Raw genomic sequence first — 57,671 nt, 5'->3', positions numbered from 1 at the left:
TTCTAGCTATGCAAAGACCAAATATCCAATCGTATTTAACCATGGTATGGGGGGGTTCATTACCGTTGGTACGGACTCATTTGGACTCGACTATTGGTATCAAATCCTTCCTGATCTTGCTCGAAATGGTGCAAATGTTTGGGCAACTCGCGTATCGCCTTTTAACTCTACCGAAGTGCGTGGCGAACAGCTTCTACAACAAGTCCTTGAAATCCGAGCACTCACTGGTGCAGATAAAGTGAATTTAATTGGACATAGCCATGGTGGACCAACGATTCGTTATGTTGCCGGTGTTCGCCCAGATGTCGTGGCTTCATTAACCAGTGTTGCAGGACCTCATCAAGGCTCCCCTGTTGCAGACTTAATTTTAAAAGCTGAAGGCACCGCTGTGGAAGCACCCTTGGTTGGAGCTGTGAATTTTGTCTCTAAAGCCATCGTTTGGGCGCAAGGTCTAGATCCAAAGACTTACCCTCATGACGCATTGGCAGGTGGTTCAAGTTTAACGCTAGCGGGTTCTGCAAAGTACAATGCCGCATTCCCTCTGGGCTTGCCTAAATCCAATTGTGCTGATGGCAATAGCGTGGAAAAAGGCATTTATAACTATTCATTTACAGGTGTGGGCCAAATCACCAATATTTTAGATTTAGACTCAGCCCTAAAAGTGACCGCATTACTGATCGATGGCGGAAAAGACAATGATGGCCTCGTATCACGCTGTAGTGCCAAATTTGGTAAAACCATTCGTGACAACTACAACTGGAACCATTTAGATGAAGTCAACCAAGTGCTTGGTCTCAAAGCGCTATTTGCACCAGATCCTGTCGATGTCTATCGTCAACATGCAAACCGCCTAAAATCTCAAGGTTTATAATTTTCTTTCTCGCATAAAAAATGCGCCAAAAGGCGCATTTTTTACAGCGTTGTAAAACAAATTATTTTGCTTTACGAGCTGGTAATTTTTCACGAATACGTGCAGCTTTACCAGACAATTCACGTAGGTAGTAAAGTTTAGCACGACGAACGTCACCTCGACGTTTCACTTCGATACCAGCAACGATTGGTGAGTGAGTTTGGAATACACGCTCAACACCGAAACCGCTAGAAATTTTACGTACTGTGAACGCAGAGTTCAAACCACGATTTTTCTTAGCAATTACAACACCTTCAAATGCCTGAAGACGTTCACGCTCACCTTCTTTTACTTTAACTTGAACAACTACTGTGTCACCAGGAGCAAAAGCAGGGATGTCTTGTTTCAACTGTGCATTTTCAACAGCTTGTACTAAAGGATGTTTACCGCTCATGGGGTATCTCCGATTATGCGAGTTAGAAGAGGTCTAATCATCGCTGGGGCTAGAGGCTAAAGCGCATAGACCCGATTGACTTTCCCTTTATGCTTGACCGCTTCAATGCATAAAGAGCCTAATATAAGATTTAAAAAATTAAACCTTGGAATCTTTTAGCCATTTCTTTTGCTGCTTGGTCAATTCAACTTTTTCAACCAACTCAGGTCGGCGTTCTAAAGTGCGTTGATATCGCTGCAAAAACCGCCATTTCTCAATATTGGCATGATGTCCTGATTTTAATACTTCAGGAACATCTAAACCTTCAAAATGGTCTGGCTTGGTATATTGTGGGCAATCTAAAAGACCATCCACAAATGAGTCTTGCACATGTGATTGTTCATCAGACATTGCACCCGGAAGTCTCCGAATCACACTATCCAATAAAACCATCGCAGGGAGTTCACCACCAGATAAAACGTAATCGCCTATTGACCATTCCTGATCAACATATTGTTGGATCAAACGCTCATCTACACCTTCATAACGACCACACAATACAATTAATCCATCATATTTGACGAAATCTTGTACTGCAGGTTCATTTAAGGTCTTTCCTTGCGGCGACATATACACCACAGGGACATGAACAGCACCCGCTTGCTTGGCAAGCTCTTTGGCACGATGAATTGCTTTCGCTAATGGCTCAGCCATCATCACCATACCAGGACCACCACCAAATGGACGCTCATCCACTCTTTTGTAGTTGCCCTCAGCAAATTCGCGTGGATTGATACAATGAACTTGCACAATGTCACGTTTTGCTGCGCGCCCGCTAATACCGTAGGCTGTAATCGCTTCAAACATTTCAGGAAAAAGCGTAATGACTGCAAAAAACATCGCAGACTCCTCTATTTTCCTGCTGCGTCAATCCTTAAAGGATTAATAATCTACGCCCCAATTTACGTAGATACGACCAGCTTCGAGATCAACACGCTGTACTACATCTTTATGCCATGGAATCATTCGCTCTTCGCTATCGACACTGTCAGCAGTAGCGCGAACTACCATCACGTCGTTAGCACCTGTTTCAAACAATTCGTGGATTTGACCGAGGTTGACTTCTTGTTCATCTTCTCCAAGACCTAACACTGTTAAGCCCTTCAAATCTGACCAGTAATACTCGTCCACGCCTGCTTGAGGCAGTTGCGATTTAGAGATCCAGATATTTGCGCCAACCAAGTTATCTGCCGCGGTACGATCACTCACACCTTTTAGCGAAACAACCAAGCCTTTGCCATGTGGTTTCCAACGTTTTACATCTACTGTTTGCCAACCTGCTTTGGTCTCAATGTACCAAGGGAGGTAGTCAAAAATATTGCTCATAGGTTCTGTATTGGAATAGACCCAGAGCCACCCATTTAATCCATATGCTGAACGTAGCTGTCCAATCTGAATACGATCTTCGGGAACATTCTGTGTTGGTGTCATGGGTAACCTACTACTAATTAAGCAGTAGCTGCAGCTTTCTTAGCTTCAGCAGCTAAAGAAGCAACACGTTCTGAAGGTTGAGCACCTTGTGAAACCCAGTGAGCAAAACGGTCAGCATCTAAACGAAGTTTTTCTGCTTTACCTTGAGCTGTAGGGTTGAAGAAACCGATACGTTCGATGAAACGACCGTCACGTGCATTACGGCTATCAGTCACAATGATTTGATAGAACGGACGTTTTTTAGCACCACCGCGTGCAAGACGAATAACAACCATGATAGAACCTTATAGTTTTTACGGATTATCCCTGTACCGACCATCGATACATTTCAAACCCCTTTCATAGAGGGCAATATTTTACGCGAAGTTTGCCCTGAATGAAAGATCAAAAGTTAGTTATCCACAATTTTGAATTTATTTATCGGCCCAGCTTAAACAATTGCCCGTAGCATCATCTTTTTTGAACCAACACTGTGTTCCGGAATGTGTCAAAGTCAAAGCTCCGTTACTTTTCTGCATTCCTGTTGATATAGGTGTTGCTGTCATTGTCCAAGATGCATTTGGAGAAGCTGTTATCGTTAAATTGTACAATGCAGGACCACTTCTTGGTGATACTGTTTGCCCATAAATAGCTGGATTTTTTAATGGGTTAGTCGCATAACTCGACGTAGAATTACTTACCCCATAATCTCCATTGGTCAACTTATAGGATTGCAACCTTTGTGCAATTTCCATCATTGTACTCTGAGTCTCTAGACGATTTTTTCTTTTCACATAACTTTGATATGAAGGCAATGCAACTGCTGCTAATATTCCGATAATAACAACGATAATCAGCAACTCTAAAAGAGTGAATCCTTTAAACCCTCTCATACTATCTCCAATCTTCCCCATTTGTGCAGCTGGTGCTGGAAACTGTTAAAGCGTCTTTAGTCATGCATTTTACGCCGCGCGAATCCAATAATAAATATTGAGAAGCCCTCAGTGCATTTCCTTTTAATTGATTTGGAACCGCAATCATTTTCCACCCTTGCCCAACAGTAGAATCTTCCAAGGCAATGGTCGAATCATTGATATCGACTAATTTGATTTGATAATCAAAATCAGTTCCTGAATCATATGGAATATTGATTTCACCCTTCGTAGCCGTTTGATGATCTGGAACATAGCCCGCATAACTTAATTGCTTGCCTTTATAATTTTCCAACCGTTCAGCAATTTTGAGCATTTCTGACTGTGCTTTTGATTTATGCGCTCTAGCAACATATGCTTGATAACTGGGTATAGCGATAGCTGCAAAAATTGCAACTATCACCACAACAACCATCAATTCAAGCAAAGTGAAGCCTGCAGTATTTTTAATTTTATCCATACATACTTCCCTTACCACTCAAACCAGCGGACAGGCTTAATCTTACGTGCCTGGCTATATTTATACAGATTTTGATCTGTTAAAGTTGTATTTGCAGGCTTACAATTTCCGACACAAGATTCTTGTGTCTCCGCAATAGGTCCAACCAACATGGTTGTTCTTGGATCAGTAGAGGAAACAGCACCAAAGGCAGGGCCATTAATACCTTGATAGCTAGTTTTAACATATGCAGCACAGTCACCATATGGCATGCAAATACGGTGAGTCGTAGAAATACCTGTCACACCACCACCACAACCACTTACAGTTCCAGTCAATGTCGCTTTCGGATCATACAGGCTGACATATAAATCACCAGTAATAAGCTGTGAATCTTCAAATGCACGCGCATAATTTCCTGAATCAACTGAACGTAGTTCAAAACTCCAACCACGAAGCATAGTATTACCAGTTGTTAATTTCATATTAGCGATATCAGCAGCAGAAATTTGCTTAGAAACCGTTTTGCCAAGTATGCCTGAATTAGCCAAATTCGCTGGCAAAATAGTCGCAGCAGATGTAAAACTCGAGTTTTCCAAACCATTGGCTGCTGCATCACGGTCAATTAAACCGTAGATTTTGTTTTTTCCGCCGACTTCCGCTTCCAAAGGAAAACTGCGATTACCTGAACCTGCTGTCACAAGTACAAAGCGGTTTTGCCCATCATCAAAAACTGCCGTAGATAAACGGTCATAGAAACGCGGTACAAATGTTCCATCTTTTAACTTCGCTATGGTTTGCACACGCACCGCAATATTAGTATTGTCAGTTGCAGACATTTGATTATTGTTATTCAAGTCTACACGGAAAATCTGTCCACCTAAATCTGCAAAATAAATCATGTCTGCAAGACCATCGGCATCATAATCACGTACCACAGGCTGCCCTACAACACTGTAATTTATATCACTATTAATCGTTTTCTTATAACTGTCACTAATTCCTGAGCCATTTGAGCTACTCATCCAGATCAAGTTACCATTTGCAGCATCTACTATATATAAAGCGTTGCCATAAGTTGAGGACGGCTCTGTAAAAGTAGCCGCTGGTTTTTCATAAACATCAGCATCGTAACCGCCGCCAAAAATTAAGACTTTTTTACGTTCGCCTTTGACACGAATTTCAGCAATAGTCGGTTTAGCCCAGATTTGAGCCATACGCTGAAATTCATTTGTTGATGTCGGTTTAATTTGGAATAATAGCTTCGGACTTGCTGGATTAAGTATATCCAATCCATAAAGCCCACTTCCCCCCATACGTAAACCGCCATAAATATTCATTTTATTGGCAACATATTTTGTGGTTGAAACTGTACCAGACTTAGTAATTTGCACCTTAAATGTATTGTCCGCTACCCATGGCGCATCTACACCATAAGCTATACCCGACAGGCTACCCACCCCTTTTGAATCTTTACCAGCCAACGTATCATATTGATTCGTTATAATTTCTGGCGGAACAAATACCGACTGCTCTTTACCTGTCGAAGCATCCACAATATGCAAGCCGCCATCCATTGACCCATAAACTGTATATTCTTTACGTGTATCCGCAACATTACTAGAAGTTACTGTTGACTCTTTTGTTACCATGAGCGGCGTTGAATGCACCACCCCACCAAGGAATCTATATGGGCTAGCCGGATTTACTGCGAGCGTATTAATTTCTGTAGAAGTTAAAGTTGTCTGTGTCGCGGCTGCAGGGAATGCAGTTTGATAACCCATGTAATTCAATAAAGCTAGGCGCTGGTTGATTGTATAAGTCCCGCTCAGTGCATCTGTACCAGTAGTATTAGTTGCCAGATTTGTCTTAGTCACTTTCTTTAAAGAACTGCCATCTAAGATGTAGACTTTACGCTCACTATCTACATTGCTGATTGAGTCTGCTTCAGCCAAAGCTGTAGATGGAACAGGAATTTTATTCCATGCACCACCACTATTAATTAATGAATGGTCAGAGCCAGAAGCCGCGGTAGACCATAAATCTTTTGCAGATGAGTTAATAACCTGCTGATTGTTTTCAACTTTATAAATTGCATTATTACTGCTGTCTTTCAGCGTACCGCCAAGAATTTTATATTTCTTTAAATTCCCAGCCCATGTACGAAAGGTAGAATCTTCCATTGGCATAATCATTGGGAAAAAGCCTTCAGTCATTGACTTAGTCTGATCTAAAGGATCGCGCGGTACAGAAATAGAGCCCAAGCTTGAAGGGGTAAAACCAACTGTTACATCCGATACAAATTTAATAATACTATTTTTAATATCTTCTGAGTTCTCGGCATAGTAAAAACCGCCATCTCCATATGCTTTACTCCCCCATAAACAAGCGTTTTTTGCATCATTATTTGGCGCACTCGCACAATTATATGTTCCATCTGTGTTTTTTGTTAAACCTGCAAATGAGGCACCAAAACCAACCACAGCTGTTTTAATGTTCATATCTGCAGGATTTTTTTGTGTATTGGAAAGATCTGTCCTATTACGGAGTTTTTTTGCGTATTCCCCGATATACTCCCATCCCCCTGTTTCTCCTGCAAATAAACCTGAATTTAAATTAGGGGATACTAAAACACCTGTACCCGAAGGTTTGGCAGAGAACTTATATGAATCATCATTATTTAACGATGTATTCATAATGGTTTGTGCCATTGAATCTTTTGTAGAGTTTGGTGAACCATCTGTTAAAAAATAAATGCCATTACCATCACAACTGCTGGTTGATCCACCTGTTTTATAAACTGAACCATTCTTAGTATCACTTGCTGAATAGGCAAAACCGCCATAATTATTATCAATTGGTCCTGAAGTCGAAACTGTTTGCGTAATTCCCCCCCATGGACGAATAACTGCATACTGTTTTTGTTTGCACTTTTTCTTATCATAATATGTTCTATTATCGTTCATATTATATGTTTCATAATGAAATGCTCCTTGTGGATTACGAGCATTTAGAATCGGATTTTCACCGATAACAGGTATTTCACAACGTTTATTATCAATTTCATCTTGTGTTGCCGCTCTTTCCCAATCGCCAGATCGAACACACAGTGACGTCCAACCACTCAAGATATTAAAACCTGATGGACAATCTTGAAAACCTTCAGTAGTAATTGTGTTTGTAATGGTACCTGTTTTTATAGAAAAAGGACTAGTACGATAAGAAACTAGATTATTTGCTCCCTTATTTGCCCAAACCTTACCACCAATAGGTTCAATATCCATCGGTTCATGGGCAAGTTTCATCCAGCCACCATAGCGCCAACCTACAGGTAATTTTGCATGAGTTTCCCATAGAGAATTCATATCTCCCACATCTTGTGTATTTTTCAACTCTATTGGTGTTACTTGTAGCCAACCTCCACTACCATTGGGTTTGTAAATTTTAATTGTTGAGCCCATGCGCTTATTTGTTGCATCGTACCAATCCGACTCGCTCTTGTTCCACTCATTATCACAAGCCATCACGGTTGCGCCTAATGCAGTTGGACGTTCAGTACCTAATGCGACACATACATAATAAACTTGTTTAGTTGCATCATCCGATTTTTGCATCACAGAATAACCATCATACAAGATTGTACTTGTTGAAGGTAAGCTAGAATCCTGTCCTGTAGTCGTTCCCATCATATAGGCTGCTGCTTCAGCATAAGCATGAGCTGTTGGCGTACCACTTGAGGCTTTAAAAATATCTGGATAGGCTGTACTGGATAATTTTAAATTAGCGTTTGCTGTACCATCTTCATTAGTTGTAGTATCGACTGATTTAAGACTCACTAACTGTAAAATCAATTTCTCCCTTTGGGCTGCATTTAGTTGTGCATTTGGAACTAATATTCTTCCAGAGTGACCATCAACTAATTTGTTGGTTGTAGTTCCTACGGTTAAAGGTGTTTTTGCAGAAAAATGTCCTAACCCCATATAAGTAGTATTAGGAATACTACTATCAGCCAACAATTGAATAAGAGCATCTTTTAAACGAGATAAACGATCAAATTTACCTGTAGAAGACTCAATTAATTTTCCAGCAGAATCAATACTTGGATTACCGCAACCACGTAAATAGTATGAAATTACTCGACCGTTAATATTTACAGTTTTCTTAAATGATGTTTTATTATAAGTATCACTTCCAACACGCTTATCTAAAGCATTATATGCCCATTGCTTAAATACCCCACCTTCATCAACATTTACTCTATCACACATTGGTGTGGCTGTATTTGCATACTGTGGATCGACATCACCAGGACTGCCTAATGTATTATTATTAGGCAACACCAGTGAGCTAATCCCCATACTCCCTGACGTATCCAGCATGAGTAAAATTGAAGTCTTACCAGTCGTATTTCCTCTATACAGACTCAAGTCACTTGCAAGGACTGCTGTACTTGTTGGTACTGCCATCACTGGAAGCAAGGCCATCATTATTACAAGGGGTTTTAATCTCATTTCTCTTCTCCCAATCTTCCAGTGCTTAATTTTTTGCTTCGGTTAAGCGGACTACATATTCTGCAACTTGCGTATTTAGCGGCACACCCAGCTGATTTAGACACTCATGCAAAGTTTCAACTTTAACTTGCCCACTTGTACTATCAGCTCTATTTTTTAATAACAGATCATCCATTACACTCCCTTTCAAACAGTCTTCCATCTCTGTAAGAGTGACCGATGGAGCCATAGCAGGAGCAAACGATGTCGCAACTACACGGATACGTTTGGTATCTACATCCGCCTTTAAATCTGTACTTTTATTGGTCAATTCAAATTTACGCATTTCCACTGCAGGATCATCTGGATTAACAACAGAAACCTGCGTCACAATCGCCTTACGGCTGATAGAAAACATTGTTGCTGGATTACAAACCGCATCAATATCTCCAGAAAGCGCAGCACTTACACCTTTAGCAGCAGTCGCCGAAGCACGCTCAATAATTCGAAAGTCGCCAAGATTAAAGAACATGTTATTTTTAGCAGCACTGCTTTCTACTTCTGTTGGTTTAAAACAAAACTGCAGCTCCTTACCCTGGTTGCCATCTAATAAAACTTGTCCAATAGGTGTACCCGCTAAGTTTGTGCTTTCATTGGCATTAAAGTTTTTTTCTAAATGATCCAATGCAACATCAGAAGTCTGCATTAATAAGGTTTGGACTTGAGCATTTGTCGCCAGCTTTAAGCTAAAAATACTATTGCGGATAGCATATAGGCCAACAACTGTGATTAATATCAGTAAAATCAATACTGTAATGAGGGTTACACCCTGCTGGTGTTTTGAATGATTTATCATTAGATATCCCCCAATCCACCATTACGGATTGCAATTGTTGTGGTGTAAACCTGACGCAGATAACCGTCTTTTGCCGCAGTAATCGTCTGATCTAAAACTTTGAATTCTGTTTTTTCAGCCATTGCGACTTTTTCTGAAGAACGTACAAGCCAGCCTAGATTCACCCCAATTACCGCTGGGCGCGGCAATGTCGTAATTGCTTTATAGTCATTCACACCTAAAGTGCGTGTAGTACCATTGGTATTGCGAACAACCAATTGCACTCTCATGTATTCAATATTTTTTGCAATAATTTCACCAGCATTTGCTGCATAATTTGCTGTCAGTGTATTTACAGCATTAATAGTTTGAGACTCATAAGTTTGTGGAACAGTTTCTCCATCTGCAAGAAACATACTTGAGGAGCAATTCAAGTTTGCTTCACTTTTAGAACTATCCTTACTAATGTAATAACGCTCAATGACATACCAGCCTTTGGCATAAGTTGTACTTGTTTTTATTGGCCCTCGTACTTTTTTACCATCACATGTAAAAGTATCCATAGGTGCTTGATACATAATCACCAGCTGATCACTCTTTGGAAAAGCACTATAAGCACTGTCATTATTCACACTTGCTGATACTAAGTTATTACCCGTCAACAATGAAGTTCCAATTTTCAAACCTTTTAAATTACCATCTGCAGGAGGAGTAGCTGTGCTGCTTGTTTGATTGCTTAACACAATACCACCATACAATGATGCATCATTAATAATGCTGGCATTGCCATGGTTTGCTAAACGGATATTCTTCGTAACGTAATTAATCCCAAATAAGCCGCTATCCTGCAAAGATGCAGCAGAAGATTGAATCCGATAGTTTTGCTGCCCACTGATAAGCATTTGAATTGCCACAGCAACCAATATCAGGCCCAACGTGATTGCAATCATTAATTCTATTAACGTGAAACCAGCCTGTTTAAATGTTTTCATTAATACGCCTCCAGCACCAAGCAACTAGAATCATCGGCATATTTACCATCTACTTTTAAACATGCATTTTGAACTGCGGGAGCATCTGGAGTAGCTTTAGCATCAGTAATTGGCTGTGTTTCCCCCCAAGCAGCAATTAAACATAATCGCTCCTGACTAGCCGAAGTATTCAAACAATTCATTACGCCAATTTTCATCCCTTTTGATACCGCTACATCACTGTATTGTTTTAAGTCATAAAGCGCCTGATTCACTGCACTACAACCGCTATCACAGTTAGGCAAAGAACTCGGTACAGCTGCCTTATAATTACCTGTCGGATTAAGCCTTACTTTTTCTGCGAGCCCATTCAGCAAAATAAGTGCATCTGCCCTTTTAATTGATTCTTCAGTAGCTGCTGTCGCTCTAACTTGCAGCGCCGCATAGCCCAAGATTGCGATAGCAAGGATTAACATCGCAACCAAAACCTCCATCAACCCAACACCTTTTTGGCTAGAAAAACCAATCATTAGCAGGCTCCTCCTTGTGTAATTTCAACTGTTCCGGGGATGCCAACCGTTAATACATATGATCCGGCAGAAGAGCAAAAAGTGATTGTTTGTGAAGCTGTTAAGTTTCCACGAGCCGAAAATACAAAAATATCATTCGATGTACTTTTAACATTAATTTTCTTTTCTACATTCACAATAAGAACGCTATCTTTTTTTAAAGAAGATGACATAGTTGTTGAATAATTCGCAAGATTTCCACCACATGTATCCTGAGAAACTGCAGAAGCAGATTTGCTCAACGATGTACATACAACAGTAGAGGCTCTGTTCAGTAATGCCCGACTACGGGCTTCTTTCAAAGTATCTCGCATATTAAAAGCTGTAGTTTTTAGATTCTCTTTAATCAATAAATTCCCAAACGAAGGCGCAGCTAAAGTCGCAATAATCGCCATCACAGCAATCGTCACAATCAGCTCAATTAACGTAAATCCTTTATTTTTCTGCATACTCCCCCCCAAGGCGCGCCAAACTTTACCCTATTAAAAATAATATCTAATTAAATTACAAAAAAAACACAAATTAGGATAAAAGGCATAAAAAAACAGATAATTGCCAAAAAGCAATTATCTGTCAATTCTTAAAAAAATTCAGAATGTTAAGTCATTAACACTTTATGCTTGAGTTACAGGAATACGTAACTCTTTTGGCAAACTAAATGTAATATTTTCTTCGCGGCCATCAAGCTCTTGCGGTGCTTTTGCTCCCCAATCTTGTAGGCGCTGAATTACTTGTTTAATTAATATTTCAGGTGCAGATGCCCCTGCAGTTACACCAATTTTAGTGTGTTCATCAAACCACTCTTGTTGCAACTGATCTGCATTATCTACCAAATAGGCATGCTTACCCATCCGTTCAGCCAATTCACGTAATCGGTTCGAGTTCGAAGAGTTCGGTGAACCCACAACCAGTACAACATCACATTGCTCGGCAAGATCACGTACGGCATCTTGGCGGTTTTGAGTAGCATAACAAATATCATCTTTACGCGGCCCCTGAATTTCAGGAAACTTCTGACGTAAGGCATCAATGACTTTTGCTGTGTCATCTATAGAAAGCGTTGTCTGAGTTACAAACGCTACTTTTTCAGGATGCACCACTTTTAGATCAGCAACATCTTGTTCATCTTCAACCAAATAAATCGAACCACCATTTTTGGTGTCATATTGGCCCATTGTCCCTTCAACCTCAGGGTGACCTTCATGACCAATCAAAATGGCTTCTACCCCTTCACGGGCATACTTGGTCACTTCTATATGCACCTTGGTCACCAAAGGGCAGGTCGCATCAAATACTTTTAAACCACGACGCTCTGCTTCTTGTTGTACTGCCTTAGATACACCGTGCGCACTAAAAATCACAATGTTGTCATCTGGCACTTCATCCAGTTCATCCACAAATATCGCACCGCGTTGACGCAGGTCGTCCACCACAAATTTATTATGTACTACCTCATGACGCACATATATTGGGGGGTTAAAGCATTCCAGTGCACGGTTCACAATCGCGATGGCGCGATCAACACCTGCACAGAAACCGCGTGGATTAGCTAAAACAATTTCCATAGAATCCTCAATGCCCACTCAATTTTACGGGTATCACTTGAAATAAATGTAAACAATAGACGTCTGACTATTTTGTTTGGCGCGCGTCTGCTCTAAAATAGAGAAGATATTTTATCATATCAGGAAAAATATCATGTCGGGTCTCTTGTTTGTCGTTTCTGCTGCTTCGGGAACGGGCAAAACATCCCTCGTTAAAGCCCTGCTTGAACGTGTAAACAATTTACATGTCTCTGTTTCTCATACCACTCGTGGTCAGCGTCCTGGCGAATTAGACGGCGTACATTACCATTTTGCTAAAAAAGAAGATTTTCTATCTTTGGTAAATGAAGGCGGCTTCATTGAATATGCAGAAGTTTTTGGTAATTATTACGGTACTGCACAGCGCACAGTAAAAGAACAATTGGCCAAAGGTCATGACGTTTTACTTGAAATTGACTGGCAAGGTGCTGAACAGGTTCGTAAACTTTTTCCTGAATCTAGACAAATTTTTATTCTTCCTCCGAGTCAGTTCGATTTACGTCAACGTTTATCCAATCGTGGTACAGACTCTGTCGAAGTCATTGAACATCGTCTTAGCTGTGCCGTAGAAGATATGCAGCAATATGTTAATTTTGACTATGTCATTATTAATGATGACTTTAATAAAGCACTGCATGACTTAGAGTCCGTGATTATTGCTAATCGTCTTGTTTTAAAACAACAAGCCATGCGCCATGAAAAACTGATTGAGAAATTAATCACCCCTACGGAACAGTGATTAAAACTTGAGTCTATAGACAAAGCACCTTATACTGCACAGTCTGTTAAAAATTTATATTCAAACGAGAATTCTTATGGCACGCGTAACCGTTGAAGATTGTTTAGACCATGTAGACAACCGCTTTGAGCTTGTACTAGTGGCAAGCAAACGCGCGCGTCAATTGGCACGTCAAGGTATCGAACCTACTGTTGAGTGGGACAATGACAAACCAACCGTTGTTGCTCTTCGTGAAATCGCAGCGGGTCACGTTTCTAAAGACATTTTGAAACAACGTGAACAAGACTACCAAACTTCAAGTTTAGACCTTGCACTTTCTGCAAATAACCTAAACTTAGACGGTTTTTCTTTCCAATAAGATAAACCTGACCTTAAAAGCCTAGTTTTTAACTAGGCTTTTTTTATGGATTCTCTTTAATATTTTACTCAGAACAGTTATAACATAAGCTTAAGAAGTGCAAAGCAAGCAAAAAAGATTTTCATTTTTTTAAACTAAAAAATTGACAAGTCATGCGATATGCATTTCATTAAAGTATTAACCGTTTCATTTGTAAATTAGTAGTAAAAGGGTGTTCTATGCCAGGCCCAATGGTCAGCCAAGCCAAGCAACAGTTAAATGTGATCATCGACGCTTACCTTTCAGTAAGTGATGTCGAACGCGTGCTTGAAGCTTGCGACTATGCGGATATTGCCCATGATGGCATTACACGTAAAAGTGGCGAACCCTACATCCTTCACCCGATTGCGGTGAGCTGTATTTTGGCGCATATGCGTCTTGATGCGGAAACTTTAATGGCTGCTTTACTACATGATGTCATCGAAGATACTGAATTTACCAAACAAGATATTACTGAAAAATTTGGTCTGACCGTTGCTGAACTCGTCGACGGCGTCACAAAACTCAGCCACTCTAGTGATAAAGAATATAATAAGGCAGCATCTTTCCGTAAAATTCTGCAAGCCACACTACAAGACCCACGTGTCATTATTATTAAACTAGCAGATCGCTATCATAATATGACCACACTGGGTGCTTTACGCCCTGACAAACGTGCTCGTATTGCCCAAGAGACCTTTGAAATTTTTGTGCCTATGGCACGCCTTGTCGGTATGAATGAAATGGCCGACAACCTTGAACATTTGTGTTATCAAAATCTCGACTTAGATATGTATAACAATGTTCAAGAAGCTTTATTACAAACCAAACCGAAACGCTGCGAATACCAAACCAAGTGGGAAAATAACCTCACCGCCTTACTAGAACAACACCATATTTCAGGTCGAATTAAAAAGAAGAATAATAATATTGAATTACTTCGTCACTTTGTAAAAAACGATATTGATCTGCAAGAGCTCACCCATAGTCATGCCTTTGAAATTATTTTACAAAGCATTGCAGACTGTGACCGACTTGCTGATATCCTCAAAGAAAGCTTTAAAGTTCTAAATTACGCCGATCATATCCGTCGCCCACTCCCTGGTGGCAACCAGTCACTGATGATGCGCTTAAAAGGTGAAAAAACCATTTTATCGCTGACCATCCAAACGGAGCTGATGCGCAAAGCAGCGCGCTTTGGTGTGGTTCTCGGTGAAAATGCACCACAAGCTTGTCGCTCAGCGATCCAAGCCTCCATGCAAAATTTAAACGTGTTAGTCGATGGCGCATGTGCCAAGACCACATTTAGTGAATTACTCGATTATCTACATCAAGAAAAAATTTGGGTCTACACCCCACACGGTCATTTGCATGAACTCCCTCAGGGTGCCACAGCGGTTGATTTCGCTTATTCAGCAAGCTTATTTTTGGGCAACCATGCCGTTGGTGCGAAAATTGATGGGGAAACCAAGCCCCTTTCAACACCATTACTGAGTGGTCAAGTGATTGAAATTATCACTGATGTTCTTGCAACACCAAACCCTGACTGGCTAAGCTTTATTAATACCCAAAAAGCCCGTCGTGCATTACAAAATATCCTCCGTGACCAAGACCAAGATGAACAACGCTTAGTTGGACAGCAAGCTTTAAATCGCGCTTTAAAACTCTTTAACCGTTCTGTGAGTGATTTGACGTTAGCCGATTGGGAAAATGTGCTGAATTGGCGTCATTTAAATGATAAAGAACAATTGTTTGAACAGATTGCCGTGGGTGACTTATTACCGCAATTGGTTGCTAATCATTTATATGCTCAAGACACCATTCAGACTTCAAATTCTGCACGCTTGATCTTGGGCACAGATGGTGTCGACGTTAAATATGCGCACTGCTGTAACCCGGTTTTAGGTGATCCAATACAAGGGCATTTATCACGTCGTGGTTTGATTGTGCACCGTTCACGTTGTCATAATTTATTGCATGAACAGCATTTACATCCTGAAAATATCATGCCTTTACACTGGACAACAGAAGACAGTGAAGACATTAGTTTTACAGCCTATTTATGCTTAAACATGCTGTTAAATGATGAGCAAATTTCAGAACTGATCTATCTATGCCGTAAAGAAAAAATAGGTGTAGAAACTGTCCGCTCACATGAAGAAAAAACCTATGTGAATATTGTTGTACACAATCGTAAACAAATTGCCGAAATTATCCGTAATTTAAGAATGCATTTTGGCTTCCCACGCATCAGTCGTTTGGCACAACCTGTTGCCATTGCTGAGCCTGCGAAAGTTGCCAGCTAACCTGACACCATATGTATATGTGACGTGTCTGTGATGATAATAGGAGAAATAGATGTCCCGCCAGGTAATCCATACTGAAAATGCACCCGCTGCAATTGGTACTTACTCACAAGCCATTTTAGTGGGCGACACTTTGTATTTATCAGGTCAAATTGGCTTAGATCCATATAGCATGGAGCTGGTAGAAGGCATTGAAGCTCAAATTCGCCGTGTATTCGACAACTTAAAAGCGGTATGTGAAGCGGCAGGTGGTACGCTAGCAGATATCGCTAAGTTGAATATTTTCCTCACTGACCTTTCTAACTTCCAATTGGTCAACCAAATTATGGGCGAATACTTTGCTCAACCCTACCCTGCACGTGCAGCACTCGGTGTAGCTAGCCTACCAAAAGGCGCTTTAGTAGAAATGGATGGCGTGGTTATTATTAATCAATAAGTTAGTAAACACCGCTTAAGCCCATCACTGAATATCAAATTCTAAAAGAATAGAAGTCTCATACGGAAATCTGAGCATTACTCAGATTTCCGCTTAAATGACATTTTTTATTCAAAAACTCAATCAGCATAAAAGTATTTTTAGATGATTTTTATTGACAAACGATAATAATTATCAATAATATTACTTATCCCATTTATTCACTTGGTTTGATTTCATGTACGTTTGTTTGTGCCGTGGTATTACTGATCAAGACATTAAAGATGCAATTGCCAATGGTGCAGAAAGCTATCGTGAAGTTCGCGATATGCTCGATTTAGGCACCTGTTGTGGTCGCTGTGCTCCTGAAGCACGTATGATCATCAGTGATGAAGTTGCGCAAATTGCAGCCCGTATCGCAATTGCTGCATAAGCCAAGCTTTAAATTTTCTCAACAATCATAATTATAAAACCAATGGTCTCAGACCATTCCTCCTCCCCCGCTTCTGACTCTAAGCGGGTTTTTATTTATTAAAGCCCTGAAAATTAGCGCCTTATTTTGATTGTGATTTTCATTTGCTGTTCTATAAAACACTCGCTAAATTACACTTTGTTGTTTAAGATATTTCTATTCTAATATCGAATTTATATTGATTAGTTCGAGCTTTATTGCAGTTAAGGAGTCAAACATGAAAGGCAATCGTGATGTAATTAATCAGTTAAATCAGGTGCTTTATCATCATTTAACTGCAATTAACCAATATTTTCTTCATTCACGGATGTTTAACGATTGGGGCATTGAGCAACTCGGTTCTGCAGAATATAAAGAATCTATTCGTCAGATGAAGCATGCCGATAAAATTATTGAACGCATTCTATTTTTAGAAGGCCTGCCTAATTTGCAGCATCTCGGTAAGCTGTATATCGGCCAGCATACTGTTGAAGTTTTAAATTGTGATGTACGTAAAGTCAAAGAGAACATTGAAGCCATTCAAACTGCGATTAAACTAGCAGAAGAACAGTTAGATTATGTCACTCGTGATCTGGTTCAAGAGATTTTAGAAAAAGAAGAAGAATGGTTGGATTTGGCAACCACTCAGCTTGATTTGATTGAATCTATTGGTGTAGAGAATTACATCCAGAGTCAGATTTAAACTTATAAAAAAAACCCGCAGATGTGGGTTTTTTATTATTCACAAATCACTACCAAGGGAGAAGGTCAACAATTTTTATCACTTCACCTGTTTGTTTATTGACTAGCACAGTCATATCTACAGCATTAGCTTTTAAAGGAACATAGCCTGTTGCTTGAGGATATTTCGCTAATATCTTTCGCACCTGCTCATGATCATTAAATTGTTCTAAATTATTAAGGCTTTTTGCACGTTTTTTTATTTGTGGTAAGGCTTTTGTAAAATCCACATAACGTTCAGGCTTTTGAGCAATCGAAATTCCGCCTAAAACTTCAGCAAACATATCATCTTCACGTTGTTTCTTATCTTTAGCAAATTCAACCGCAATATACTGTGGTTGCAACCATGATGGTTGTTTGAATTGTGGTTTTACTTGTTCTAAATGCTCTGTAATGATTTCATTTTTTCGTACCAGCTCAAAACGGTCTATACTATAAACTAGCCATGCAGGACGCCCCTGTTCAATGCTAAACAAACCATAGAGCAATGCTGCAATTTGTAAAAAGATGATTACACTTAAATCAAATTTAAGTGTTTTTTTTCCGTCCTTATAGACCAGAAAGCCGAGAACTGGACCAATAATTATATCAATCACTAATATGAGCAAAAAGATGTGAATTACCCCCACCGCGGTTGCTAGTGGTGATGGATACCAAACATAAAATACCCAAACTAAAATAATAAATGCAATAAGACACGATATTCCCAAATGTCCTAAAAAAAATCTTAGTCTTTTAGATAAAATATAATTCATAGTTTGGATACACTCTTATTTTTCCATTCAAAAGCTAAAGACTCATTAACTTGAAATAAAGATTCAAAACTATATTTTTTCCCATGAAGCTTTTCTAAAATTAATAAATGCTTTCTTGCTTCCATTTCATAACCATTCAATGCTAGAACCTGTGAATATCGATACAATGCTGGTGATGATGCATATCTATAAGTAATTTTTCGTATGCTCTCAATTTCACTCTCACTCATATTAGTTTTAGGCTGAGTACGCACTAATCCTATTTGTTCTCTAAGTTGGGTGAGTATAATAATATTAGGTACCTTATTTTCTGCATGTAACGTACCTATATTTAATGCCTCAAAACGAGCAAGCTCTATATCACTTTCCACTATTCTATATTCTTGCAAAACCCAACAATATAAACATATAGAGGCAAGTATCACACTTGTAAAACCCAAAAAAGAAATAGAAAAATAGTTTTCATTTTGTTTATCAGATTGAACTAATCCAAATAAAAATCCAATTGGCAAAAGAAAAAAAGCATATTCTAAAGGGAATTCCAACATTGCATGCACTAAAACAGCGCCGATCATAGAAAGAATTAAAAAATTTTCCTTAGTATTTGATAAATTAATAAAACGCATTAACCAGCAAATTAATATAATAAGAATCAGCAAACCAAGAGGGATACCATTCCAAATTAACAAGTCTAATATAAAGTTATGAGCATGTTCCGTCCATTCATAATGTGAAAACTCTAATGTGTTTTGTACTTGAGCTACACCGACTTGATTCCATCCATATCCGAACCAAGGTTCATTTTTTATAGCAACTAACATTTGCTGCCACATATTTAAACGAGCAAAACCGCTTGATGCTCTAGTATAAGCGTCTTCAATTACAGCAACTCCCAACCAATTTGAAAAAATCGGTAATAGAGTTAAACAAAGGAGAAACCATATACACCCACAAATAATTCCAGACGTTTTAGTCCTCAACTGTAAAAGGTTTCCTTTCCAAAACCACCAAATCAAAAAGGCCAAGGTATATACCCAAGGGGTTCTTGATTGAGTTAATGCAATACCAAAAATCAATAGGTATGCAAGAATAGATCCTACATATTTACTTAAAATTTTATTTTCATATAAGTAAATCGTAGACATTATTCCCATAATAAGGAAAGTAGCCAAGGTATTCGGTTGAGCAAAATTAGCAAAAGGTCTCGCCCCAGGTGGAAGCTCAGCCATTAAAATGCCATGTCGATGGATTAACAACCATTGTAACATTGCTATATAAACAGAAATTAGACAACAAAAAACAACTATATAAGAAAATAGCGCTAGAATTCTACGCTTCTCTTGTGGGTTTCTACTTAAAGTATTACCTAAACTTATAGCAAATAAAAAAGCCAATACATATAAGCTAGAAAGAATTGCATCCCCTAAGAAAAATATTTTTCCGAACCAATATTGACCTAATGGAATAAATACCAGCAACAATAACCATGTATTTTGTTTTTGAATGATAAGTTGTTTTTTTATTATTAAGGTATAAATTCCCAAAAAAATCAAGCTAAAGAAAATCGAAAATTCACTATGCGATGTTACCCACGGAAAAATATGATTTGGACTTAGCCAGGCAAAACCAACACCACATAAAATAAAAAAAACCAATAAATAAAGCATTTACTAATACCCAAATAAAAAAGAGGCGATAAGCCTCTTTTTTATTTATCTATAATTAGATTTGACCACGGCAAGAACCTGGTAGGTATTTTTTATCAATAGTTGTTCCAGCACCACCACACATCCAAGCATAAACAGTTTTACCACCATCAGCATTTGTCAAAGCGTCTGAAGCAGTTTTATAAGGAATCAGTGTTAACTTATCAGAAGTATTTGCTACTAAACCATCAATATTTTGTGCAGTAACTGTAATCACACCTGCTGAACTTGTAGCAACTGACTTAACATATTTTGTAGTTGCTGATGCAGACTCACAACCCCAAGCATTATCACCAGGTAAAGAAGCACCCACAGCACTTTGCACTGTTTCAGTCACAGTCGTACGACACTGAGATGCAGCAAGTACAACTTCAGATACTTTTGCACGCACTGTGTAATCCTTATAAGCAGGAAGTGCAACCGCAGCAAGAATACCGATAATTGCAACAACGATCATTAATTCAATAAGGGTAAAACCTTTTTGAGCATTCATAACATTCTCCACAAATGTTTTTTAATTTAATTATTTAATAAAGCTATGTAGCTTGTTTTATAAATAGCACAGAGTGTGCCAAGAATTATTATAGTGAAAATGACAGAAAAAACAGCACTTTAAAAAAATATTTTTATTTTTTGTAATCATTACGTCTCTTTTTGTGTTTAAAAGTGACGATTTGTGTCACTTTATCACCGTTTTTTAGCGCAAAATAATAGGCGCATTTGCAATTTCATTCGTTCGATCTTCAGACTTCCCTGCATAAAAGTGATCCATCACATCCCCAATCTCTTTTACACCAACCGTCAAAGCTGTTCGATATTGTTTATTTTGCATGTTTTGGATAATTCTCGCGCAAATATTCTGCCACACTTGGGCATCGGTTGCCTGTCTCATCCCGCGATCAATCACAATTTCAACCTGACGTTCACACAAGTTTAAATAAAGCAAAACACCACTATTAAATTCCGTATCCCACACGCCCAGTTCAGCAAAGAGCTGTTCAGCACGTGCGCGGGTATTTTGATAATAGGCTTGGTTTGAAGGGATATGCCCTTCAATCACCACTTGTATTTCGCCCACATGTCCATGTTCAGCGTCTGTCACCGCTTGTGCAATGGCCTGCTGATCTTGCTTATTAAAAAATCGGTTTGCTGCGGGCATATAAAAGAAGTGCTTCAACCAGCGTTTAAAACTTGGTTGCTGTATTTCCTGTGTTTTAGGACAAGTGACAATTTCAGTTGTTTCTGTTTTCGTTACCATGAACCTGATGCTCCCCCACCGCCAAAGCCACCACCGCCTCCGCTATAGCCTCCGCCACCAAAGCCACCACCTCCGCTACGACCTCCACCGCCCCCACCACCGGCAAGGAACATTTGAAAAATGGTTTGAGCAATAGCCGTAATCAGTAAAAAGAAAATTGCTCCACCCATCAACAGACTGGTGAGTAGACCTGCACCATTGACCAAACCCGCAACGGTACCTGCAACAGCAGCAGTTGACGCACTTAAGCGCTTACCCACTATAAAAGACGCAAATATACCAATCACCAAAATAATGAGAACCGTTGTAAACGTTTTCTCTTTGGCTTGTTGCTCGTGTAGGGCTTGTTCCTGATGTTCTTTTAGCTCTTGGGCTGCTTGAGCGGCAACTTCAGGGTCTTGATTTAAAATACGTGTTATTTCCGTTAAGCCAGCATCAATGCCTTGAGCATACTGAGCTTGCTTAAAATACGGTGTGATTTGATTTCGAATAATGCGACTAACGATGATATCGGGCATGATTCCTTCCAGCCCATAACCCGTCAGGATTTGAATTCTGTGATCATTCACAGCAATCGCCATCAATATCCCATTGTCGCGTTTTGCTGAACCGAGTTGCCATTTTTCTGCAACACGCATGGCGTAATCAAAAATATCTTCTTGACCTGTGGTTGGCACAATCACGACGCCAATTTGTGCCTTACCTTGTTCGTGTAACTGTATAATTTTCTGGCTAATGGCTTGCTTTTCAGCAGCGGAAAGTAAGTTTGCCTGATCAACTACAGGTTCATTAAGCGTCGGCAAGCCACGAATCGAATCGCCATCTGCCATATCATTAGCGATATTCGGCTGCTGAATTTTGATTTCAGGCTGTGCTGTTGTTTCTTTTTGTGTAGCTGACTGCTGATCTTTTAATATTTTACCGACAACAACTGTTTCAGCATCTACATCTGTAGCGGTGGCAGTTTCTGCATGTGTGAAACCCACCACACACAATAAGCATGCTAAAACCATGCGCTGCAACCACAACAAACCTGTATGTTTTAGCTCAAAATCCACCATCAGCCCACCTCACAATGCAGTGATGCCAATTAATTAAAATCAACTTTCGGTGCAGTTTGTGCACTTTGCTCTGCGCTAAAGTTAGGTTTAGTATCCATGCCAATGACTTTAGCCGTCATCACTTGCGGGAACTGGCGTGCATAGCCATTAAAGTCTTGTACCGTAGTAATGTAGCGATTACGTGCGACAGCAATTCGGTTTTCAGTGCCTTCTAATTGAACCTGTAAATCACGGAATTGCTCATTGGCTTTTAAGTCTGGATAATTTTCCGAGACTGCAATTAAACGAGAAAGTGCGCTGGTCATCTGCGCTTGTGCTTCTTGATATTTTTGGAACAGTGCTGGATCTTCTAAAACTTCCTTATCCACTTTTAAGCCCGCAACATTGGCACGTGCTTGAGTCACTTCGGTCAGTACTTGTTCCTCATGTTTCGCGTAACCTTTAACCACATTGACAAGGTTAGGTACCAAATCTGCACGGCGTTGATATTGGTTTTGCACCTCAGACCATGCTGCTGTAACGGCCTCGTCTTTGACTTGTAATGTGTTATAGCCACAACCACTCAGGGTCAACGTACTGACTAATGCGATTGCGAGCATGCTTTTTTTCATTGAATTCATAACCCTTAACCTCAAGTATTTATTTGTAATTGTTTAAATAAATTCATTCTAACCTTATTTTTCGAATGAATTATGTATTTTCTTTGTGATTAAACTGATCTACTCGAAAAATATTTAGCATAAAAAAAGCCCACAACTCGGGCTTTTTTAACATTTTGAATTAACTATACAATTGCGGTGTAATTTCAGTCTGAAAACTTTCCATTTGATATTCATCAGCAAGGCGTTCTTTCCAATATTTCACGATCTGACTGTAATCAATTTCGCTCGGATGGAATTCTGCTTTGTAATATGACAAATATTCTGGCGCTAGTTGAATAAACATTTTTGCCAATAAATACGCCCCGAATATATTTCCACCAACCTTCGGCAAACTTTTTTTCTTATCCTGCATAAATAGCTTCGTTGCAGAATAAAACGTAAGACTTGCAAAACCCGTGGTCACACTGCGCATAATCATGCGGCGTATTTTGTCATCTCCATAGACATGTTGATATACATCAAATGCCACTGCGCGATGCTCAATTTCTTCAATGGCATGCCACACCCAAAGTTTCACTGCATCATCATCTAAAGTACTCAGTACTTCAGGATGTCTTAAAATATAGCCGCCAAGCAAAGCAGTAAAATGCTCAAATGCACAGGTGATTGCCAACTGTATTTTGGGATGTAAGTTTTTTACATAGCTGTCTTTACGTACTAGTCATGCTTGGAAACGATCTAAATTATAGGTTTCACTGCGCCAAGCATCATTAAATTCAGCATGGGCTTTGGAATGCATCGCTTCTTGCCCAATAAATGCTGCGATCTCAGCTTGCAATTTTTCATCACTGACTTTATCACGTACATTACGCACACTATGCACAAAGAATTGCTCCCCAATGGGAAAGGTCGATGACAATGCCGTCAACAAATGCGACATTACCGGTGAGTTGGCAAAATAATGCCGACAAATCGCTTTAGGATTGAATTGTGCTCGACGTACCGTAATGCCAATGGCTTTAGGACGATTTAGATATGTTTTTTGTGTCGTCACTTGCGTCATGGTCGTTTCCTAAGATTTAGATCATGATCGCAGTATGTAATTCTTGAACTCTTTCACACATGGCAAAATGTGCTAGCACACTTGCATAATTCACCATTCTAAAGTGCTGTCTGACAACTTTGCAGCGTATTTATCTGCAAAATCCATTCACGTATCATTTTGGGTAAATTCCAAAAAATAAAAAACCCGCCAAAGCGGGTTTTCGAATGAATCCAGTGCAAGGACTGGCATGTCATAACTTAAACATCTAAGTAGTCAAGAATACCTTCAGCAGCTTGGCGACCTTCCCAGATTGCGGTTACCACAAGGTCAGATCCACGTACCATATCACCGCCAGCGAAAATTTTCGGATTCGATGTTTGGAACTTAAATTCTTGCTGTTCAGCAGCAATGACGCGACCTGAACCATCCATACTGATGTTTGATGTTGTAAACCAGTCTGCAGGGCTGGTACGGAAACCAAAGGCAAGCAATACTGCATCTGCTGGTAAAATTTCTTCTGAACCCGGAACTGGTTCAGGGCTACGACGACCGCGACTATCAGGTGCGCCAAGCTGGGTAGTCACAACTTTAACACCCGTTACTTTGCCATTTTCACCCACAATTTCAATCGGCTGACGATTAAATTGGAAATCTACACCTTCTTCACGCGCATTTTTCACTTCACGACGTGAACCCGGCATGTTTTCTTCATCACGACGGTAGGCACAGACAACGGATTCGGCACCTTGACGGATCGAGGTACGGTTACAGTCCATCGCGGTATCACCACCACCGAGAACAATCACTTTTTTGCCTTCCATGCTGATGTATTCAGATGGATCTTTTTCCCAACCTTGCGTACGGTTGACATTGGCAATCAAGAAATCCAGTGCATCATGAACACCAACAAGATCTTCACCCGCAAAACCACCCTTCATGTAAGTATAGGTTCCCATACCCATGAATACAGCGTCGTAATCAGCCAAAAGCTGATCAATCGTCACATCTGTACCAATTTCGGTATTTAGACGGAATTCAACACCCATGCCCGAGAAAATCTCACGGCGACGTTTCATTACGTCTTTTTCCATTTTGAATTCTGGAATACCAAATGTCAGCAAACCACCAATTTCAGGGCGTTTGTCAAATACAACTGGCTTCACACCATTACGTACAAGAATATCGGCACAGCCAAGACCAGCAGGGCCCGCACCAATAATCGCAACTTTTTTGTCTGTCCACTTAACGTGTGACATATCTGGGCGCCAGCCCAATGCAAAGGCTGTATCGTTAATGTATTTTTCAGCATTACCAATGGTGACTGCACCAAAGCCGTCATTTAGCGTACACGCGCCTTCACATAAACGGTCTTGTGGGCACACACGACCACAAACTTCAGGCAATGTGTTGGTTTGATGACACAGTTCTGCCGCTTGGAAAATGCGACCTTCTGCAATCAGTTTTAACCAGTTTGGAATGTAGTTATGTACTGGACATTTCCATTCACAATACGGGTTACCGCAACCTAAGCAGCGGTGTGTTTGGTTTTTTGCAACTTCAGCTGTAAACGGTTTATAGATTTCCACAAATTCTGCTTTGCGGACAACTAGATCTTTTTTCTCTGGATCTTGGCGTGCTACATCCAGGAACTGAAAGTCATTATTTAGGCGCTCTGCCATGTCTCTCTCCGTGGGTAGGTGTAAGCATGTTTGGACTTACACCTGCCTATCAAATCTGCAGTAGTGGAATTATTGTGGATCAGCTTGAGTTGTTTTCAACAAAGTCTGCAAATTAGCAGCTTTTGGTTTCACAAGCCAGAATTTGCGGCTATAGAAGTCAAACTCGTTGCGGATCTTATACGCCCAAGCACTACCTGTTTCTTTAATATGTTCATCTAAGATACGGCACAAGAACTCTTTGTGTTCTTCCATCGATTCTGTAGAGATACGGTTCAATTCAATCAGTTCGTGGTTGTAATGGTCAACAAAGTCATTGTCGAGGTCGAGCACATAAGCGAAACCGCCTGTCATACCCGCACCAAAGTTATGACCCACTTTACCCAATACAGTCACGATACCACCTGTCATGTATTCACAGCAGTGGTCGCCTGCACCTTCAATCACGGCAAACGCACCCGAGTTACGTACTGCAAAACGCTCGCCTGCTGTACCTGCAGCAAACAATTTACCGCCTGTTGCACCATATAAACAGGTGTTACCAATGATTGCAGTATTTTGCGTTTGGAATGGTGAACCTTTCGGTGGGAAGATCGAGATACGACCACCAGCCATACCTTTACCCACGTAGTCATTCGCATCACCCTCTAGGCTGATGTGTAAACCGCCGGCGTTCCAAACACCCAATGACTGACCTGCAGTCCCTGTTAATTTAACTTTAACAGGGTGCGCTTCCATACTGAGGTTGCCATAACGTTTTGCAATCTCACCCGAAATACGCGCGCCAATTGAACGGTCACAGTTACCGATAGTGAAGCTATATTCACCGCCTGTGCCTGCTTCAATCGCTGGCAGCATTTCAGCTACCATTTTCTCAGCCAATAAGCCTTTATCGAATGGTGCATTACCTTGTACTTCACAGTACTGTGCTTTGCCTTCAGCCGCAGGATGCGATTGGAGCAATGCGCTCAAATCAAGGTGTGCATGTTTTTCAGTTTCACCCGGAAGCATTTCCAGTAAATCTGTACGGCCAATCAAATCTTTCAAGCTTGCTACACCAAGCGCTGCCAGCCATTCACGTGTTTCTTCCGCAATAAAGTGGAAGAAGTTGATCAGCATTTCAGGCTCACCGATATAGTGTTCCTGACGTAAATGATCTTGTTGTGTTGCAACACCGGTCGCACAGTTGTTTAAGTGGCAAATACGTAGGTATTTACAACCCAATGCGATCATCGGTGTAGAACCGAAACCGAAACTTTCAGCCCCAAGAATCGCTGCTTTCACAACGTCTAGACCCGTTTTCAAGCCGCCATCAGTTTGTACACGGACCTTGCCACGCAGGTCATTCACACGAAGCGCCTGATGCGCCTCAGATAGACCAAGTTCCCATGGTGAACCTGCATGGTGAATTGAAGAAAGTGGAGAAGCCGCTGTACCACCGTCATAACCAGAAATGGTAATGAAGTCTGCGTATGCTTTTGCTACACCTGCCGCAATCGTACCGACACCCGGCTCAGAAACCAGCTTAACGGACACCATCGCCTGTGGGTTAACCTGTTTTAAATCGAAAATTAACTGTGATAAATCTTCGATTGAATAGATGTCGTGATGCGGCGGCGGAGAAATTAATGTCACACCCGGTACTGAGTAACGTAAACGTGCAATTAAGCCATTCACTTTACCGCCCGGCAACTGACCACCTTCACCTGGTTTTGCACCTTGAGCCACTTTAATTTGAAGGACTTCTGCAGATGTAAGATATGCAGGGGTCACACCAAAACGGCCAGATGCAATTTGTTTGATTTTCGAGTTACGGATAGTGCCGTAACGCGCTGGGTCTTCACCGCCCTCACCTGAGTTCGAGCGACCACCAATGGTATTCATAGCGATTGCAATAGCTTCGTGCGCTTCAGGCGATAATGCGCCTAAAGACATCCCAGCCGAGTCAAAACGTGGCAGAATCTCTTCTACGGATTCAACTTGATCGAGTGCAATCGATTGATCTGTTTTCAGTTTGAATAAGTCACGAATCGTCGCGATTGGACGGTTATTCACTAGCTCTGCGTATTCTTTAAAGTCCGCATAATTACCAGAACGCACAGATTTATGCAGCGCATTGATCACGTCTGGGTTAAATGCGTGATATTCCTTACCGAATACAAATTTAAGCATACCGCCTTGATCGATTGGCTTACGTGATTTCCACGCCAAATCTGCCAATTTTTTCAAGTCATTTTCTAGATCAGAGAATGTTGCGCCTTTAATACGGCTCGGTACACCCGTAAAGCATTTTGCAACCACTTCATCAGAGAGGCCGACTGCTTCAAACAGCTGACCGCCACGGTAAGAGGCAACAGTAGAAATACCCATCTTAGAAAGTACTTTCAATAAGCCTTTCTCAATACCTTTACGGAAGTTCGCTTGCGCATGAATTGGGTCACCCAGCAACTCGCCTTTCGCGATTAAGTCATTGATCACGTCATAAGCTAGGTACGGATAAATCGCAGTCGCACCGAAACCAAGAATCACCGCAAACTGATGTGCATCACGCGCCAAACCAGTTTCCACAATGATGTTGGCATCTGTACGTAGACCTACATTGATTAAATAGTGGTGAACCGCGCCAGTTGCCATCAATGCATTTGCAGGTAAGAAACCTTGACGGATTTTCTTATCAGACAATACAAGTAATGTTTTTCCATCGCGAATCGCTTGTGCTGATTCTTCACAAATACGCGCGATAGCAGCTTCTAAGCCTTCATCTTCTGCATAGTTCAGGTCGATGTCTGCAATTTCATAACCTTTACGGCCAAGGGTACGAATTTGATGCATTTTCGAATTTGACAGTACTGGGCTTGAAATGATCAGACGATCTGCATGCTCTGGACCTTGTTCAAATACATTTTGTTCACGGCCGAGACATGTCTCTAACGACATTACGATCGATTCACGTAATGGATCGATTGGCGGATTCGTAACCTGAGCGAACTGCTGACGGAAGTAGTCAGACACATGGCGCACTTGACGAGACAATACTGCCATTGGCGTATCGTCACCCATTGAGCCCACGGCTTCCTGACCGCTTTCAGCGATTGGACGAAGCAATTGGTCACGCTCTTCAAAGGTAACCATGAACATTTTTTGTGAAGCTTTCAGGTCATCGCCTTTTAAGCCTTGATCACATAAATATTCTTCAAGCTCTGGACTGCCTTGTACACGTACTGAGTTTTCACGTAACCACTGACGGTACGGACGCATACGTTTGAGGTGATTACTCACATCTTGAGTATCGAGCATTTTGCCAGTAAAGGTATCGATCACCAAAATTTGACCCGGACCGACACGACCTTTAGACACAACATCTTCAGGCTCATAACCCCAAACACCAATTTCTGATGCCAAGGTGATGTAACCATTTTTGGTAATCACCCAACGTGCTGGACGTAAACCATTACGGTCAAGCATACAAATCGCATGACGACCATCTTGAATTACCAGACCTGCTGGACCATCCCAAGCTTCCATATGTTTTGAGTTGAATTCGTAGAATGCACGTAAGTCCGCATCTAAAGTTTCAACGTTTTGCCAAGCAGGTGGAACCAACATGCGTAGCGCACGGAACAAGTCCATACCACCACCGACAAGGATTTCCAGCATATTATCTAAGCTTGAAGAATCCGAACCTGTACGGTTTACGATTGGATTCAGCTCAGTTAAACCCGGCAATAATGGGTTTTCAAATTTTGGTGTACGCGCCATCGCCCAGTTACGGTTTGCGGTAATGGTGTTAATTTCACCATTGTGCGCCAAGTAACGGAACGGCTGTGCCAAAGGCCAACGCGGCAATGTATTGGTTGAGAAGCGCTGATGGAATACCACGATGTGTGACTTTAAACGCTCATCAGCAAGATCGGTATAGAAGTCAGCAATCGCTGCTGGCATCATCAAACCTTTATAGCTGATCACAGTTGAGCATAAAGTGGTTACATAGAAGTATGGGTCAGCAGTCAGTTGTTGTTCTGCACGACGACGTGCCATCACCAACTTACGGTTGAATTCAACCTCTGAAACACCCATTGGGCAATTCACGATAATTTGTTCAAAGGCAGGCAATGACTGCATCGCGATTGAACCCAATGCATCATTATTGGTTGGCACAACACGCCAAGCGATGACTTTACAGCCTTCGTCTTCGATTTCTTTGGTTAAAATTTGTTTTGCATGTGCGGCTAATGCAGGGTCTAGATTTAGAAATACCGTACCCACAGCAAAGATTTCACTCAATGTAATGTCACTGAGTTTTTTCGCTTCTTCACGGAAAAATTCTTTTGGCATAGCAAGGAGTAGACCACAGCCGTCACCGGTTTTGCCATCTGCGGCAATACCACCACGGTGGGTCATACAACTTAAACTATGCATTGCGGTTTTGACGAGATCATGGCTTGCATCACCCTGCATATGGGCGATTAAACCGAAACCACAGTTATCTTTAAACTCATCCGGTTGGTATAAACCTTGAGCGGGAGCTACAGTATTAGGCGATGGCATGTGCATAGCGTACCCTTCTTTTCTTTACAGCTCTTTCGAGCACTTAACAAACTAATTTCTTGTTGCGATTCGTCTTAACTTACTCACATGAATTGTTCTGTCGAGCAAAATTATTTCTTATTCACACCCTTAAGATAAACCGAATTCACCTTTGATGCATGAATAAAAAGTCAAATTTTCTGCTTTTGCAGTTCAGATCAGGGATAACGACTGGATTAATGACTTCGCACTTTTATCGAATCATTTTCGCGCCAAAACAGGGAGAAAAGTTCAATTTACGCACCAATTAAGCAATTTATATGCCAACTTGATGCATTTTATCCTAAGATGGCTGATTACAAGCATTTTTTAGTTATAACAAATAATTCAAATTGTTCTTTTTTTATTTTATGCACTTTTTCTGTGCAGTTTAAGCTTTTCCTAAGACGTCTTGCGCTATTTTAGAACTAATTAAATGGATCGGTTACTTCTTGCTCTACCGGTGCAGGTTTTGGACGTGGTGCATCTACACTACTTTGTGATTTTTGCACATCAATCACATTTCCTTCAGCATCACGACGAGTCACCGTAGTACTTGTCGTTGCATTAGTTGGTGTTGTTACCGTCGCTGCAGCCGCTGCTTTTCGTGCGGCGATTTGAGCTTCATCAATTTTCGGTAAAGGTACAGATTTTAATTTAACAGCATATAACTTTTGACTCGACGACATTTCTTCCGTGCCTAAGTCATTCACATATGCTTGATATTGTTTAAATTCAACAACCTCAGGTTTGATTGAAGCAGGCAAAGCGATGTTGAGGCTCGACATTGCAGCTTTGGCATCATTTTGCGACGAATATGGTCCTGTTAAAATGACGTATTGCTCAGGATGGTCTTCACCAGAAAGACGTAGATAAATAAATTTGTGACGCTCAGGCTGCTTACGTAAGAAGCTTTTTAAAATATCTTCTTCAGAAACCCGAAATAATTCAACACCATAAAGTTTGGCAGAATCATTGATAAATTTAGTGCCGCGAAATTCTGGCTCATGTTGAGCTGTAGCAACCACACGGGTCGTCATATCAAGTGGACGTACTTCTTCATTTAATGCACCAAGATGGGACATTGCTGCCACTTTCTCTGGCTGAATTTGCAAATCCACTTCGGTTTCCGCTTGTTTTTCAACTTCAACCAATTCTTTGGTATCTGTAATCGCCCAAAAAACCAATGCAGCGAACAGACACACAGCTCCACCCACCAACCATGTGTAGTGATGAACTTTTTGCCATTGAGACTGCCGCGCTGCCATGATGTACCTACTCTGCCTGATTTGCCAAAATTGCCTGTTTCATTAATTCGACATCAAACTCTTTGGTGATGATGGCCTGACCTAATGATTTCAGTAAAATAAGTCGTAATTGCCCATTCAATACTTTTTTATCATGGGACATATACGCCAAAAATTCCTCTAGCGGAATTTTAGGGCAAACTATCGGTAATTGTGCACGTAAAATGATTTTTTTTGTACGCTCTAAATCTTCAACTGTGATCCAGCCCATACGATGCGATAAATCTGCAGCCATCACCATCCCTGTTGCAACGGCTTCGCCATGTAACCATTCACCATACCCCAAGTACGATTCAATCGCATGGCCAAAGGTATGACCCAAGTTTAATAACGCACGCTCACCTTGTTCTTTTTCATCATTGGCCACAATACGCGCTTTATGGGCACATGAACGATAAACCGCTTCAGCCAACAAAGTTGCATCACCTGCAACTAAAGCATCCATATGCTGTTCAAGCCAAGTTAAGAATTCAACATCACCCAACAACGCATATTTGATCACTTCAGCCAAACCTGCAGAAAGTTCACGCACTGGCAAAGTTTTTAATTGCGCCATATCCGCAAGGACCACTTGGGGTTGCTGAAAGGCACCAATCATGTTTTTACCTAGTGGATGGTTAATCCCTGTTTTGCCACCAACACTTGAATCCACTTGAGAAAGCAAAGTCGTCGGCACTTGAATAAAATATACACCACGTTGATAGCATGCAGAGGCAAAACCGGTCATATCCCCAATGACACCACCACCTAATGCCAAAACCGTACAATCGCGGTTAAAGCCTGCTTCGAGCAAGGCATCAAAAATTAAATTCAAATGGTCTAAATTTTTATACTTTTCACCATCAGGCAAAATACATGTTGCAACAGTTTTCCCTAATGCTTCAATTGCATCCACATAATGTTTTAAATAGAGCGGGGCAACTGTGGTATTAGAGACAATCATCACTTGTTTACCCTGAATATAAGGCTCAAGTAAAGTTTGTGGATTGAGGTCACTACCAATAAAAATAGGGTAGCGACGATCACCAAGTTCAACATGTAAGGTTTGCATGAATTTAACCTTTTTTAACGAGATATATTTTGTGAAACAATTAAATTAAAAATTTTTTGCGCAAGATCTCGCGCGGCACCTTGATTGGTTTCAATAATATAGTGCGCGACTTCACGATAAAGAGGATCACGGGCAGCCAATAAATCTCGTAGCTTTTGCTCTGGATTTTCCACTTGAAGAAGTGGACGATTTTTGTCGCGGTAGGTTCGTTGTAACTGAATTTCCACCGGAGTATATAGATAAACAACAATACCACGTTGTTTTAAAAACTCACGATTTGGGGGTTGAGTCACAGCACCACCGCCAGTCGCCAAGACCAGTTGTTTCTTTGCAGTTAACTCATCAATGACATTCGTTTCACGACTTCTAAAGCCTTTTTCCCCTTCCTTTTCAAAAATCCAAGGAATGGTCGCACCTGTTTTACGTTCAATTTCATGATCACTGTCTAGAAATTCACGTCCTAACAATTCTGCTAAATGTCGCCCTACGGTTGTTTTTCCTGCCCCCATCGGCCCTACCAAATAGATATTTGGTAGGGTTTCAAACTCTTTGCTTGGCAAGGAGTCACCTATTTCTTTTGTTAAATTGAAAATATATTAATGATTTCTGGTAACACTGTCATTAACAATTCGCGGAGTAACAAAAATCAGTAACTCATTTTTTGCATCGCTTTTCAAATCTTTACGGAATAAGCGACCTACATAAGGAATATCACCTAAGAACGGTACTTTAATTTGCTTACTTTGTGTTTCCTGATTAAAAATACCGCCGAGCACAACAGTTTCACCATTGTTGACTAAGACATCGGTATTAATTTCATTTTTATTCAGGATAATTTCACCATTTTGTGCATATCCTGCTGGTGAGTCGCTCTTGATATTCAGCTTCATTTGCACTTTACCATCTGGAGTAATGCTAGGCGTGACATCCAAACTTAATAAAGCTTCTTTAAACTCGGTAGAAGAAGTTGCATTTGAACCTGTACCCGTTGTGGTTTGATACGGAATTTCTTGACCTGATGCAACTTTGGCAGGTTGTTTATCCGCTGTCAGTACCTTAGGTGTAGAAATGACTTCACCATAACCATCCGCTTGTAAAGCAGAAAGCTCTAAATCCAACATAAAATCAGAAAGACTAATTAAGCCGAACGCAATTCGACTGGCACCTGCAGTAGTCACACCTAAGTCCACGTTTAAGTTACTTGGACGTTGAATCGTATATTTACCATCATCATCCGGTGTTTTTAAGTCCCAAAGCGTAGTATCACTACCACCCACCAATAAATGGTCATTTTGGTTAATACCTTGAGACAAGAGACCCCATTTCACACCCATTTCTTTGGTAAAGTCGGTAGAAGCTTTTACAATACGTGCTTCGACCATGACCTGCTTGACTGATACATCAAGCAAATCCACCATCTTACGAATCTGATCAATGTTTTGCGCGGTATCATTAATAATCAGTGTATTTGTACGCGTATCTGCAGAAATCGTGCCTCGGGGACTTAACAAATTACCCCGATCATCATCAGCATTATTACTATTATTTGACGAACCGCTATTACCCGCAGTTTTAGACTGCGTAATCAGTTTCTCAATATCAGCTGCCTTAGCATAACTTAAAGTAAGATATTCTGTTTGAATGGGTGCCAACTTCATACTTTGACGTAAGGCTTTCGCTTCTTCTTCTTCCGCTTTAATCAACTCAGAAACAGGCGCAATCCAAATCACATTACCATTACGACGTTTGTCCAAATTCTTGGTTTTCAATACGATATCTAGTGCTTGATCCCAAGGCACATCTTTTAAGCGAAGTGTAATATTTCCTTGAACCGTATCAGCAGCAACCATATTGATTTCAGTGAAATCAGCCAAAAGTTGCAGCACACGACGTACTTCAATATCTTGGAAGTCTAATGAAATCTTCTTACCGGTATAATGATTGGCAGCTTTAGGACGTAATGGATTCTTATCTTCCGGACGTTTCAAACTTACCGTTAATTTATTATCAGTTTGGTACGCCATATATTCATAGCTGCCCGTCGACTGAATGGTAATCACACCATTACCGCCATCATTATGTGCGTCCACCGTTGCAACAGGTGTTGCAAAATCATTGACATTTAAACGGCGAGTCAAATGTGCAGGTACTTTATTGCCTAAAGTACGGATCACCACTTTACTGCCTTGCTGTTGAACATCAACGGGAGTATTTCCACCCAGTAAATCAACAACAACTTGACCTTCACCATTAGAACCACGGTGGAAACCAATATTTGAGATGCCCTGTTGCTGACGTTGTGCTACAGGCTGTACATAATTTGCAGCTTGTGCAGAGTTGATTTTTAAAATAAAGGTATTACCTTCAACACGCGTGGTAAAAGCGCCAGCATTGGCTAAATTCACAGTTAAGCGCGCACGTTGTGCATCCGAACTCACATCCACAGTGCTCGCTTCAGCCGTTGCCACAGGAATTGAACTTTGTTTTAAATTTTGCTGTGCTTTATCAAAGTCTAAAACTAGTCGTGATGGTTGATCGAGTTGATAAGCTTGTGGTTGCGGCGGCAAGCCATTAAACATCACGCGAATTTCAGTCCCTTGACCTGGAATTTGCATTGGTACCACATTGGTTACACTCACCTGAGCATTGGCAACTTGCATCATCGCCATTGCAACAGCCCCCATCGAAAACTGACGAAACACATGATTCATTGTATTGCCATCCCCAAAAATAAAATCTTGTACACTATTCTTCATTTTTATTCCTTTAAGCTTAAGGTGCTGGTCCAATTAATATGAGACTTCTAGGACGCTCTACATATCCTTCTCGCCCATCCGGAATAATCTCAATCAAATCAATTTGCGTCGGGGTAATATTTACCACGCGACCATGATTGAGCCCCATATAACTTCCACGTTGAATACGTTCAACTTCACCATCAGGCGTCTGAATCAAGGCTAAAATTTGCCCAGATTGGTTACGCATACTACCCTTCATATTTAAAGTTTCGAGCGCATAACTCTCTAAGGGTTGAGGCTGACGACTCAAGTTTGGATAAACACGCTTACCAGCCATGATTTTAAGTTCTGCTGCCAATGAACTTGGCAAGAACGGACTTTTTAAAGAATGCGCTGCATAATTAAAAGTCTCGACAGGCACAAAATCTGGCGCAGGCTCAATCGCTAATGGCGCTTGATTGCGTATATTTGCCATCTCTTGATTGACCACATCAATACGTGATTCACAACCTGCTAATACAAATCCAACCATCACAGAAAGTGCCAATTTATTCATTTTCATTTTGGAGCCTCCTGTGTACTTGCTGAATCTGCAGCTTTCGCAGCACTTTCAGTATTTCCTTCGTAACGATATGTTTTCGCAGAAATGACATAATCAATTTTTGGAATATCTGAGTTCTTTTCTTTATTTTCAGTTGCTGTAATCGTTAAATTATGCAAAGTCACAATCCGTGAAAGCCCGGCAATGCCACTAACAAATGAACCAAAGGCATGGTAATCACCCGTTGCTTCGATATGAATTGGCTGTTCCGTAAAGAACTCTTGCTTCACTTCAGGCTCAAGACGAATAATTTTAAATTTCAGTCCAGAATTCACGCCTGTTAAGTTGATATCTTCAACCAAACCTGGAATTTCAGTTTCTTTCGGCAATTGTTCTAATTGTTGATTAAAACGTGCTTCCATATCCTGCAACTGCAATTGATATTGTTGCAAATTACGTAGTTTTGAATCTTTTTCACGAAATTCATTCAACAAATTTTGTTCTTGTGCATTGGCACTTGAAATAGCTTCAATCTTGCCTTTAATCGCCAAGAAATAGCCCAAAATTGCCACAAGGATAATGATAAAAATCCAACAGGTAATTTTGACTGAAATTGGCCAACTACCATAGTTATTCGGATCTAGCGTATTGAACTGCTGTACAAACTTATCAAAAGTCATTTTCTTTTTCGGAATGACAACAGCATCTTGATTCAATTGTTCAAATTCATCACGACTCATTTTGCAGCCTCCGGAGTTGGTGTTGCTGCAGTTTGTGCGTCAGATGTTTGCGCCGATGAAGCTGACTGTCCTGCATTTGCTGCTGGATCATTAATGGTCGGCTGCGCAATTTGCTCCAAATCAGCAGTCACAGTAAATGCACCATAAGATTCTTCTACGCGAGGAACCACTGACGTCGGCGCTTTGTCTTTTTTCTCTTCAACCACAAGGAATGAGCTCATGAAGGCATTACGATACCAAGGTGATGCTTCCAAATTACGCAGTAAATCTGCAACAGTATTTGGACTTTCCGCACGCCCTTCGATCATAAATTTGTCGCCATTACGCTCAAATTTTGTGATGTACATATTGGCAGGTGTCACACGAACCAATTCATCTACAAGATGTACTGCGATTGGACGTTGACCTTGTAAGCCTTGAATCAACTTCATGCGTTCAATAATGGCATTACGCTGCTCTTGTAAACCATCCAAAGACTTTAATTGAACATCTAAATTTTGGTTATGACTGATAATCAATTGGTTCGCTTGTTCTTGATCTTTTAATTTGTGATCAAAGTACAACCATGTTAAACCAACCCCAATTACCCCAATTAAGAAAGCCCCAATACAAAGTGCAATAAATTCTTTTTTTCGTTTCTCTCTTAGCTCATCACGCCAAGGGAGCAAGTTAATTTTTGCCATTAATCAAAACTCCTCAATGCTAGACCGCATGCCACCATGAGTGATGAGGCATCATTTTCAATTTTTTTAATATCAATTTGAGGTGAAAAACCCATTTGTAAGAATGGATTGGCAATCGTGACGCGGTAACCTAATTTTTGTTGAAGTAATTTTGCAAGCCCCGGAATATTGGCATTCCCCCCTGCCAATAAAATATGGTCAATTTCGTTGAACTGTGAAGATGAGAAAAAGAACTGTAAAGAACGTGCTGCTTGTTGAACGACAGCTTCTAAGAAGGGTTCTAAGACTTCGATATCATAATCATCTGGCAAGGCACGTGTTTTTTTCGCTCGACCTGCTTCTTCGAAAGACAATGCATAGCGATTTTGAATTTCCTGTGTCAATTGTTTGCCACCAAACACTTGCTCACGGGTATAAATCACTTTGTTATTCTGCATAACAGATAAGGTCGTCATACTATGACCAATATCTAAAATACCCACGGTATTTACACCCATTGGCAAAGTATCTGAGAAAACTTTAAATGCATTTTCAATTGCAAAGCTTTCTACATCGCCAATTTTTGGTGTCAGACCCGCAAGCTGAATGACTTCCGCACGCGCTTCAACATTTTCAATACGCGTAGCGACAAGTAGAACATTGACACGATTTGGGTTGGACAGACGATCTGGCAAGACCTCAAAATCAAGGCTCGCTTCATCAAGTGGGAACGGAATATATTGCTCAGCATCATCACGAATCTGAATTTCACGTTCATCATCGTTCATATCTGCGTCCATTTCGATGATTTTTGTAATCACCATCGACGTAGGAACCGCCAAAGCTGCATTGGTCGTCTGTGTATTGGCCAAATTAATTGCGCGCTCTAAACAGTCACCGACAGCTTCCGGATTCAATATGTTCTTTTCAACAACACTTCCTTCTGGTAATGGGACCAAAGCATAGCTTTCTACCCAATACCGCCCACTCTTTACAGAAAGTTCCAAAACCTTAACAGAAGTCGAACTAATATCTACTCCTATCAACCCCTTATTTGGCTTACGATATAACCTGAGCACAATATAATTCCTATTATTTTTTTATCCCCAAAAAAATTAACCCACTAATTAGCATTGGTCTATAATTTTATACAGATACAATAACTCATCTAACAATCCGTATATCGAAAGGATATACTGACCACCAATTAGTTTGCCATTAGCTCTTATTAAAACTTACTTGTTATGAAAAAGCTATCTTGTTCAGGCCTTGTTCATCCATTTTTTTTGGCCATTATTATTATTTTGGTCGCAATTCCAATGGGTTTCTATGGCATGTATCTCTATATTGCCCCGTCTTTGCCTGAAATGTCCATCTTAAAAAAGGCTCCATTATTAAAACCATTGCAGGTTTATAGTGCTGATAATGAGCTGATTGCAGAATACGGTGGCAAACTTTCGGTCCCTGTAGAGTACGACCAAATCCCGTCTCATTTCATTCATGGCTTTTTAGCTGCGGAAGATTCTTCATTTTTTGAACACAGCGGTATTAGTTTCAAAGGATTGGGGCGTGCTGTCAGTGAAAGTATTACAGGCTCAGATGTGCAAACCGGTGGTTCAACCATTACCATGCAGGTTGCAAAAAACTATTATCTGACTCCAGAACGTACGCTAAAACGTAAACTGACCGAAGTTTTCCTTGCTCGAAAAATTGAACAAAATCTAAGTAAAGAAGAAATTTTAACGCTGTATGTCAACAAAATCTTTTTAGGAAAAAATGCCTACGGGATCGCAGCAGCAGCAAAAATTTATTATAACAAGAGCCTGCAAGATTTAAGTTTGGCTCAAATGGCAATGATTTCAGGCTTACCTAAAGCACCTTCAAAATACAATCCTGTAGCCAACCCAAAACGTGCTTTAGAGCGTCGTAATTGGATTTTAGGCCGTATGTTGCAATTGGGTTATATCAATCAATCTGAATATCAAAAAGCGATTGCTGAACCGATTAATCTCGATATGCCTGACCGCGGGGTCAGCAACAAATTCCCCTACGTCGGGGAAATGGTTCGCTCTGAGCTCGTAGAAAAGCTTGGTGAACAAGCGACGGATTCTGGCTATAAAGTCTACACCACTATCAACAGCCAACGCCAAGCCTATGCTGAGCAGGCTGTACAAGAGGGTCTCGAAGCTTACGATAGACGACATGGTTGGCGTGGTGCAGAAGCACATGATGAACCCTTAAAAAACTTTATTCCATATGCCAACACCTATCCTGCCGAAGTAACCAAAGTCAACAACACCAGTATCGAAGTGTTGATGCAAGACGGCAGTAGTGTGACAGTTCCATGGTCAGGTTTATCTTGGGCACGCCCCTATCGCAATGCCAATAGTGTAGGCAATGCGCCTAGCAAAGCCTCTCAAATTGTAAAAGTAAAAGATATTATTCGCCTACGTCCGAATGCGGACAAAAGCTCATGGGCTTTGGTGCAAATTCCCAAAGCGCAAGGTCAATTAATTGCACTTAATCCCAATAATGGTGGTATTGAAGCCATTGTGGGTGGTTATAATTTTTATCAATCTAAATTTAACCGTGCTCTACAAGGCTGGCGTCAGCCGGGTTCAACCATTAAACCCTTTGTTTATGCTTTAGCACTTGAACGTGGCATGACTCCGTATTCCATGGTCAATGACAATCCAATTACGATTGGCAAGTGGACGCCTAAAAACTCTGACGGTCGCTATTTAGGGATGATACCTCTACGCCGTGCCCTCTATTTATCACGTAACACAGTTTCAGTTCGCTTATTACAAGTCGTCGGAATTGAACGTACTCGCCAATTATTTATGGATTTTGGCTTACAAGAAAACCAAATTCCACGTAACTACACCATTGCTTTAGGTACCCCACAGGTGTTGCCGATTCAAATGGCGACAGGTTATGCGACATTTGCCAACGGTGGATATCGTATTCAACCGCACTTTATTAGCCGTATTGAAGATGCTTATGGCAAAGTGATTTATCAAGCCAATCCTGAATATGCATGTATTCAATGTATCAATCAAAAAGACGAAGTTGAATCAGCAGATCCGACCACGCCGGATGATGAAGTGATTGAAGTCACTAATCAGGATAATAAACCTGCTGAATCGAAAATTTCCGATACTGAAGCAGCAAACTATAAGCAAGCTCAGCGAATTTTGAAGTCAAGTTCAGCCTTTGATATGGCGAACATCTTGCGTGACGTGATCCAACATGGTACAGGTCGAGCGGCTTTAAAAATTGGTCGCGGTGATTTAGGCGGTAAAACCGGTACAACCAATGACGCAAAAGACGCGTGGTTTGCTGGATTTAATGGAAAATTGGTCACTGTGGCTTGGGTCGGTTTTGACCAACCTTCTACTTTGGGTCGCCGTGAATATGGTGGTGTTGCAGCCTTGCCTATTTGGTCAGATTTTATGGCGAAATCACTTAAAGGCACACCTGAAGCTTGGGTGCGTTTAGACACCCATGCCAAGAATCCAATCAACCGTAATTCGGCTAAAGCGACTCAAGGTCAACCTGAACAAGATCGTGCAGCAACGCCACCAATGGCTCAACCGCTGTATCGTCCTGCTCCTGTTGCACCGAAGCCTCAGGCTTCGCAAAATGATTTTGACGACCTTCCTGGGTCTACTGAAACCAATCTTGCACCGACTCGAACTGCGCCTCCGCCAATGCAGCCTAAACCACAAGGTGCAGAGCATAAAACGGACGCACTTGATCATCTCATCGATCAAGTTCAGTAAATACTGCATAAAAAAAGCCCTCAAACGAGGGCTTTTTTATCACTTCCAATGCATTATTTCTTTTTAAAGAGATAAATTTGATACTGCGCTTGCAACTCAAATTGTTCATTTTTTTCTAGAGCTTCTCGACGCTCAGCTTTCACTTTATATGCATAAGGCGTCATTGCAATTAAGTTTTTGAGATCCTGCTGAGAAAGTGACATTTTCGCTTGAACCACTTGTTCACTTTCCAATTCAAAATCATTCGCCAGTTGTTCCACAAATTTATGCGGTTCATGTGGTTTTACTTCTTCAAACAGGGCTTCACGCATAGCATAAAGATGCTCTGGTGCAGGTGTAACCACCATCAAGTGCCCTTCAGGCTTTAATACGCGAAGGATTTCTTCTTTTGGAATAGGACTAAATAAACTCGTACACAAGTCAATCGAATGGTCTAATACAGGCAAGGTCGCCCCTGTACCAACCACCCAAGTCACCTCTTTATTCAGTTTAGCGGCCACTTGTACTGCATTTTTAGCAATATCGACACCCACACATTGTAGTACTTCAGCTTGCATCGCATCAGTGTAATAGCCTTCACCACAGCCAATATCCAACAAGTTTTCAACCCTTAATTTTTGAATCAAAGCCACCACTGCCTGTTGCAAAGGTGCATAGTGACCTGCAGTCAAAAACGCACGACGCGCCTGTATAGATTCAGGCGTATCACCCGGATTTTTACTGTGTTTATGTTGAACCACATGTAAATTGACATAGCCTTGTTTTGCAACATCATAGCTATGATTATTTTCACAGCGCCATGTCCGCTCTGTGAGTTTTAATGCTTCACGGCATACAGGACACATCAACAGGTTCATCATTTACTCCACTATATTTTGAAATAAAAAAACCGGCATCTGTGGGAGCAAATGCCGGTTTCGTTTATTTATTTGCTTAACGTAATTTTAAAGTCATTAGACCTAAAACTACCAGCATAATTGTAATAATCCAGAAACGAATCACCACCTGAGTTTCACGCCATCCCTTTTTCTCATAGTGATGGTGCAGCGGTGCCATTAAGAATACACGCTTGTTCCGCATACGCAGCGAGCCAATTTGCAAGAAGACAGAAATAGCTTCAACCACGAAGACACCGCCCATAATGGCAAAAACGATTTCTTGACGAACCATGACTGCGATCGTACCGAGCATCGCACCTAGAGATAAGGCACCGACATCACCCATAAACACTTGAGCTGGATGCGCGTTAAACCATAAGAATGCCAAACCAGCACCGATCATTGCCGCACAGATCACGACAAGTTCAGATGCGTATTTCACATAAGGGATATGTAAATAATCGGCAAAACGAACATCACCAGCCAGATAAGCAAATACACCTAAACCTGCGGCAACCAGAACGATTGGCATAATTGCTAGGCCGTCCAAACCATCCGTTAAGTTCACAGCGTTAGATGCGCCGTTAATCACCAAATAAGTAAAGACAATAAAACCAATACCGAGTGGAATAATAGACAACGGAATGCTAATTTCTTTAAAGAATGGAATCAGCAGATCCAACATATTTGAGGTATGTACTGGGTTTGCTTGCTGTGTCGCAATCACATAGAGCGCAATACCGGCGCCTAACGATGCTACAGAAGTCCAAAAGAATTTCTTTTTCGCAGGTAGACCGGCATTGTCTTTATAACGAATTTTAATCCAGTCATCGGCCCAGCCAACAGCACCAAAGATCACCATCACGCCAAGTACAATCCATACATAAGGGTTTGAAAGATCGGCCCAAAGTAAGGTTGAAATCCCAATAGACAGTAAAATCAACACACCACCCATAGTCGGTGTGCCCATTTTTTTGGCATGATTTTCAGGTGCGAATGAACTGACTGCCTGACCATATTTGAGAGCTTGCAATTTGCGGATCATCACAGGTCCAAGCAACAGACCAATGGCCAATGCCGTTAAGACACTGAGTAGCGAACGAAGCGTTAAATAACGAACAACCTGAAACGAGCTGTGATAACCCGCAAGCTGCTCAAATAACCATAACAGCATTAAAGTTTCTCCATCAATTCAGCCATCAAAGTTTCCATGTGGGTATAACGAGAACCTTTAAACAGGAAACTCATGGACTGAGGCTGATGTGTTTTGACTAGACTAATTAATAACGGTAAAGCCTGTTCTTGAGATAGAAAGGCCTGTAATTTTTTACCATATTGTGTACTGCGCGCGCCTTCTTGCACAGCAGGTGAAAACTCACCGACAGCAACGACAAATTGAAGACCAGAGTGTGAGACAAGATCACGTCCCAACATGTAGTGCTGCTGTGCAGCAGATGAACCTAACTCACCAATATCCCCAATGACCATGACTTTGATGCCATCTTGCTGCGCAAGTACATCAGCAGCAGCACGCATTGAGGTTGGATTTGCATTGTAAGTATCATCAATAAACAAATAATCTTTATGTTGAATAAAGTTTAGACGACCTTTGGCACCAGTTGCATGTTCAAGACCCACAACGATGTCATCTAAACTCACGCCAATCGATAACGCGAAAGCTGCGGCTGCAGTGGCATTTTGCACATTATGCTCACCCGCAAATGGCAGTTGAACAGAACGCGAACCTTGTGGCGTATTTAAGATAAAACGTGAAGATTGAGCCTGAAGCTCCGTCTCAGTCGCAAAGACATCCCCACCCTGACCAAAACTCATTAATTGTTCAGTTTGCACAGCTTGACGAATGGCATCTGTAAAATCATCTGCCGCAGGCACAATCGAAGTTCCTGTTTTCGCTATATGTGCATAAATTTCAGACTTGGCACGACAAATGCCCTCACGCCCACCAAATTCACCCATATGAGCAGTACCAATATTTAAAATACCGGCAACCTGAGGCTGTACCAAATTTGAGGTGTAATCAATTTCACCCTTATGACTGGCACCAAGCTCCATCACGGCATACTGATGTTCTGGACGCAACTCAAGTAACATCATCGGTACGCCAAGGTCATTATTTAAATTACCGCGCGTAATTAATGTTGGTGCAAGACGAGAAAGGATACTCCCGAGCATCTCTTTGGTCGTAGTTTTACCACTGCTTCCTGTCAAGGCAATTACTTTTAAAGCTGGGTTTTGGGCACGACGAAATGCACCCAAATGCCCAAGCGCCATACGTGTATCTGCAACCACCAACTGACAAATATCCACATCGACCGGATGACTGACAATGGCAATTTCACAACCCTTTTCAGCCACTTGAGCAAGGAAGTCATGCGCATCAAAGCGTTCACCTTTCAGGGCAAGAAAAACGTCACCTTGCTCTGCATGACGTGAATCGGTCAAAATTCGTTTCACAGGACCTGTCGGCGCTTGATTATTATGCCAGTGACCTTGTGTCGCTTGAACCAACTGTTCGGCAGTCCATGGTTCTAACGGAACCGTACTGGTCGTTGAAGTATGCATATCTGTTTCCTATTGCGCTGGATAAGCCGAGTCAGTGTTGTGATGCTGTGAATCAATCGCTGATTTCACTTCCACCACATCATCAAACCAATGTCGAACACCATCAATTTCTTGATAGTTTTCATGGCCTTTACCAGCAATCACCACAATATCACCCGCTTGCGCATGGTTGACTGCGAATTTAATCGCTTCACGGCGGTCATGGATTTCATGGACAGTTTTTCCAGTGAAATCAATACCAGCCTTCATATCTGCAAAAATTTGTTCTGGGTTTTCAGTACGTGGATTATCTGAGGTAATCAACGCAATATCTGCATGGTTTAATGCCGCTTGTGTCATCAATGGACGCTTACCACGGTCACGATCACCACCACAGCCAAACACCGCCCATAGCTGTTGCGATACATGACGTTTTAAAGTCTGTAACACTTGAACTAAAGCATCTGGTGTATGTGCATAATCCACCACAAACAGGCGTTCATCATCACGAATCACTTGCATACGACCCGGTGCACCTTTTAACTCGGGCGCAGTTGCGATCAAGGCAGATAAGTCAAAACCCGCTTGCTCCGCTGAAATTAAGCTCGCCACAATATTTTCAATATTGAAGTGTCCCAATAATGGACTTTGCACCACAAATTCAGCTTGAGCAGTACGCAATTTAAATTGTGCGCCCGTTAAGCTGTATTGAATATCCGTCACTTGATAATCCGCAGCCTGACGCGTTGAATAAGTCAAAATTTTAGGCTGAGCCGGGTTTTGGCGTGCGGCATTCAGCATCACTTCTGCATGTTCATCATCGAGATTGATGACTGCAACTTTGAGCGATGGAAACTGAAACAAACGTGATTTCGCTTCAGCATAGGCTTCAAGGGTTTTATGATAATCCAAATGGTCACGACTTAAATTGCTATAAGCGGCAATTTCAATTGCACAGCCATTTAATCGACCTTGTTCTAAGCCATGCGAACTTGCCTCAATGGCAGCAAACTCTGCACCTTCAAGTGCATAGGTATGCAACGCATTTTGCATATGTAACGCATCTAAAGTGGTGTGAGAAGAGGCTTCTAAATTCGGTAAAATTCCGTTACCAGTGGTTCCCATCACTGCACATTTTTTGCCTTGCAGCATGAGTAATTCAGCGATTAAACGAGAGATCGTGGTTTTACCATTGGTACCCGTCACTGCCAAAATTCGTGCAGCTTGAGCTGGTTGAGTTGCCTGTAGATATTGCTTTTGCCACTGCCCCATCAATTGACGCACATCCGCGATCACGACACTTTGATCCAAGCCCAAATCAGTTTCTGAAATGACAGCCAACGCGCCATTCTCTAACGCTGCACGTGCAAATTGTGCTGTTTTTTCAGGTTGCGAAAACGAAGTCAGGGCAATAAATATTTGCCCTGCTGTAACTTTGCGACTATCCAGATTGAAGCCCTGAAAGGATTGCAACATCCATTCTGCGGGCTGTTCAACGGTGTATAGATCTTGAAACGTAATTTTCATTCATCACCTATTACTGGATCTTAGGAGTGTCTAAAGGTTTATCTAAAGGTACGTTCATTAAACGTAAAGATTCTTGCATTACACGAGCAAAAACGGGTGCAGCCACCAGGCCACCGTAATACTGACCTGTTGGGTTTTCCACTACAACAATCATGGCCAAACGTGGATCACTCACTGGTGCGACACCAGCAAAGAGTGCACGATATTCTGAAGTCGAATAACCTTTACGGTCTGCACGTAATTTATGTGCTGTACCAGTTTTACCTGCCACGCGATAACCCGGAATATTGGCTTGACGTGCCGTACCACCCGGTAAGGTCACCGCTTCCATCATTAAAAGCACTTGATCAGCAATTTTAGGGTCAACCATCTGCTCACCTTTCGGCTTTTCCTCAAGCTTGTACAAGCTCAGTGGCATTTTGACGCCTTTGTTGGCAATCATGGCATAAGCATCCGCCAGTTGGAGCACTGTAGCGTTCAAACCATAACCATAAGCCATGGTTGCTACTTCAGACACATTCCATTTGCTCTTCGGCAAAATCAGACCAGCACTTTCACCGGGGAATTTCACCGCTGAACGTTGACCAAAGCCAAGACGTTGATAGAACGTTGGTAATGTTTCATAAGGGAGAGATAAAGCGATTTTTGCCACACCGACGTTAGACGATTTTTGAATAATGCCGCCCAAAGTCAGAGGGCCATAGTTATGCGTATCTCGAATAGTATGATTCCCAACGCGCATAGAACCAGGCGTGGTATTTACAACCGTATTTGCCGTGTATTTGCCGCTTTCCAACGCCATTGCCACGGTCATTGGCTTCATGGTTGAACCTGGCTCAAAGGAGTCAATCGCACCACGGTTACGCATGGCATCTTTATTTAAGACACCTTTTTTATCATTCGGGTTGTACGACGGCCAAGAGGTCATCGCTAAAATTTCACCCGTTTTGACATCGACAGCAATCGCTGTGGCAGAACGTGCGTTATTGGCTACGCCGGCTGCAGTCAACTCACGATACATAATGTATTGCAAACGTGAATCGATACTGAGCGTGATATTTTCACCCGACTCAACTTCTTTCACGATCTCAGGGTCTTTAACGCGGTTGCCTTTTTTATCTCGGACAATTTGCTGCGCACCATCTACGCCTGCAAGACGTTCATTCAATTGCATCTCTAAACCTTCGATGCCCATACCCTCACTATTGGTTAAACCAATAATTTGTGAGTTTGGCTGAGGCTGTGGATAGTAGCGCTTATAGTTTTTCTCGGTATATACCCCCTGAAAGTCACGTTTCATGATCAATTCAGCTTGTTGTGGTGGCACTTCTTTCTTTAAAACTAAATAACGTGAACGTGGACGCTCATTCATTTTGCGTCTCAATTCAGCACGATCCATCCCTACAGCATCAGCGAGTTCATCTAAATTCAGATTTTTATCTGGTAATTGACGTTTTAACTTACGATTGTTTGGATCTTTAGCCAATTCGGCCGTAATTTCTTCAAAGAGTTTTTTATTGTCAAAATAATCACGTGGATCGATCACGATTTTCATGATCGGAGTACTAATGGCTAAAGGAACGCCGTGACGGTCATAGATGACACCGCGCATGGCTTTTAAGGTTTCAGTTCTTAAAATTTTGGCATTGGCTTTATTTTGTAAAAAGTCTTTATTGATGATTTGTACATAAAAAGCCCGCCCGACCAATGCAATAAAGCACAGTAAAACCACCGCCCACATCAAGTGATAGCGCCACATCTCCACCGAAATGGCTGTACGACCAGTAACAGACTGCTGTTTTTTACGCGGAGTTTGTTTGTTTCTCTTTTCAACCATGTGACCGGCAGCCTATTTTTTCTGTTCTGGAGTTTGTGGCAATGAAATAACAACGGTTTGTGCAATAGGAGGCGAATACATCCGTAATTGGGTAACTGCACGTGTCCCAATTTGGGCTGTTGCACCGAAAGTTTGTTGTTCGATCAGCAAACGTCCCCATTCTGCGTTGAGGTCATCCCTTTCACGCATATAGGTACTCAATTGACGATAATCTTGGCGATATTCAAAGACTTGAAAGACCACCATAATCGCACTCACAAAAACCAAGAGCAATAAAATGCCGTATGTAATGATTTTCTTCGACTGCGATTGATCAGAGTTTTTTTCGATTGCTTCGGTTTTCATTCTTTGCCTTTTAAGCTAAACGCTCTGCCACACGAAGCCAAGCACTACGAGATCGCGGATTGGCTTTAACCTCTTCTTCACTTGCTTTAATTCGTGACACTTTTTTTAAGCGGCGGGTATCTTCGCGTTTTTGTGGTAAACCCCAGCCTGTGTCTTCTGCAAGTGTAGATTCTTTTTGAATAAATTGTTTAATTAAACGATCCTCTAAAGAGTGGAAACTGATCACTGCAAGAGTGCCTTCAGGTTTCAGCATATCCACCGCTTGAGGTAAGAAGATATCAATATCGTCGAGTTCTTTGTTAATAGCAATACGAATTGCTTGGAAAGTTCGTGTCGCTGCATGTTTATTTTTTTCCCATTTCGGGTGGGCAACTTTCACGATTTCAGCCAATTGAGCTGTGGTTTCAATATACCCTGCCGCTTTAATCGCTTTGGCAATACGGCGGCTATAACGTTCTTCACCATATTTAAAAATAATATTGGCCAAATCTTCTTCTTCAATATCAACCAACCACTCTGCGGCTGTTGGGCCTTGTGAGTTGTCCATACGCATATCAAGTGGGCCATCTTTCATAAAGCTAAAGCCACGCTCTGCTTGGTCTAGCTGCGGAGATGACACCCCTAAATCCGCCATTATACCGTCGACCAAATCGATACCACGACTACGCAGTTCCTCTTTTAAATCGGCAAAACTGGCGTGAATAATTTTAAAACGCGCATCTTCTTGTTCTAATTCTGCTGCAACGGCCAATGCTTGTGGGTCTTTATCAAAGGCATAAACACGTGCATTTTCATCTAATTTAGACAGTAATAAACGTGTATGACCGCCACGCCCAAATGTGCCATCTACGAAAATTCCTGTATTGCGATCTGCCAGTAAAGCATCAACAGTTTCATGAAGTAATACAGAAATATGCGACATAAGGGTTCGTTCAACACAGCTAAAAATGTAACTGCACATTATTACCTTGTTTTAGCAAAGCTCCAAACGTCTTTTTGTACAGAAATATTACTTTCCATAGAGAAAACCGTTTTTATTTTTTGCCATCCATTAAAAAACCTCCCGAAGGAGGTCTTTGAACATCTCAAATCATAGATTTCGATGTATTAGCGCTTGTTATTGTAGATCTGATCGAAGATCGCACCATTCACAAAATGTGTTTGTTGAGCTTTTGCCCAACCACCAAACACTTCATCAATAGTAAATGTTTTTAATGGCGGGAACTGTGATTTATATTTTGCTAAAACTGCTGCATTACGTGGGCGATAGAAATGACGAGCCGCCATTTCTTGACCTAATGGAGAATAAAGATAATTGATATAGCCTTGAGCTAACCATTTATTACCATTTTTATCGACAGTTTTATCCACGATCGCCACTGAAGGCTCAGTCAAAATCGACATCGATGGATACACGATATCAAATTTGTTTTTACCCAAAGTTTTTTGAGTAACTAAAGCTTCGTTTTCCCAAGTCAATAACACATCACCAATACCACGTTCTGCAAATGTAGTCATCGATGCACGTGCCGCAGAGTCCATTACTTTTACGTTATGGTACATTTTACCCACGAAATCTTTGGCTTTCGCTTCATTACCACCCGGTTGTTTCAAAGCATAACCCCAAGCTGACAAGTAAACCCAACGTGGGAGACCGCCAGTTTTCGGGTTCGGGGTAATAATTTGTACGCCCGGCTTGGTTAAATCAGACCAATCTTTAATATGTTTCGGGTTGCCCTTACGCACCATGAAGACAATCGTTGACGTATATGGCGCTGAGTTATGTGGAAACTCTTTTTGCCAACCTGGTTGAATCTGACCAGACTTCACAATTTCTTCGATGTCATTGGCCAAGGCCAAAGTCACGACATCACCTTTTAAACCGTCTACTACAGAACGGGCTTGTTTACCTGAACCACCATGTGATTGTTTAAATGCAACCGTTTTACCCGTACGCTCTTTCCAATATGCGCCAAATGACTTATTAAATTCGTCATAAAATTCACGCGTTGCATCATAAGAAACGTTTAAAAATTCACGATCAGCGGCCTGAGCAGACGCTGAGAAAGCAACACCTGTGGCAAGCAACGCAGCACTGAGCCACGCCTTAAATTGAGTTTTCATAACAGCCAGCATAAAGTTATATTCAATACTGCTAAATATATGAAATAAAGTCATAAATCGCAATTGCAGCAAGTTTAGACCCTTTGCTGGATACAGCTAACGCAGCGAATTTAATTGTTTGTTTTTCATATTAAAATACACAAATACAATCTACTTATTCCCTATATATAGATTTTTATGCATTACATATGCGAAAAACGGATAATCCAGATTATCCGTTTTTACAACGCCCATTATGGTGGATCGTTTTACTCTTTATTCTTTTCACTATAAATTTGATCGAAAATCGCACCATTCACAAAATGTGTTTTTTGCGCTTTAGCCCAACCGCCAAACACTTTATCAATGGTAAAGATTTGAACTTTCGGAAATTGAGCAGCGTACTTTGCAGTGGCTTTTGCATCGCGAGGGCGGAAGAAATATTTACCTGCCAGCTCTTGGCCTTTAGGTGAATATAGATAGTTCAAATAACCCTTCGCCAAATTTCGATTACCATTTTTGTCGACAGTTTTATCTACTACAGCTACTGAAGGTTCAGCTAAAATTGAAATAGACGGATAAACAATGTCATATTTATCTTTGCCTAAGCCCTGAGTTGCTAACAGTGCCTCATTTTCCCAAGACAGCAAGACATCTCCAATGCCACGCTCAGCAAAGGTCGTGAGTGAACCACGTGCGCCAGAATCCAATACTTTGACATTACTATAGAGTTTTTTCACCAATTCTTTGGCTTTGGCGTCATTGCCACCCGGTTGTTTTAAGGCATATCCCCATGCTGATAAATAGATCCAACGCGGTGCCCCACCAGTTTTTGGATTTGGCGTAATAATTTCAACACCCGGTTTGGTCAGGTCATTCCAATCTTTAATTTTTTTCGGGTTGCCCTTACGCACCAAAAATACGATGGTTGAGGTATACGGTGCAGAATTATGTGGAAATTGTTTTTGCCAATTCTTATTGATTTGTCCGGTCGCCACAATTTCATCAATATCATTGGCCAATGCCAAAGTCACTACATCTGCCTGTAAACCTGTTGCCACTGCACGAGCTTGTTTGCCAGAGCCACCATGAGATTGTTTAAAATTAATCTCTTGTCCTGTACGCTTTTTCCAATATTGCCCAAATTCTTGGTTATATTCCTGATAAAACTCACGTGTTGGGTCATAAGAAACATTCAAGAAATCTTTTGCGGCATACACCTGTACCGCCACCCCACCCAACAATGCGAAAATGCCCGATGCTATTATTTTTTTCATCTGCTCAAACTCAAATTGATCTTGAGAGCACTATATAAATCAAAAATAACTTTAACAATCAGCTATCTATAATATAAATTCAAATCTATTTCTGTTTTAAAGATATCTAAAAATAACGTATTTAAAACTTTAATTCTGCTAATACAGCAACAATCAGAAGCGATCTCCATGCTATCTTCATAGTTGTTTGCTAAAACATCCGAAAATCTGGAGAAAACAGTCTATTTAGGTAATCCCAGTACAGACTTTTTTAGTTTTTTTGTAAAAATTGTGACGTAGTTCTACTTTTTAATTACGAAAGATGGTTAAATCGTAGTCTAAATATTAAAACTATTTTGCAAATAAAAAGTTCCATCACCAAAACTAGGGGGAGATTTGGACATGAAATTTTCATACGCACTATGCCTAGGCTTAAGTTTAAGCGTGACTGCACAGACTGGATTTTGTGCTGCAACCAGCACCGCATCGAATAACAAACTTACGATGCCTGCTGAACGTACCTCATTGATCGAAAAAGCGATTAATCAGCAAAAATCTGAAGGTAAAGGCCGTACAGATGATAATTTAAAAGTACTTACGTCTATTAAAGCTGCACCGACTCAAAGTTTCTTTGCATCACAAAACCAAAGTTTTTCTCGTTTTGTTCAAGCCATTTTCTCTGGTAGCAACTCATAACGACATCAGTATATTGATGCTGCCCAAGCTATTGTTTTAGACCAGTTCCCCCACTGTCGTCTAAAAAACACTAAAAACGCCTGATCATTCAATGTTGAATTAAGCATTAAGTGATCAGGCTTTTTCGTTATAATAGATCCCAATTTACATTCTGATTAAAAGCTGATTATGACTGTTCGTACTCGTATCGCACCTTCTCCTACTGGTTTCCCGCATGTTGGGACTGCTTATATTGCATTGTTTAACTTATGTTTTGCGAAGCAACATGGCGGTGAATTTATTCTTCGTATTGAAGATACAGACCAACTGCGCTCTACCCCAGAATCTGAAAAAATGATTTTAGATTCATTGCGTTGGTTAGGTTTGAACTGGTCAGAAGGTCCAGATGTGGGTGGCCCTCATGCGCCATATCGCCAATCTGAACGTATGGACATTTATAAACAATATGCGTTGGAACTGGTTGAAAAAGGTCATGCATTCTACTGCTTCGCAACAGCAGAAGAACTCGATCAAATGCGTGCGGAACAACAAGCGCGTGGTGAATCACCGCGTTACGACGGACGTGGCTTAAAACACACTGCGGAAGAAGTGGCGCAGCGTTTGGCTGCTGGTGAACCGCATGTCATTCGTATGAAAGTGCCTGAAGAAGGGATTTGTAAATTTAACGATTTACTGCGTGGCGAAGTCGAAATTCCTTGGGCGCAAGTCGACATGCAAATTCTACTGAAAACCGATGGTTTACCGACGTATCACTTAGCAAACGTAGTTGATGACCATTTAATGGAAATCACTCACGTGATTCGTGGTGAAGAATGGATTCCCTCTGCGCCTAAACACCAATTATTGTACAAATATTTTGGTTGGGACATGCCGGTGCTTTGCCACATGCCGCTGTTACGTAACCCAGATAAATCAAAACTGTCTAAACGTAAAAACCCAACATCAATTAACTACTACAAAGACATCGGCGTTTTACCAGAAGCCTTGTTGAACTACTTAGGCCGCATGGGCTGGTCAATGCCGGATGAAAGTGAAAAATTCACTTTGGCTGAAATGATTGAACACTTTGACATTCAACGTGTATCACTAGGCGGTCCAATCTTTGATGTTGAAAAGCTAAACTGGTTAAATGGTCAATGGATTAAAGGTTTAACACCGGGTCAATTGCTCGATACCCTACTGGCTTGGAAATCAGATCGTAATACCTTGGAAGAAATTGCGGCTGCGATTCAACCGCGTATTAATTTATTGTCTGAAGCAGTGAATTGGGCAGGTTTTTATTTTAACCAATTCCCAACACTCAGCAAAGAACAGTTTGAAAGCAAAAAATTGACCGAAGAACAAGTTCGTCAAAGCCTTCAATTTGCCATTTGGCGTCTAGAAAGCATGTTCACTTGGAACAATGACACCGTCAGCCAAACTTTGATGGATTTGGCGAACCAAATGGACATTAAACTTCGTGACTTCATGCCAACCTTCTTTATTGCTATTGCTGGTTCGACATCTTCGACACCGGTTATGCAATCGATGGTAACCATTGGTCCTGATTTAACCTTTGCTCGCTTACGTCATGCACTTGAAATTGTGGGCGGCCCGAGTAAAAAAGAAACAAAAGCATGGGAAAAACTCAATGAAAGCTTAAAACTGCCGAAAAATGATGCAGTTGATGAAGCTTAATTGATTTTTTAGTTGACGGATGGGCGTTATCCCCCTAATATAGCGCCCATACCGAGAGATGGTGTCAACCCACTCTAAGTTGCCTCAAATTGTCCCTATCGTCTAGAGGCCTAGGACATCGCCCTTTCACGGCGGTAACCGGGGTTCGAATCCCCGTAGGGACGCCATATTCAAGGTGATGCAAATCATCTTATAAAAAACCCAAGCATTATGACTTGGGTTTTTTATTGCCTAAATTTTATCTGATTTAAATTTACGGTATTTTTGCTTTCTGCGTCATTCTGATTAAAATAAACCATAGATTAAAATTATGGAGTTGCAATGCAATACCGTTGCCCTAAATGTCAAAGCCCTAAAATTATGCCTCTTGCGCAAGCAGGCCAGCCTGTTGCTCGTCCTGTCGTGCCTAAAAGCCTGATTATCCTCATCCCTGCGGTATTTATTCTTTTACTGTTGGTGATTATCAGCATCGCAATGTGGATTTTTGGTGACGGTGCAGGTACTACATTACAAACTGCGACTGTTGTTGTATTTATTGCTTGCTTGATTGCAGGCTTCATGTTCTACCGCGACCTGCCAGATTTTAAAATTTCAATGCAAGGTTTTATGCAATCACAGAAAAAATGGAAATGCCGCGAATGTAATCATGAGTGGGAAATCTAAACAGGCCATTTAAATCACATTAGCATTAGTGCTGATGTGATTCATCATGAGAATGCGCGTGATCATCTTGATGATGCTCATGTGCATGATCAGACTTTTGAGTGTGTTGGTGTACTACACATTCATCTTCTTCGATTTGCAATGTCATCTCCGTGATTCCATGTTCATGTTGCAACATTTCAATCGCCTCAAAATACAAGGCATTACGATCGGCTTCAGGTGCAAAGAGATGAACCGTCAAATGCACATTCTTTGACGTAATTGCCCAGACCTTTAACTGGTGAATACTCTCCACCCCTTTGAGTGCCAATAAATCATTGCGTAATTTTTCTATGTCGATTTCTTCAGGCACACCTTCCAATAAAATATTGATACTTTGTTTGAGTAAAATCCAAGTCCTTGGTAAGACCCAAAAGCCAATGAGCACCGCAATAAGCGTATCGACCCACATCCAGCCGGTAAAATAAATAATCGCTGCGCCAATAATCACACCGACCGAACCTAAGGCATCACTTAACACCTCTAGATACGCCCCTTTCACATTCAAGCTTTCTTGTGAACTGGAAAATAAAATACGCATCGAGATTAAGTTAATGATTAGACCGATGACGGCCACAATCATCATGCCCATACTTTGAATTTCCGGCGGCGTTGAAAAGCGCTGATAGGCCTCATACAAAATATAAATCGCAACCACAAATAGCATCAAGGCATTAAACAAGGCTGCCAAAATTTCAAAACGCTGATAGCCAAAGGTACGTTTGTTATCAGCAGGAAGCTTGCCAATTTTGATCGCGACCAATGCTATGGCAAGGGCTGCAGCATCGGTGAACATATGTGCCGCATCTGACAATAGCGCCAAACTTTGCGTCATAAATCCAGCAATGACTTCAATAATCAAAAACGTCGTGGTCAGTGCTAAGGCAAAACTTAATTTTTTGACATTCCCTTCTGTGACAACGGCATGGCTGTGGTCATGCCCATGATGCTCACTCATTATTTTCTGACCTTATAAATTATATGTTCTTCAGTCTTGAGCTTAACAGGTGCAGTAAACGTAATAAAATTACATCATTCAACCTTCAGTATTACGTTTTACCTTCAAACTTTAAAACTGCTTTTTCAGCATCTACTTTCAATTTATTAAAAATAATTTTTCGCGATCTAGATGACTGAAATTACTTATAAATATTTTTTTAATACCTATTCACATATCATGACAAGCATGCTAATTTTCATCTTAAGTGTGATCTGTTTAAAACAATTAAATCATTCATCGCAGCGCACGAATGACTACTGTTAATATTTTTTATTAATCAAGTGGTTATACTTAGCAACAAGGAGTTTAACAATGATGATACAAGCTCTGAAAAAAATTTATGCACTGTTGTCACAACAGATGAATCCAAAGTTGCAAGGAATGCATCTTTCGGTTCCAGAAGCCGAGGGTGATTACGCCCAAGGGACTTATTTTGAAATTCTTGCGGCTCAACACCATCAAGACTTTCTCAGTCACCATACTATGGATTCAGCAGACCAATCCCCTACCGACTATCGTAATGCCATGTGGAATTTTTTAAGTGCCGCATTAAAAGGTCATAAAGATGCCCAATATCGCTTAGGTCTCGGTTATTTACGTGGAGAACTCGGCTTAGACCGTAATTATGAACTTGCAGAGCTTTGGCTCAGTAAAGCTGCTGCACAAGGCCATGAACATGCAGACTACGTCTTACATCATGCCTATGAAGACATAGTTGTATAGTCATTGCATCCTAAGTAATAAAAAACCAGCCCGCAGGCTGGTTTTTTATTTTAAAACTGGAACTTAGTTACCAATTTTGCGGTATTTCTGACGCTTTGCAACAAGGTCATCACCATCACGTTTACGACGGTATTCTTCAAATTCATGGTAGTTACCCGTGAAGAATTCAGGGGTTTCACCTTCAAATGACAAGATGTGCGTAGCAATACGGTCGAGGAACCAACGGTCATGCGAGATCACCATTACAGTACCTGGGAATACCAGAATGGCATCTTCAAGCGCACGTAAAGTTTCGATATCCAAGTCGTTTGATGGTTCATCGAGTAAGATGACGTTTGCGCCCATTTGCAGGATTTTCGCAAGTTGTAAACGGTTACGCTCACCACCTGACAATTGACCTACACGTTTTTGCTGATCTTGACCTTTGAAGTTAAAGCGACCGATATACGCACGAGATGCGATTTCGTATTCACCAATTTTCAAGATGTCTAAACCGCCAGAAACTTCTTCCCAAACAGTTTTGTTGTCATCTAAGGTGTCACGAATCTGACCAACATAAGCCACTTTAACAGACTCACCCAGTACCACAGTACCTGTATCTGGTTGTTGCTCGCCTGTCATCATACGGAACAATGTGGTTTTACCCGCACCGTTCTCACCCACGATACCCACAATGGCACAAGGTGGTACAACGAATGATAAGTCTTTATAAAGCGTACGATCACCAAACGACTTGCTGATGCCTTCAACTTCTACAACCTTGTTGCCTAGACGTGGACCAGGTGGAATGTAGATTTCAGACGTTTCGTTACGCTGTTGGAATTCGCGTGAGTTAAGCTCTTCAAAACGCTCCATACGCGCTTTGTTTTTCTTTTGCTGACCTTTAGCATTTGAACGAACCCATTCAAGTTCTTTTTTCAATGCTTTAGCAAAAGATTCTTCTTGCTTCTGCTCTTGCTCTAAACGGGCATTTTTCTGCTCTAACCAAGAAGAGTAGTTGCCTTGGTATGGAATACCCATGCCGCGGTCAAGCTCAAGAATCCACTCTGCCACGTTATCCAAGAAGTAACGGTCATGGGTAATCGCAACGATCGTACCTGGGAAGTCTTTCAAGAAACGTTCCAACCATGATACTGATGAAGCATCCAAATGGTTCGTTGGTTCATCTAGAAGCAACATGTCTGGTTTAGACAATAACAAACGGCAAAGTGCAACACGACGGCGCTCACCACCAGACAACTTAGATACATCTGCATCCCAAGCTGGAAGGTT

At 41.1% G+C, this 57,671-nt stretch carries 51 protein-coding genes, 1 tRNA gene and 1 pseudogene (2 of these 53 running past the window's edge); 13 read left to right on the top strand and 40 right to left on the bottom strand.

Annotation, left to right across the window (positions count from 1 at the left end; genetic code table 11):
• Nucleotides 1-871 carry the 3' portion of a triacylglycerol lipase gene (locus FTT72_RS06990; protein WP_078189349.1) on the top strand. 95 nt of this gene lie to the left of the window's left edge, so the window shows 871 of its 966 coding nt (coding positions 96-966); the start codon falls outside the window, past its left edge; it ends in the stop codon at nucleotides 869-871.
• Between the two features lie 61 nt (nucleotides 872-932).
• Here FTT72_RS06990 and rplS read toward each other — a convergent pair whose 3' ends face one another.
• From rplS to ispH, 12 genes are all read right to left on the bottom strand, one after another.
• Nucleotides 933-1,304 (bottom strand): 50S ribosomal protein L19, encoded by a 372-nt coding sequence (rplS, locus tag FTT72_RS06985; protein ID WP_078189351.1) that lies wholly within the window; start codon nucleotides 1,302-1,304, stop codon nucleotides 933-935.
• Nucleotides 1,305-1,442: 138 nt separating this feature from the next.
• The gene (gene trmD, locus FTT72_RS06980) at nucleotides 1,443-2,183 is read right to left on the bottom strand and encodes a tRNA (guanosine(37)-N1)-methyltransferase TrmD (protein WP_180004770.1); all 741 of its coding nucleotides are present in this window, start codon (nucleotides 2,181-2,183) and stop codon (nucleotides 1,443-1,445) included.
• Between the two features lie 42 nt (nucleotides 2,184-2,225).
• Nucleotides 2,226-2,774, bottom strand: a complete 549-nt coding sequence (rimM, locus tag FTT72_RS06975) for a ribosome maturation factor RimM (protein WP_078189353.1) — start codon at nucleotides 2,772-2,774, stop codon at nucleotides 2,226-2,228.
• A gap of 17 nt (nucleotides 2,775-2,791) precedes the next feature.
• On the bottom strand, nucleotides 2,792-3,049 hold the full coding sequence (gene rpsP, locus FTT72_RS06970; protein ID WP_078189354.1) for a 30S ribosomal protein S16: 258 nt from the start codon (nucleotides 3,047-3,049) through the stop codon (nucleotides 2,792-2,794).
• A gap of 138 nt (nucleotides 3,050-3,187) precedes the next feature.
• The gene (locus FTT72_RS06965) at nucleotides 3,188-3,646 is read right to left on the bottom strand and encodes a type IV pilin protein (protein WP_104852627.1); all 459 of its coding nucleotides are present in this window, start codon (nucleotides 3,644-3,646) and stop codon (nucleotides 3,188-3,190) included.
• Between the two features lies 1 nt (nucleotide 3,647).
• Entirely contained in the window at nucleotides 3,648-4,145 is a 498-nt protein-coding gene (locus FTT72_RS06960) for a type IV pilin protein (RefSeq protein ID WP_104852628.1), read from the bottom strand.
• An 11-nt stretch (nucleotides 4,146-4,156) separates the two neighbouring features.
• A complete protein-coding gene (locus FTT72_RS06955) occupies nucleotides 4,157-8,635 on the bottom strand; it encodes a pilus assembly protein (protein WP_257233408.1) in 4,479 nt (1,492 codons plus the stop codon).
• A 25-nt stretch (nucleotides 8,636-8,660) separates the two neighbouring features.
• Nucleotides 8,661-9,470 (bottom strand): hypothetical protein, encoded by an 810-nt coding sequence (locus tag FTT72_RS06950; RefSeq protein WP_180178089.1) that lies wholly within the window; start codon nucleotides 9,468-9,470, stop codon nucleotides 8,661-8,663.
• Nucleotides 9,470-10,441 (bottom strand): PilW family protein, encoded by a 972-nt coding sequence (locus tag FTT72_RS06945; protein ID WP_180178088.1) that lies wholly within the window; start codon nucleotides 10,439-10,441, stop codon nucleotides 9,470-9,472. The genes FTT72_RS06950 and FTT72_RS06945 overlap by 1 nt, the downstream gene beginning before the upstream one ends.
• Entirely contained in the window at nucleotides 10,441-10,950 is a 510-nt protein-coding gene (gene pilV, locus FTT72_RS06940; RefSeq protein WP_180170707.1) for a type IV pilus modification protein PilV, read from the bottom strand. Before pilV ends, FTT72_RS06945 begins: the two co-directional genes overlap by 1 nt.
• Nucleotides 10,950-11,438 (bottom strand): Tfp pilus assembly protein FimT/FimU, encoded by a 489-nt coding sequence (locus FTT72_RS06935; protein WP_180178087.1) that lies wholly within the window; start codon nucleotides 11,436-11,438, stop codon nucleotides 10,950-10,952. Before FTT72_RS06935 ends, pilV begins: the two co-directional genes overlap by 1 nt.
• 165 nt (nucleotides 11,439-11,603) lie before the next feature.
• Complete coding sequence (gene ispH / locus FTT72_RS06930; protein WP_168378169.1) at nucleotides 11,604-12,554, bottom strand: 4-hydroxy-3-methylbut-2-enyl diphosphate reductase; 951 nt, start codon at nucleotides 12,552-12,554, stop codon at nucleotides 11,604-11,606.
• A 133-nt stretch (nucleotides 12,555-12,687) separates the two neighbouring features.
• Here ispH and gmk point away from each other — a divergent pair, with 133 nt between their 5' ends.
• From gmk to bfr, 6 genes are all read left to right on the top strand, one after another.
• The gene (gene gmk / locus FTT72_RS06925; RefSeq protein WP_078189363.1) at nucleotides 12,688-13,311 is read left to right on the top strand and encodes a guanylate kinase; all 624 of its coding nucleotides are present in this window, start codon (nucleotides 12,688-12,690) and stop codon (nucleotides 13,309-13,311) included.
• A gap of 76 nt (nucleotides 13,312-13,387) precedes the next feature.
• Nucleotides 13,388-13,669: a DNA-directed RNA polymerase subunit omega gene (gene rpoZ, locus FTT72_RS06920; protein ID WP_067762989.1), complete on the top strand. Its 282-nt coding sequence runs from the start codon at nucleotides 13,388-13,390 to the stop codon at nucleotides 13,667-13,669.
• A gap of 218 nt (nucleotides 13,670-13,887) precedes the next feature.
• Complete coding sequence (locus FTT72_RS06915; protein WP_180178086.1) at nucleotides 13,888-15,993, top strand: bifunctional (p)ppGpp synthetase/guanosine-3',5'-bis(diphosphate) 3'-pyrophosphohydrolase; 2,106 nt, start codon at nucleotides 13,888-13,890, stop codon at nucleotides 15,991-15,993.
• Nucleotides 15,994-16,045: 52 nt separating this feature from the next.
• On the top strand, nucleotides 16,046-16,429 hold the full coding sequence (locus FTT72_RS06910; protein WP_078189365.1) for a RidA family protein: 384 nt from the start codon (nucleotides 16,046-16,048) through the stop codon (nucleotides 16,427-16,429).
• A gap of 217 nt (nucleotides 16,430-16,646) precedes the next feature.
• A complete protein-coding gene (locus FTT72_RS06905; RefSeq protein WP_078192519.1) occupies nucleotides 16,647-16,841 on the top strand; it encodes a bacterioferritin-associated ferredoxin in 195 nt (64 codons plus the stop codon).
• A gap of 256 nt (nucleotides 16,842-17,097) precedes the next feature.
• Entirely contained in the window at nucleotides 17,098-17,562 is a 465-nt protein-coding gene (bfr, locus tag FTT72_RS06900) for a bacterioferritin (RefSeq protein ID WP_180178085.1), read from the top strand.
• A gap of 49 nt (nucleotides 17,563-17,611) precedes the next feature.
• Here the strand turns inward: bfr and tfpZ are convergent, their stop codons facing one another.
• The 17 genes and pseudogenes from tfpZ to FTT72_RS06815 all read right to left on the bottom strand — a co-directional run bounded on the left by tfpZ (nucleotide 17,612) and on the right by FTT72_RS06815 (nucleotide 38,387).
• Nucleotides 17,612-18,355 carry a TfpX/TfpZ family type IV pilin accessory protein gene (gene tfpZ, locus FTT72_RS06895; RefSeq protein ID WP_180178084.1) on the bottom strand — a complete coding sequence of 248 codons (744 nt, stop codon included), beginning with the start codon at nucleotides 18,353-18,355 and terminating at the stop codon, nucleotides 17,612-17,614.
• Nucleotides 18,352-20,022 (bottom strand): PglL family O-oligosaccharyltransferase, encoded by a 1,671-nt coding sequence (locus FTT72_RS06890; protein WP_180178083.1) that lies wholly within the window; start codon nucleotides 20,020-20,022, stop codon nucleotides 18,352-18,354. Before FTT72_RS06890 ends, tfpZ begins: the two co-directional genes overlap by 4 nt.
• Nucleotides 20,023-20,077: 55 nt before the next feature.
• Complete coding sequence (locus FTT72_RS06885) at nucleotides 20,078-20,554, bottom strand: pilin (protein WP_180178082.1); 477 nt, start codon at nucleotides 20,552-20,554, stop codon at nucleotides 20,078-20,080.
• Between the two features lie 204 nt (nucleotides 20,555-20,758).
• Entirely contained in the window at nucleotides 20,759-21,319 is a 561-nt protein-coding gene (locus tag FTT72_RS06880; RefSeq protein WP_180178081.1) for a TPM domain-containing protein, read from the bottom strand.
• Complete coding sequence (locus tag FTT72_RS06875) at nucleotides 21,313-22,380, bottom strand: TPM domain-containing protein (RefSeq protein WP_180178080.1); 1,068 nt, start codon at nucleotides 22,378-22,380, stop codon at nucleotides 21,313-21,315. The genes FTT72_RS06880 and FTT72_RS06875 overlap by 7 nt, the downstream gene beginning before the upstream one ends.
• A 29-nt stretch (nucleotides 22,381-22,409) precedes the next feature.
• Nucleotides 22,410-23,000, bottom strand: coding sequence for a LemA family protein (locus FTT72_RS06870; RefSeq protein ID WP_078189372.1), 591 nt, complete (start codon nucleotides 22,998-23,000; stop codon nucleotides 22,410-22,412).
• A 160-nt stretch (nucleotides 23,001-23,160) separates the two neighbouring features.
• Nucleotides 23,161-24,045, bottom strand: a pseudogene (locus FTT72_RS06865) (metal-dependent hydrolase).
• A 239-nt stretch (nucleotides 24,046-24,284) separates the two neighbouring features.
• Entirely contained in the window at nucleotides 24,285-25,706 is a 1,422-nt protein-coding gene (locus tag FTT72_RS06860) for an FAD-dependent oxidoreductase (RefSeq protein ID WP_078189374.1), read from the bottom strand.
• Nucleotides 25,707-25,775: 69 nt separating this feature from the next.
• On the bottom strand, nucleotides 25,776-30,251 hold the full coding sequence (gltB, locus tag FTT72_RS06855; protein ID WP_180021664.1) for a glutamate synthase large subunit: 4,476 nt from the start codon (nucleotides 30,249-30,251) through the stop codon (nucleotides 25,776-25,778).
• Between the two features lie 446 nt (nucleotides 30,252-30,697).
• A complete protein-coding gene (locus FTT72_RS06850) occupies nucleotides 30,698-31,537 on the bottom strand; it encodes a hypothetical protein (RefSeq protein WP_180008690.1) in 840 nt (279 codons plus the stop codon).
• Nucleotides 31,538-31,544: 7 nt separating this feature from the next.
• Entirely contained in the window at nucleotides 31,545-32,627 is a 1,083-nt protein-coding gene (gene aroB / locus FTT72_RS06845) for a 3-dehydroquinate synthase (protein WP_180178079.1), read from the bottom strand.
• 14 nt (nucleotides 32,628-32,641) lie between these two features.
• Nucleotides 32,642-33,187, bottom strand: a complete 546-nt coding sequence (aroK, locus tag FTT72_RS06840) for a shikimate kinase AroK (protein WP_078189378.1) — start codon at nucleotides 33,185-33,187, stop codon at nucleotides 32,642-32,644.
• 36 nt (nucleotides 33,188-33,223) lie between these two features.
• A complete protein-coding gene (gene pilQ / locus FTT72_RS06835) occupies nucleotides 33,224-35,338 on the bottom strand; it encodes a type IV pilus secretin PilQ (RefSeq protein ID WP_180117282.1) in 2,115 nt (704 codons plus the stop codon).
• Nucleotides 35,339-35,399: 61 nt separating this feature from the next.
• The gene (locus FTT72_RS06830) at nucleotides 35,400-35,927 is read right to left on the bottom strand and encodes a pilus assembly protein PilP (protein WP_078192530.1); all 528 of its coding nucleotides are present in this window, start codon (nucleotides 35,925-35,927) and stop codon (nucleotides 35,400-35,402) included.
• The gene (locus FTT72_RS06825; protein ID WP_078189381.1) at nucleotides 35,924-36,646 is read right to left on the bottom strand and encodes a type 4a pilus biogenesis protein PilO; all 723 of its coding nucleotides are present in this window, start codon (nucleotides 36,644-36,646) and stop codon (nucleotides 35,924-35,926) included. Before FTT72_RS06825 ends, FTT72_RS06830 begins: the two co-directional genes overlap by 4 nt.
• Nucleotides 36,643-37,329, bottom strand: a complete 687-nt coding sequence (locus tag FTT72_RS06820; RefSeq protein ID WP_180162852.1) for a PilN domain-containing protein — start codon at nucleotides 37,327-37,329, stop codon at nucleotides 36,643-36,645. Before FTT72_RS06820 ends, FTT72_RS06825 begins: the two co-directional genes overlap by 4 nt.
• Nucleotides 37,329-38,387: a pilus assembly protein PilM gene (locus FTT72_RS06815; RefSeq protein ID WP_078192532.1), complete on the bottom strand. Its 1,059-nt coding sequence runs from the start codon at nucleotides 38,385-38,387 to the stop codon at nucleotides 37,329-37,331. The genes FTT72_RS06820 and FTT72_RS06815 overlap by 1 nt, the downstream gene beginning before the upstream one ends.
• Nucleotides 38,388-38,552: 165 nt before the next feature.
• Here FTT72_RS06815 and ponA point away from each other — a divergent pair, with 165 nt between their 5' ends.
• Entirely contained in the window at nucleotides 38,553-41,093 is a 2,541-nt protein-coding gene (gene ponA / locus FTT72_RS06810) for a penicillin-binding protein PBP1a (protein WP_180178078.1), read from the top strand.
• Between the two features lie 53 nt (nucleotides 41,094-41,146).
• Here ponA and FTT72_RS06805 read toward each other — a convergent pair whose 3' ends face one another.
• From FTT72_RS06805 to FTT72_RS06765, 9 genes are all read right to left on the bottom strand, one after another.
• The gene (locus tag FTT72_RS06805) at nucleotides 41,147-41,950 is read right to left on the bottom strand and encodes a putative RNA methyltransferase (protein WP_180178077.1); all 804 of its coding nucleotides are present in this window, start codon (nucleotides 41,948-41,950) and stop codon (nucleotides 41,147-41,149) included.
• A gap of 76 nt (nucleotides 41,951-42,026) precedes the next feature.
• Entirely contained in the window at nucleotides 42,027-43,145 is a 1,119-nt protein-coding gene (gene mraY, locus FTT72_RS06800; protein WP_078189386.1) for a phospho-N-acetylmuramoyl-pentapeptide-transferase, read from the bottom strand.
• Entirely contained in the window at nucleotides 43,145-44,554 is a 1,410-nt protein-coding gene (murF, locus tag FTT72_RS06795; RefSeq protein WP_180178076.1) for a UDP-N-acetylmuramoyl-tripeptide--D-alanyl-D-alanine ligase, read from the bottom strand. Before murF ends, mraY begins: the two co-directional genes overlap by 1 nt.
• A gap of 9 nt (nucleotides 44,555-44,563) precedes the next feature.
• Nucleotides 44,564-46,060, bottom strand: coding sequence for a UDP-N-acetylmuramoyl-L-alanyl-D-glutamate--2,6-diaminopimelate ligase (locus tag FTT72_RS06790; RefSeq protein WP_180178075.1), 1,497 nt, complete (start codon nucleotides 46,058-46,060; stop codon nucleotides 44,564-44,566).
• 10 nt (nucleotides 46,061-46,070) lie between these two features.
• Entirely contained in the window at nucleotides 46,071-47,897 is a 1,827-nt protein-coding gene (ftsI, locus tag FTT72_RS06785) for a penicillin-binding protein PBP3 (RefSeq protein ID WP_168378186.1), read from the bottom strand.
• Between the two features lie 12 nt (nucleotides 47,898-47,909).
• Nucleotides 47,910-48,242 carry a cell division protein FtsL gene (gene ftsL, locus FTT72_RS06780; RefSeq protein ID WP_078189390.1) on the bottom strand — a complete coding sequence of 111 codons (333 nt, stop codon included), beginning with the start codon at nucleotides 48,240-48,242 and terminating at the stop codon, nucleotides 47,910-47,912.
• Between the two features lie 10 nt (nucleotides 48,243-48,252).
• A complete protein-coding gene (gene rsmH, locus FTT72_RS06775) occupies nucleotides 48,253-49,164 on the bottom strand; it encodes a 16S rRNA (cytosine(1402)-N(4))-methyltransferase RsmH (RefSeq protein ID WP_180008673.1) in 912 nt (303 codons plus the stop codon).
• A 185-nt stretch (nucleotides 49,165-49,349) separates the two neighbouring features.
• A complete protein-coding gene (locus FTT72_RS06770) occupies nucleotides 49,350-50,366 on the bottom strand; it encodes a sulfate ABC transporter substrate-binding protein (RefSeq protein ID WP_078189545.1) in 1,017 nt (338 codons plus the stop codon).
• Between the two features lie 248 nt (nucleotides 50,367-50,614).
• Nucleotides 50,615-51,622 (bottom strand): sulfate ABC transporter substrate-binding protein, encoded by a 1,008-nt coding sequence (locus FTT72_RS06765; protein ID WP_180178074.1) that lies wholly within the window; start codon nucleotides 51,620-51,622, stop codon nucleotides 50,615-50,617.
• 381 nt (nucleotides 51,623-52,003) lie between these two features.
• On the opposite strand from FTT72_RS06765, the gene FTT72_RS06760 reads away from it, so the two are divergent.
• The 4 genes from FTT72_RS06760 (at nucleotide 52,004) to FTT72_RS06745 (ending at nucleotide 54,637) form a co-directional block, all read left to right on the top strand.
• Nucleotides 52,004-52,297, top strand: coding sequence for a hypothetical protein (locus FTT72_RS06760; RefSeq protein ID WP_078192541.1), 294 nt, complete (start codon nucleotides 52,004-52,006; stop codon nucleotides 52,295-52,297).
• 168 nt (nucleotides 52,298-52,465) lie between these two features.
• Entirely contained in the window at nucleotides 52,466-53,974 is a 1,509-nt protein-coding gene (gene gltX, locus FTT72_RS06755) for a glutamate--tRNA ligase (protein WP_168378189.1), read from the top strand.
• 91 nt (nucleotides 53,975-54,065) lie between these two features.
• Nucleotides 54,066-54,141, top strand: a tRNA-Glu gene (locus tag FTT72_RS06750).
• A gap of 154 nt (nucleotides 54,142-54,295) precedes the next feature.
• A complete protein-coding gene (locus FTT72_RS06745) occupies nucleotides 54,296-54,637 on the top strand; it encodes a hypothetical protein (protein ID WP_078189395.1) in 342 nt (113 codons plus the stop codon).
• 25 nt (nucleotides 54,638-54,662) lie between these two features.
• Here FTT72_RS06745 and FTT72_RS06740 read toward each other — a convergent pair whose 3' ends face one another.
• Nucleotides 54,663-55,634, bottom strand: coding sequence for a cation diffusion facilitator family transporter (locus FTT72_RS06740; protein WP_180012416.1), 972 nt, complete (start codon nucleotides 55,632-55,634; stop codon nucleotides 54,663-54,665).
• 354 nt (nucleotides 55,635-55,988) lie between these two features.
• On the opposite strand from FTT72_RS06740, the gene FTT72_RS06735 reads away from it, so the two are divergent.
• A complete protein-coding gene (locus FTT72_RS06735) occupies nucleotides 55,989-56,399 on the top strand; it encodes an SEL1-like repeat protein (protein ID WP_078189397.1) in 411 nt (136 codons plus the stop codon).
• A 63-nt stretch (nucleotides 56,400-56,462) separates the two neighbouring features.
• On the opposite strand, the gene ettA is transcribed toward FTT72_RS06735, so the two are convergent.
• Nucleotides 56,463-57,671: the 3' portion of an energy-dependent translational throttle protein EttA gene (ettA, locus tag FTT72_RS06730; RefSeq protein WP_078189398.1), read on the bottom strand. 453 nt of this gene lie beyond the right edge of the window; only the last 1,209 of its 1,662 coding nucleotides appear in the window; its start codon lies off the right edge, out of view — the gene reads right to left on this strand; the stop codon is at nucleotides 56,463-56,465.

The organism is Acinetobacter sp. YH01005 (assembly GCF_013420465.1).
GTDB classification, from domain to species: Bacteria; Pseudomonadota; Gammaproteobacteria; order Pseudomonadales; family Moraxellaceae; genus Acinetobacter; species Acinetobacter amyesii.
This window is presented reverse-complemented; position numbering and strand designations above follow the sequence as displayed.

What these genes read in the sequence shown, in the direction of transcription:
- rplS (WP_078189351.1), bottom strand. Translation starts at nt 1,304, where the DNA reads ATGAGCGGTAAACATCCTTTAGTACAAGCTGTTGAAAATGCACAGTTG.
- trmD (WP_180004770.1), bottom strand. Translation starts at nt 2,183, where the DNA reads ATGTTTTTTGCAGTCATTACGCTTTTTCCTGAAATGTTTGAAGCGATT.
- rimM (WP_078189353.1), bottom strand. Translation starts at nt 2,774, where the DNA reads ATGACACCAACACAGAATGTTCCCGAAGATCGTATTCAGATTGGACAG.
- rpsP (WP_078189354.1), bottom strand. Translation starts at nt 3,049, where the DNA reads ATGGTTGTTATTCGTCTTGCACGCGGTGGTGCTAAAAAACGTCCGTTC.
- FTT72_RS06965 (WP_104852627.1), bottom strand. Translation starts at nt 3,646, where the DNA reads ATGAGAGGGTTTAAAGGATTCACTCTTTTAGAGTTGCTGATTATCGTT.
- FTT72_RS06960 (WP_104852628.1), bottom strand. Translation starts at nt 4,145, where the DNA reads ATGGATAAAATTAAAAATACTGCAGGCTTCACTTTGCTTGAATTGATG.
- FTT72_RS06955 (WP_257233408.1), bottom strand. Translation starts at nt 8,635, where the DNA reads ATGAGATTAAAACCCCTTGTAATAATGATGGCCTTGCTTCCAGTGATG.
- FTT72_RS06950 (WP_180178089.1), bottom strand. Translation starts at nt 9,470, where the DNA reads ATGATAAATCATTCAAAACACCAGCAGGGTGTAACCCTCATTACAGTA.
- FTT72_RS06945 (WP_180178088.1), bottom strand. Translation starts at nt 10,441, where the DNA reads ATGAAAACATTTAAACAGGCTGGTTTCACGTTAATAGAATTAATGATT.
- pilV (WP_180170707.1), bottom strand. Translation starts at nt 10,950, where the DNA reads ATGATTGGTTTTTCTAGCCAAAAAGGTGTTGGGTTGATGGAGGTTTTG.
- FTT72_RS06935 (WP_180178087.1), bottom strand. Translation starts at nt 11,438, where the DNA reads ATGCAGAAAAATAAAGGATTTACGTTAATTGAGCTGATTGTGACGATT.
- ispH (WP_168378169.1), bottom strand. Translation starts at nt 12,554, where the DNA reads ATGGAAATTGTTTTAGCTAATCCACGCGGTTTCTGTGCAGGTGTTGAT.
- gmk (WP_078189363.1), top strand. Translation starts at nt 12,688, where the DNA reads ATGTCGGGTCTCTTGTTTGTCGTTTCTGCTGCTTCGGGAACGGGCAAA.
- rpoZ (WP_067762989.1), top strand. Translation starts at nt 13,388, where the DNA reads ATGGCACGCGTAACCGTTGAAGATTGTTTAGACCATGTAGACAACCGC.
- FTT72_RS06915 (WP_180178086.1), top strand. Translation starts at nt 13,888, where the DNA reads ATGCCAGGCCCAATGGTCAGCCAAGCCAAGCAACAGTTAAATGTGATC.
- FTT72_RS06910 (WP_078189365.1), top strand. Translation starts at nt 16,046, where the DNA reads ATGTCCCGCCAGGTAATCCATACTGAAAATGCACCCGCTGCAATTGGT.
- FTT72_RS06905 (WP_078192519.1), top strand. Translation starts at nt 16,647, where the DNA reads ATGTACGTTTGTTTGTGCCGTGGTATTACTGATCAAGACATTAAAGAT.
- bfr (WP_180178085.1), top strand. Translation starts at nt 17,098, where the DNA reads ATGAAAGGCAATCGTGATGTAATTAATCAGTTAAATCAGGTGCTTTAT.
- tfpZ (WP_180178084.1), bottom strand. Translation starts at nt 18,355, where the DNA reads ATGAATTATATTTTATCTAAAAGACTAAGATTTTTTTTAGGACATTTG.
- FTT72_RS06890 (WP_180178083.1), bottom strand. Translation starts at nt 20,022, where the DNA reads ATGCTTTATTTATTGGTTTTTTTTATTTTATGTGGTGTTGGTTTTGCC.
- FTT72_RS06885 (WP_180178082.1), bottom strand. Translation starts at nt 20,554, where the DNA reads ATGAATGCTCAAAAAGGTTTTACCCTTATTGAATTAATGATCGTTGTT.
- FTT72_RS06880 (WP_180178081.1), bottom strand. Translation starts at nt 21,319, where the DNA reads ATGGTAACGAAAACAGAAACAACTGAAATTGTCACTTGTCCTAAAACA.
- FTT72_RS06875 (WP_180178080.1), bottom strand. Translation starts at nt 22,380, where the DNA reads ATGGTGGATTTTGAGCTAAAACATACAGGTTTGTTGTGGTTGCAGCGC.
- FTT72_RS06870 (WP_078189372.1), bottom strand. Translation starts at nt 23,000, where the DNA reads ATGAATTCAATGAAAAAAAGCATGCTCGCAATCGCATTAGTCAGTACG.
- FTT72_RS06860 (WP_078189374.1), bottom strand. Translation starts at nt 25,706, where the DNA reads ATGGCAGAGCGCCTAAATAATGACTTTCAGTTCCTGGATGTAGCACGC.
- gltB (WP_180021664.1), bottom strand. Translation starts at nt 30,251, where the DNA reads ATGCCATCGCCTAATACTGTAGCTCCCGCTCAAGGTTTATACCAACCG.
- FTT72_RS06850 (WP_180008690.1), bottom strand. Translation starts at nt 31,537, where the DNA reads ATGGCAGCGCGGCAGTCTCAATGGCAAAAAGTTCATCACTACACATGG.
- aroB (WP_180178079.1), bottom strand. Translation starts at nt 32,627, where the DNA reads ATGCAAACCTTACATGTTGAACTTGGTGATCGTCGCTACCCTATTTTT.
- pilQ (WP_180117282.1), bottom strand. Translation starts at nt 35,338, where the DNA reads ATGAATCATGTGTTTCGTCAGTTTTCGATGGGGGCTGTTGCAATGGCG.
- FTT72_RS06830 (WP_078192530.1), bottom strand. Translation starts at nt 35,927, where the DNA reads ATGAAAATGAATAAATTGGCACTTTCTGTGATGGTTGGATTTGTATTA.
- FTT72_RS06825 (WP_078189381.1), bottom strand. Translation starts at nt 36,646, where the DNA reads ATGAGTCGTGATGAATTTGAACAATTGAATCAAGATGCTGTTGTCATT.
- FTT72_RS06820 (WP_180162852.1), bottom strand. Translation starts at nt 37,329, where the DNA reads ATGGCAAAAATTAACTTGCTCCCTTGGCGTGATGAGCTAAGAGAGAAA.
- ponA (WP_180178078.1), top strand. Translation starts at nt 38,553, where the DNA reads ATGAAAAAGCTATCTTGTTCAGGCCTTGTTCATCCATTTTTTTTGGCC.
- FTT72_RS06805 (WP_180178077.1), bottom strand. Translation starts at nt 41,950, where the DNA reads ATGAACCTGTTGATGTGTCCTGTATGCCGTGAAGCATTAAAACTCACA.
- mraY (WP_078189386.1), bottom strand. Translation starts at nt 43,145, where the DNA reads ATGCTGTTATGGTTATTTGAGCAGCTTGCGGGTTATCACAGCTCGTTT.
- murF (WP_180178076.1), bottom strand. Translation starts at nt 44,554, where the DNA reads ATGCATACTTCAACGACCAGTACGGTTCCGTTAGAACCATGGACTGCC.
- FTT72_RS06790 (WP_180178075.1), bottom strand. Translation starts at nt 46,060, where the DNA reads ATGAAAATTACGTTTCAAGATCTATACACCGTTGAACAGCCCGCAGAA.
- ftsI (WP_168378186.1), bottom strand. Translation starts at nt 47,897, where the DNA reads ATGGTTGAAAAGAGAAACAAACAAACTCCGCGTAAAAAACAGCAGTCT.
- ftsL (WP_078189390.1), bottom strand. Translation starts at nt 48,242, where the DNA reads ATGAAAACCGAAGCAATCGAAAAAAACTCTGATCAATCGCAGTCGAAG.
- rsmH (WP_180008673.1), bottom strand. Translation starts at nt 49,164, where the DNA reads ATGTCGCATATTTCTGTATTACTTCATGAAACTGTTGATGCTTTACTG.
- FTT72_RS06770 (WP_078189545.1), bottom strand. Translation starts at nt 50,366, where the DNA reads ATGAAAACTCAATTTAAGGCGTGGCTCAGTGCTGCGTTGCTTGCCACA.
- FTT72_RS06765 (WP_180178074.1), bottom strand. Translation starts at nt 51,622, where the DNA reads ATGAAAAAAATAATAGCATCGGGCATTTTCGCATTGTTGGGTGGGGTG.
- FTT72_RS06760 (WP_078192541.1), top strand. Translation starts at nt 52,004, where the DNA reads ATGAAATTTTCATACGCACTATGCCTAGGCTTAAGTTTAAGCGTGACT.
- gltX (WP_168378189.1), top strand. Translation starts at nt 52,466, where the DNA reads ATGACTGTTCGTACTCGTATCGCACCTTCTCCTACTGGTTTCCCGCAT.
- FTT72_RS06745 (WP_078189395.1), top strand. Translation starts at nt 54,296, where the DNA reads ATGCAATACCGTTGCCCTAAATGTCAAAGCCCTAAAATTATGCCTCTT.
- FTT72_RS06740 (WP_180012416.1), bottom strand. Translation starts at nt 55,634, where the DNA reads ATGAGTGAGCATCATGGGCATGACCACAGCCATGCCGTTGTCACAGAA.
- FTT72_RS06735 (WP_078189397.1), top strand. Translation starts at nt 55,989, where the DNA reads ATGATGATACAAGCTCTGAAAAAAATTTATGCACTGTTGTCACAACAG.